The organism is Chitinophaga sp. sic0106 (assembly GCF_019219075.1).
GTDB lineage: Bacteria > Bacteroidota > Bacteroidia > Chitinophagales > Chitinophagaceae > Chitinophaga.
The window spans coordinates 288,076-345,746 of sequence record NZ_JAHUWJ010000002.1 but is presented as its reverse complement, the minus strand read 5'-3'; the positions used below and the strand labels follow the sequence as shown (position 1 = coordinate 345,746).

Below are 57,671 nucleotides of genomic sequence, written 5' to 3'. Positions count from 1 at the left end.
ATGGCTATCATAACAGTCAAGATAGCTGCTATCTGCCTTCCGAAGTTTTGCCTTTGTTTTCATCTTTAGACTGTTTTAAAGTGAGAAGATCATAAAACAAATTCTTCCTATAGTTGAAAGCCAGAGCTGGATGGACGGCTGAGGTAAGAAATAGTTTACCGTCAAACTCAAGTGCCTCCGGAAAAATCAATTTCATTAGTTTGAATTTCTCCGCCTCTCTGGATGTTGTAAACAACTCATTTAAATGCATCAACGTCTCTCCTGCCCTATTGAGCATATCCAGTACTGGCAATTGCTCTTTCCTCAGGATATTCGCCACTGCCTCCCAATGTGCCTTATGCAGGCTGCAATCGGCATATGCGCGATTGTACATACTGGTGGAAATCACGCCATTTAATAGCGCAATTTGTAGGTAGCAAATTTTTTGCTTTATTGCCTTTATGTGATCAACGCAGTTTTTTATCTGTGTACCTTGATTCTTTCGGTATTCCTGCAACCAAGTCACGGCCTTCTCCCTAACCAGGTCAAAGTCCGTTGGTGTGAAAGAAAGCTGCTTCAGAATTTTATCAAACATCAGATGTAATGTTTCCCCTGGGAAATTATAGGAGCGCTCCTTTCCACAGAAATAGTACAGATATTTCCGTCTGCTGCGGCCACCGGAATAACTCCCAGAGATCGCAGCACCACACGGACATCTTAACATACCACGTAAAGGAATAACCTGCTTAGGTTTACTCGCAATTGGCTTATGCCTTCTCTTCAATAAATCCTGAACTGTATTAAACAGAGATAACGATATAATTGGTTGATGTAGCCCTTTCACAAGTCTTTCCGGTTGACTGGCACTCTTCGCAATCTTAATAAATCCCGCATACAAAGAATTACTCAGAACATGCTGGATACTATTATTACCTGATCGATTGAATCCCTGACTCCTGGCCTCCTCGAAGATCAGGGAAAATGGAACGCCAGCTATATACTGCTGAAAAATAAACCTGATTATTTCGGCTTCCTTAGGTACAATTTCCAATACTGGTAACCCCGCCCTATCCTTTTTATTCCTATAGCCGAACGGAGCGTGATGTGTAAACCTTCCTGACTCCTTAGCTTGCAGCATAGCCTGAGCTGTCCGGCTTCGAATAAGGTTTAATTCATGATTCGCAATGAGCAGTTTTATTCCACGCATTAGAAAACTACTGGGCGAAGAGCTATCCTGTGATATTGGCTCGCTCACCGTGACCACACGGATTTTGTACTTCTGATATAGTTCGTCGATCTTCTGTAATGCCTTGGTCAGCTCCCTGCTGAAGCGGTCTAACTCTAAGACAACCAGATATTGGACCAGATCCTTATGTTTTTGGAGAAACTCTTCTAAAGCCTTCCAGTTGGGGCGGTCGAAGGTGTCACTGCTCTCACCATCGTCGCGAAAGAATGCAATAAGGGTAAGTTTGTTTTGTTCACAGTAGCGTTTTATGGCTTGTTCTTGAAATGTGAGGGAATAACTGGATTGGTCTTTGATACTGATGCGGGCGTAGCCAACGGCGAAAACGTTGATATTTGTTTTCATGGCTAATCTAGTTTTATCAATAATGAGAAAAGATTATCCTAAAACCCCATTTCCATTTACCGAGTTGTATTACAAAATCAATTAACGACTGCGCATCACTGTTACTTTGATAAAAGGAAGATGATTGGAATATCTATCAATATATAAAAAAGTAAAAAAATCCAAGCCTAGTGCAGTGAAGCGAAGTGGTGAGCGTAATGTTTCACCCTATTATCTTTTACCTTTGTTGGGTTGCCATACAACACTAAGAACCGAGTTAAACTTTGGAGTTATAATACAAAACTCTTTCATCCTTAGATCCTCATCCTCATCTCTTAATTCAAACCAAGTCGATTTAAAAATATCCTGATCCGCCCACTCCTTCGAATAAATCTTACCTTTCTCATAATATTCGCTTGCAACTGAGCCAGACGGAACTGCTAAATGCCTGTTATCAGGAATTCTGAACCAAAAATCTTTAGATTTTTTCCAATACTGAACTACGCCATCCTTACAATAAAATAGGCAAATAGGAAAATTTCCATGGTCAACATACCTAAAAGCTGTAGCAGACAGGGTTGTATCAAAGCTTTCGGCAAGCTTTGATAATATTGAAAATGAAAAATTCTGTCCAATACATGCAGATTTGAATTTTTGCGCTGGCATTAAAAGTTCAGCTGCAAAATCATTGGCTTCCTTCTCTTGGCTTCCTTTTCGATAATCTTCTAAAGTGTCGTGATTATCGGTAAAGCTGGCTTCCCTATCAGGATGGAGTATAATGTGCCCCAATTCATGAGCTAGTACAAATCTTCTTTTTTTGGTATATTCGATTTTTGAATTAACCGACACTATAGCTTTCCCATTTTTCATGACCATTCGTCCATCACATCCAGACAAGGGAACTTCCTTTACAATTCCATTTTTATAAATAATCAAATCTTCAATATCCACGTCTCTGGGGTCATTTACACTACATTCAAATAATAAATCTAGCGCAGCTTTAGATGCTATCATTGGCTATGTTCATTTTCTAGCTGAGACATCAGATCTAATACTTCCGTATCATTTAATATCTCTTGTAAATTTTCCACTGTAAGATTCTCCAGTTTGTTGAATTGCAGTCGTGGGCTTTTTGCTTGCAGTTGCAGAAGTATTGCCTCTTTGGTTTGAACTGTAGAAACGGCAATCTCTCTTAACATTTTAACAGCCTTTTCATATAAGCCCGAATTATTAATCTTATTCTTCGCTACGACTACTTTAAACATTTGACTTTTAATAAATGAAAGGCCTTCTTTCCCGATTTTTTCAGGATCAAATCCTTCGCACCTTAGCATTTCATCCAACCTCTGCTGGTTCTCGCAAGCCATCTCCATTTGAATGTCGATGAGTCGGTCAATATTTAGCTTTTTGGATTCCATGTTATAATATTTTGTTCTTTATAGAAATACAATATCTCTTGCCTTTTTTAATTATATTATATATATCCGATATATCTTTTGAATACTCAACTGAAAGGTCTCTTGGCTTTTTACCCTCTAAAAATTCAATAAAAATAAGATACTCCTCATCATTTCCAAACGCAGTCTCTAATTCAGCCCATACTTCGTTGGCGACTTCAATCTCCTCATCCGGTAAATCATCATCAGGCAGATTGGTTAAATAGTCCATATCGCGACCAGACACCACGACTTGGCTTCTTCTTTGTGAATTCACCTCAATTCTTCCTGTTTGCTTGAAGTGATTGCCAATTAAACTCTTAACAACGTGTTTTAAAAAAATGCGGATATCGGGTTTGTCATGAAAATCCCAGCGCCGTCTACCTTCAAAAACCCTCTTAATAGCCTCCTGCACAAAGTCTACAGCGCCTGCTTCAGAATCGGCCTCAAACCGAGTTGATAATCCGGCCTTTTTGAGTTTAAATTCAGCATATAAAACCAGCTCCTTGAAAATAGCCTCCCATTCGGAGTTACTAATATCCTGTAATCGGATAAGGGTTTCGGAGTCCATCATTACAACAATTTTGTCTATTTCATAAATATATATACTCTCTAAAAAAAACTTTTAGCCATTTGGCTAAAAAAAGAAAGTCAGGAGTATATCTAATATAAGAAGTTTTTTCAACTTTCTTACTATTCGAGAACAACTCCATCGAGAACCATAATAAAAAAACAATACAAAATCCAATGTTAACAACAGAACAACGGGATCAGTTTAGTGAGATATTCGATGAACTGGGAAAATCCTTAGACATTAGCAAAACAGATTATGACAAAGCAGTTACCAGTTATAGGTACGTCGGAGGGTGGCTGGCTGAAAAAGACTCCCCTTTGGCGCCGTACAGCCCTGTCATAAGTCCTCAGGGTTCATTCCTGCTGGGGACTATGATTCAGCCAGTAACAGAAGGAGATCATTTAGATATAGATCTGGTTTGTAAGCTGATAGGTAAGCGATCATACTGGACCCAATATGATCTGAAACATGCCATTGGCGACCGATTGAAGGCACATGGTACCTTCAATCGCATGCTTCGTAGAAAAGAAGGCCGCCGATGCTGGACTCTCGAATATGCCGAAGAGGCTAACTTTCATATGGATATCCTCCCGTCAATCGTTGGCCACGGTTTCCAAATCCTCTTGGAAAAAGCAGCCAATCGAAAAATGGAAGATCTGACACCTCTAGCCATTCGCATCACCGATAAGGAACTACAAAACTATAAGACTGCCACAGATCCTTTAGAATGGCTGGTTAGCAATATGTTTGGTTATGCTGTATGGTTTGAAGAACGGTGCAGTCTAGCCTTAATAAAAGCTGTAAATTTCTCCGAATCCATTAAACCTGTACCGACTTACCAAGTTCGTAAAACACCTTTGCAACGCATAGTTCAAATCTTAAAACGTCATCGTGACATTATGTTTAATGGCGACGAAGACAAACCAATTTCCATTATTATTACGACTCTCGCGGCACTTGCTTACAAAAAACAAACAAATATTTTGGTGGGTCTACAGGAGGTAATTGCAGAAATGGAGCAGTACATTGAAGATCGCTATGACCCAGTCACCGGCCAGTATTATCAATGGATTGGAAACCCAGTAAATAAGCAGGAGAATTTTGCGGATAAATGGCTCTCCTTCCCTCAGCGTAAAGCTAATTTTTATAAATGGCTACAGGCTGTTAAACGTGATATTGCATATGTAACTGAACAACGAAGTCTACCCACTATTCAGGAAACATTAAATCGCTCCTTTGGTAAAAAAATAATAACGCAAACATTTTCCAACCTGGCGTCTATGCAACGTGAACGCCGAGAAGCAGGGGTACTAAAAATGGCCGCTTCAACTGGCATATTAGGAGCAACTGGTCGGACGTCATTAGGCAATCACACATTTTTTGGCAGTGAAGAGTAGAATTTCATTAATACATCAGGTAGGTAGTTTACGATCATATTTTCCAGAAAGTACTGTTACCAGAAGTGGCGAAACCAGTATCACATGGATTGGTAGTCTGCGCCCGACAGCGCTCAGTAATATCTACCAGGTAAAACTAAAATATACTGTTGGGGAACCACCTAAAGTGTATGTACTGGCTCCAAAACTACAATTAGCGCCGAACTGCCTAACACTCCCCCATGTATACAGTACCGCCGAGCAGCAACTCTGTTTATATTATCCTGAATATAGGGAATGGCATCAGGGGATGTATTATGTAAAAACCTTAATTCCATGGGCATCTGACTGGCTATACTACTATGAATTGTGGCTACCCAATGGTGAATGGTTTGGCGGAGGTATTAACCATCAAGGTGACATCCCACCAATCCAGTATGAATAAATCACATTACAATTATTACTAACTTTTAAAGCTAATAAAAAATGAAAAATTATCATTTAACCAAAAATGCCCACGGCGACTGGCAATTAAAACGTGAAAACGCTGAACGAGCTTCTATTAATTTTGAAGGGTTAAATAAATCAGATGCTGTACGGCAAAGTGCAGCATACCTTTCAGATTCAGGAAGCTCCCTGAAGATCCACAAAGGAAACGGGCAATTTCAAGAAGAGCGAACCTATCCAAGATCAGCAGACCCTACTAAATCAAAAGGCTAAATGGATACAAAACCTTTCAGAATACTGAGCATTGACGGCGGGGGGATACGTGGTATCTTCCCTGCTAAACTGCTCGCAGAAACAGAAGCGGAGTTAGCTACACGTAACTGTCCGAAGACGCAAATATGGCAATACTTCGACCTAATATCAGGCACATCGACCGGAGGAATTCTCTCCCTCGCATTGTCTTTGGGCATCCCTGCTATAGATATTTATAATCTATACAGAGAACATGCAAAAGGCATATTTGGAAATAAACGGTGGCTATTCCCAACTCAGCTTTTTAAATCAGCCCATAATAGGGAATATTTAGAAAACCTTTTGAGAAGCGAGTTTTCAAAACAATTTGCTGGTAGAGATCCAATACTGAAAGACTGCAAAACAGCGACTTGTATACCTATTTACGATCTCTTCCAGGGAAAACCATCAGTACTTAAAAGCAAATACCATCCAGCATTTGTTCGAGATTTCCATATTCCCGCATATCAAGCTGCTCTCGCCACTTCTGCTGCGCCAACATTCTTTAATCCTTACTCCTCGGATTACATCGATACTAAGGACAACAAACAACTTTTTCATAATAAAGTAGATGGTGGTGTTTTTGCAAATAATCCTACTTTATTAGCGATCATTGAGGCACAAAAGGCATTTAATCAACCCCTCTCTAATATCGAAGTTCTTTCAATCGGTACTGGACATCAGCGGTTTGTGGATGGCTGTTCCAGATCACGATGGGGACTACTCTACTGGGCCATAAGCAAGAAAAGAATCATTGATCTATTCATGCAGGGTCAATCCCAGCAAGTACAAAATTTAATTAGCCTAATGAAAAATGGGATTGACAGGTCTGAACCAGACAACTTCAGGTACATGCGTATCGATACAGAATTAGACGATACTTGTAAGATCGAGTTAGACGATACGAATCCTGTCAAGTTAGATAAATTGGCAGAAAAAGCACAGATAGAGTTTCAGAATCATGGAAATCGTATCTTAAGTTTTTTAGAAATATCAAAACCTTAAAAATATAAAATGGGAAAATTTATTGCATATTTTGATTATTTAGGGTATAAAAGTTTTATTGAGAACTGTGAGGCTGATAGATTAGATACTAGAATTGGTCATATATTAAGAGATATAGAAATGTCAATGGGGAATGGCAAATACACTGAGTCATCAAAGGGACATTTGGTAGCTGATATCTCATCCTCTATCGTAAATTGCTTGAATATCTCCGATACTGTAATTTTTTCTACTAAAGATGATAGCAAGGAAAGCTTGATCGAACTTTTAGAAGTTGCTAAGAAATTTAACTTTCAAAGCAATTTCTATAATATGCCTGTCAGAGGCGCAATTTTGCATGACGAATATGAGATGCTTAGTAGTCAAAGTAAAAACGAGGCAGGATCCACATATAGCGTAAATATGATTTATGGTAAAGGACTTGTCAAGGTCCATAATAAAGCAGAAAGTTTAAACTGGGCGGGGGCGGTCATTGATGATAGTGTCATTTCCAAAATAGCCGAAACTGAGGACGTAGCTACTTTCCTCGCTCCATATGCGAAAAAATACCCGGTACCTTATAAACAGGAGCCTCATATTCGGGAAGAATATGCACTTAAATTACTAGTAGAGGGCCAAAATGAGAAATCCATCGAAAATATGTGCAGAAATATCCAGGATTCGTTTGCAAGAGACAATAAACCGACAGAATCTGAACGCGTTCAAACTATTATTGCCAATACGGTAGCCTTTGTCAAATCCCATAATTAGAGTGACCATTGGGGGAAAACACCAAGCCAATATATTTGGTATTATGTTGGGATGCAAATATTATACAATATCATTATACGACTTGAGGACAATTGGACTACCAGCTATAAAAACACCATGTATTTCAGATAAAAACGAGGTGATATTTTCCAAACAAATCCCATCTGGGGTACACATCGGACTGGCGTCCGAAAAATCTTAAAAGGCATCGCGGAAGCGGTGCCTTTTTTGTTTGAATGAAGTGTTAAGCCTACGGCATCGGACTAATGGGAATAGCAAAATACTTAAAGTAAAGGTGAGCTAGTTCCTTATCAAAGGACTGGATTATTGCGCTTCTTAAGGCTCTTTCAATATTTTCATTTCCCTTCAAGCGTTCCATGATAATCGGTAAATTGGTAGCTTTAAGCCAATATGGTTTAAAGTACCGATAGTTAAAACTAATAGGGTTCATTAACCAACTTTCAAATAATGACAAGTTTAATAATGACTTGAATTCTGGTAAATTAAAATCCAGATCTAAGACATAAGGGGACATACAAAAAATTAAACACACAAAATCGTTAAAATCAGGTTGCCTATTTTTCTCAGCTATTGGATAGTTTTATTCTCTCACTAGGTTAAAAATATTAATAAGCCCCTTCTTCACCCATCCTTTCTTTAAAGCATCTTTATACACCATTGCCACCTTCTTATCCTCCAACTTCACCAACAGTGTCGGCTTAGCCATTCCATCATACAAGCAAATTACATTAAAAGTCTCCCAGTAATCATTGATAAATTTCAGATTCTGTTCATAAACACCTTTAATTGTTCTCGCGTCGACCGCATGACCACCTTCCTTAACTCTCTGCCTTACACGTTGTTCACAATCCAGGATACTATCCAGGCATAGGTAGTTCAGTTGAATCTGGTAACCGGCATTCTCAAAACGATCGATATATCGCCAGTAATCGGGGTGTGATAACGGTGTTTCTAAAACGAAGTGTTGTCGATTACTGATGGCTTCATTAATCTTTGCAGAAAGATAATCTTCCATCATTAAAGATGATTGACTGCTAATTTCTTCCGGAGTTAATCCTTTCCCTTGAAGTTCTTTCTCAAACGTGGTACGGGTCAAGTCTCTATCAAAAGGGGGAACACCATCGAACAATTCGGGGAGCATGGAGTCTATATGAGTAGATTTTCCTGCTCCGTTGGGGCCGGAGATAACAAGCAATGTTGGCTTACTGTAATCCATTTTTAAGTTTAAAATCATTACGCACCACAATGGTCTCGGCTTCTGAAAGGGTACGAATAAACCTGGTTTCAATATCGGCACCAATGGTATAAACCTCCTGAATTTCTATATGTCCGTCTGCATATTCATAATAACCCTGCCCTTCCGGTAATTTGTTTGACAAAATCAGAAATGGCAGGTTACGGGAGAAATTACGATTCCTTAGCCGCTCAATTGTAGCGGCAAACTTCTTATCCTGAATAGCTAATTCTTTTTCTAAGGCTGTCATTTATCAATATTAAAATTCCTAATAAAATTAGCAAAAAATGAGTAGATAGAAAAATACTTTTCGACTACAGAACATTGAAATTAATAACTATTAAAGCTGCTGATAATTTCATAATTAACTGTATTTCATATAGTAATGAAACTACCCTTTGGAGTGTAGGTCGTACGGCGTCCGAAAAATCTTAAAAGGCATCGTAGAAGCGGTGCTTTCTTGTTTTAATGAAGTCCTACCTGTAGATTTATAAGCATTCATTGTACTATGAATACTATTTATCAGCACCAAATAGCCGACGATTATCAACTGCCACAATTCAAGCATAGCATTGATGCAACTATTCTTACTTCCAATTTCTTTGGATTAGAAGGAGCAGAGATCGCTACAGATTTTTTAAAAATTATTTTACCGAACGTTTGGTAATATAAAAAAACCTCCTACCTTTGTTCCATGAGACCGCAGAAAATAGACGATGCAAGTTTGATAGAAGGACTAATGTCTGTACTTCAGGCCAAAGGTTTTGAAGGCGCCAGCCTCAACGACCTCGCCAAAGCTACCGGCTTGCAGAAAGCCAGCTTGTATCACCGGTTTCCTGGTGGGAAGAATGAGATAGCAGTTATGGTGCTTGAATTCGTGTATAACTGGATAAAAGACAACATCTACCTGGTGCTGACCGCAAAAGACGCGGCACCGGCAACCAAATTGCAACGGGCTATACAGCATATCAAAGAGCTGTATCAGAACGGTGAAAAGAGCTGCATACTAAATGCCCTCTCCCTGGATTCCGGGCTGGTAGCCCTCGGCGGTGGGATCAGTAAAGCGATGTTGCTTTGGATCGAAGCATTTACCGCACTAGGCGTAGAGCAAGGCTTCACTGCTGCACAAGCTAAAGCCAAAGCCAAACAATCGCTCGTGCTGGTACAGGGAAGCCTGGTACTGTCCAAAGGATTAAATGATCCGACCTATTTTCATAAGGCGTTGACTGATTTGAAAACGCTTTTTACAAAAGAGTAAAAATTTTTTTCTTCATATTTTACCGAACGTTCGGTAATTAAATAAAACAAATAAACATGGAATACGTTAAACACCACACCACTCAAGTAAATGGCATCGATATCTTCTACAGGGAAGCTGGCAAGAAAGGTAAACCGACCCTGGTATTGTTACATGGATATCCTACTTCCTCACATATGTACCGAAACCTGATGCAGGAACTATCAGATGACTACTACCTGATCGCACCCGATTATCCCGGATTTGGCAAAAGTGCGCAACCACATATGGCCGATTTTCCGTACACCTTCGCCAGCCTGGCCGACATTGTACAAGGCTTGCTGGATCAGCTGGGACTGCACCGTTACAGCCTTTACCTCATGGACTATGGCGCTCCGGTTGGATACCGCCTGGCTACCGCCCACCCGGAACGCATTGAGTCGCTGATTGTCCAAAATGGATGTGCTTATGACGAAGGGTTAGAGCAGTTCTGGGACCCCATCAAAGCATATTGGACCAATAAAAACGATAAGGTGGCAGAACGCACCCTGGAAGGCTTTCACAGCCTGGATGGCCTGAAATGGCAATATACACACGGTGTACCTGATGTTAGCGTGATCAGCCCGGATAATTGGGAACAAGATCTTCGCCACCTCCAGCGCCCTGGTAATGACCGCATTCAACTGCAACTGTTCTATGACTATCAAAATAATACCACCTTGTACCCGCAATGGCAGGAATACTTCCGCACCCATAACCCGGAAATGCTGATAGTATATGGTAAAAACGATTACATATTTCCCGTGGGCGGAGCTGAAGCTTATAAGAAAGATGTGAAGAACCTGGAATATCACCTGTTCGACGCGGGTCATTTTGCACTCGAAAGCCATTGGAAAGAAATTGCTGCCACCATCCGGGAATATCTCAAAAGAAAAGTGACACGCCCGTCTTTAGCCAACGCCTGATTGTACCCTGGCACGCCAGGAGTGCGAGTACTCCACTCCTGGCATTCATTTAAACTACAAACGCTACAAATGAAATATCAAATTACATTTTTAATAATTATCCTTATGACAACTACCTTGTCCGGTAATGCACAAGAACAATACCCGGTATACCATAAAACCCTGAATGTGGACGGAATTAATATATTTTACCGTGAAGCAGGTAATCCCTCCAAGCCAACGCTCCTGCTGTTACATGGTTTCCCTTCTTCTTCCCACAACTTCAGAACACTGATTCCCTTGCTGAAAGACCAGTTTCACATCCTGGCGCCTGACTACCCCGGTTATGGGTTCAGTGATATGCCGCCAATGACTGACTTTGATTATACTTTCGAGCATTATTCGCTTATCGTGGAGAAATTTTTGCAGCTGAAAGGAGTGACCAAGTGCAGCATGTACATCTTCGATTATGGTGCACCAGTCGGAATGAGAATCATTCAGCGAAACCCCGCTATATTGGACCGGCTTATTGTACAGAACGGTAACATATATGCTGAAGGATTAAGCGATATCCTTAAAGCATACAAGAAAAACATCGACGAAAACACCGACGCTTCCCGCGCCAAAGTATACAACGCATTCGAACTGGACTATACTACATTTGAATATTTGCATGGTGTAAGCGATTCCACCAAAATAGCACCGGAAGCTTACCTGCTTGATCAGTTACTGATGGACCGACCCGGTAATAAAGAGATCCAGTACAAATTGAAATACGATTATCGGTTTAATATTGCGGAATATCCAAAGTGGCAGGAAACCCTGCGCAGACTTTCTCCCAAAATACTTATTGTATGGGGCGAAAATGATCCGGTATTTCTGAAACCAGGTGCGTTAGCCTACAAAAAAGATGTGCCTGATACTGAAATCCACTTCTATCCTACAGGACACTTTGCATTGGAAGAATATGCGGCTGAAATAGCAGCGCGCATCAGAACTTTCTTACAACGATAAAAGCTGAAACAACATCAGTTCCCCCACAAACTTTCCTCAAACGGCTTATCCAATGGAATGTTCATTTCCCGGCACTGGCACTTTATCCCTATCTTGCCCTCCGAATAACACAAAGCATATGACCCAAAAACCTCGCGTCATACAGATCGATACCAACGAATGGGCATTCGTACAGCCGGCAGTATTATCCAGTGAAGAAACCTTCTTGCAATACACCAGTGCCTTAAACATGCTGGACACCAATGACCCTTTTGCAGAAATGATGTTGAAGGCAATCATCAAAGAACACCCTTTTCACCTCGATGCTTACAACTATTTATCGGTAGCCTTCCGCAACCAGGAAAAGGTATTCGAGAGCTACCTTGTAGCTGAAAAGGGCTATAGAATAGGAAAAGAATGCTTTCCGGAGGATTTTCAGATAAACGAGGCCATACTTCCCTATGTTAATTCCGATAACCGCCCGTTCCTGCGGGCCTGCCATATCTGGGGTTTGGAACTGCAGTTTAATGAGGAGTTTGACAGAGCGATTGAGATCTATGACCAAATGCTGCAGCTGAACCCGCTCGACAATCAGGGCGCCAGGCATCTGAAGCTGGAATGTCTCTTTATGTTAAAAAGCTTTGCAGCAGCAAAAGAATTACTGGAAAGCTATCCAAGTGAATTTTCAATTGAGTTTACTTACGGGAAAGTATTCCTCGCTTTAATAGACGGAGATCAAAAAAGCGCGGAGCTTTTGCTGGGAGATGCCATGGCATCTAATGCTTATCTGCCAGCGGAAATTATTAAGAAGAGACATACACCACCGTCGGGCTTTTTGGAAGAGGAAATCCTTGCAGGCTCGCGCCATGAGGCGTATGAGTACTGGGTGGACTATGCGGAGATTTGCATCCAGCCTGCGGTGATCGAATTCTTTGAAAGGACAAAGCCCGTTTGGAGCAAGAAGAAAAAATAGAAGGTGTATCAAAAGTAATTTCCACTCGATTTTATTCGGGAGCCTTGATAGAGACAATTTTCAAATACGCAATTCTCAGAGCATTCAGATTACTTTTGATACATCCGCTTCCTAATACCCTCCTGTAGCGCCACCTCCCCCACCATCACCACCACCAAACTCAAATCCATCCTTGGGAGGAGCACCTACTTTATTAAACGTTTGCGCAATTATCAATGATTCCAGCTGTACTGCCGCCGCCTGGTCGTCGTCCACTTCCTCGGAGGTAAAGCCATTACGCGGTGTTTTCAGATAACGTATAAGTATATACGCTACCAGTATCATACCCACACCAGCAATGGTCATCGCGACTTCCAACGGTGCGATGCTATGGTAATACCTGATAGTAAACACCATGGCCGCAACGAGTATCAGGCCGGTCCGAAGGAGGGTCCGGTCCTTTCTGTAGATACCAAAAAAGAGGTAAGCAAGCGGTATCAGCACAGTACTGACCCAGAAAATTGGCTGATTTTGTTCCGATAATTCCCGGACGATGTAATAGTTGCCCGCGGCATACAGGGTAAGCAGTGCGAGACTTTGCAGCACAATCGCATTATTTTCGTAGTACTTATTCTTTAAGTTAAGCGCCAGCAGGTATATGCCCAATGAGGCAGCCATGATCAGCCAGGGGCTATAAGAGAAAACATACAACAGATACATTATACCTCCAAAAGCGGCCGCAGTGGCCAGCATATCGGCAAAGCGCAGGGTCAGGAATACACCCAGTACAATCACTATTACCGCCATTGTCCGTTCCGAGCTCCCACTATGATTCAACAGGATATAAGCTGAAAAGAGGCAAATACTGCTGAAGTAAATCAGTGCATCATCAGCGCCGGACTTATAGTGCTGCTTTTCCTTTATCAACAACTCAGCACCTGCATAAGAAACTACTGCAAAAAAAACCAACAATCCACCGAAAGCACTTTCTGAACTGCCGCTGAGCATCATCAACGCAAACAATCCCAACGAAAACCCTGCAATGATTACTGTAAGAATAAATATCCCGATGCGCATAAAAACATTAGGGCTATACAGCTTCACCGGATGCGCGGCGATGATAATATCCTTTTCATCCACAGTAATTAACTGTTGTTTAGATGCTGTTTCAGTAGCTGCAACAATCTCCAGATTGTCCAGCTGCGTTTTATTATATGCTAGCATGTTTGATTTTTTTGTTGGCTTTTACGAGGAACACGATCAGGCCGATGGCGGAAGCAATGAAATACAATATTCCTCCATATACAGCTGCTATATCATCTCCCAGAATAAGCAGGCGAATAATCACGTAACTCACTCCCACATACGCGTACAGTGAAACAATGAGCAGAAAGTAAAAGCTCTTATGTTTGAAGGCATCCCGGAGAAACCACCAGCTGCCTACTGCCAGAAAGACAAACCAAAGGAAGTAGTAATTCCCTTCCAGCGATAGGCCCATATCAACACTGAACATGCCCGCCAAACAAGCCACCAGGAATATATGCGTACCGAAATTGCGATAAGTAAATCCGAAGTGTGCCTTTTTATTGTAATGATGACTTAGAAAGTCGGCCACACAGAGCCCTATACCCAACACTGCACCAGTTTTGATCAGGTGAGTGTTAAACAAGGAAAAGCCGTCCATCAGGGCATATGGTGAAACGTTTACACCCAGCCAGGCCGCAAAATTGGTGATAGCCAGACTTAACACGCCGATGTGATCAAAGTAATAAGCACTGAATAAAAGCACCAGCAGCGGAATAAATGTGGCCGTACCATAATGATTGGCAAACACGGAATAAGCGCCCTGGAGATAGGTAATAAAGGTGATAAAAAGCAGGCAGCCCAGTAATAAAATGTAATCGAAAAATGGGGTGGGTGACGTCACCTTTTCCCAGGTAAATGGCTTTTTGTGCTTATAGCAGTAATAGAAACAACCCGCGCAGGAAGCCGCAATAGCTACCAGTATTACCTGGTGCCCAATGGTGTCAATATTCTTATACACCAGGATTCCCAAGCCACCGCTTAACAGCAATACACCCAGGTAGAGGATAGTTTTTAGTTCCCAATGGAGGCTAAACAACTTTGTGGCAGCGGCATTTTGGAGCTTTTCGGCGGAACCCGGGGAAAGGTGTCCATCACGCTGCAGTTTGTCGAACAAATGGATATTCATGGGTGGAAAAATAGAACTTTCTGATCAGGTTTCCATACTTTGTCCTTTAATAAAGATCCAGTATCTCCTCATCTGTCTTATTAAACAGGAAGTGATCCCCTGCTTTCTTATGAAGTAATAATCGCGCAAGTGGCGCTTGCGGTGACAGAAAGAATACCTGCTGTCCGTCTATTTGCTGCTTACCCAAACCGGCGGCTATAAAGAATGCGGCAGATGCACATCGTATAAAAGCACCCGGTTGAACCGTGGTGTAGATGGTGCTGGTGTCTACTTTTTGCAATTGATCCAGTTCCTTCTTATGCTCCAGGTGTTGCCTGGTAAACATATCTTTCTGCAGGTGCCCCATGGCCCGTCCTGTTTCATATTTATCCCCTACCGAGCTTTTCTCTTCGCTGTTGGCAGCTGCCTGGGCCTCGTCGATGGCCAATTTGGCGGCCGCTATCCGTTCCCGGATAATAGCCTCTCCCAGTGTTTTCAGCTGGGTTTTAAATGCAACTTTTTCCAGGGTGGTCATTCGCTAAAACTTGATTATTGCTGTTAAAACTAGTAAAAATAGCCCAAAGGGAAATTGCTGTCTCCCTAAACAAAAAATTATATACCGTGATATTTTTTTGTAATTTCGGCTCATACCTCAACAGCGAATGACCATGTCAAGATCAACCAAACAAAAGCTTCAGGAACTAGCACTGGAAGTAAAGTTGCTAAAGGAACAAAAAGCGCAGCTTGAAAATAAGAACGAAAAGAAAGCCGCCATATTTGATATGATGATAGCAATAGCAGAGCAGGAATATCAGGTAGAGGCACGAAAAACCGCTTCGGCTAACAAAAAAAGTACCACTCAGTTGCCTAAAGATTAGTATTCGTAAAGGCTTGCAAGCATGTATGAGTTTTGTATTTTTACCGCATGAAACATCCTTTTCAATGTATCGACTGGAGTACAATTGACCCTACTACCCATCCAGGTATTACCGGCACCGCACTTTGGCAAACACTCCAATTACCAGGCTTGCGCTTGAGAATTGTTACGTATTCTCCTGGCTACCTGGCGGACCATTGGTGCAAAAAAGGACATATTGTCCATTGCCTGGAAGGAAGTTTTATCAGCGAGCTGGATAACGGCGAAGCGTTTGAACTCCACCAGGGTATGACCTATGTGGTTTCAGATGACATGAGTAACCATAGATCCAGCACAGCGTCAGGGGTGAAGCTGCTGATTATCGACGGTGATTTTCTCCGGTAACGGAAGTACTGCAGGGCAATGCCCTGCAGTATACTGCTTATTAATCAACGATACTCGAAGATGAGGTCACCGGTTTATCCGCATATTTCCAGGCGAGGTTAAAATCTGCCAGTACCTGTTGTGCGGCAGCATCCTTGTGTTGCTGCACCAGTGCGTTATGCAGCCCTTTCAGCGCCCAGCCGTTCTTACGCCATATTTTCAAATCCTCCCGGTATACCGCTTCTGCATCCTTGTATTTACCGGCTTTCAGCAGCACAGCACCGAGGTGATGCCGCACGGAAAAGAACCAGTCGGGCGGTTCGTTATAATTCAGGTTATCTTCTATCACCACGGCAGCTTTCAGCTTTTCAATAGCCGCTTCCAGCTGGTTTTCCTGCACCGAAATACCGGCAGATAATACTTTGGTGGCAATCTGTACCAGGTCAGCAGAGGTGTTAATACCCCAGATGGTGAGGTGTTGCAATATAGTATCAGCGTTTAGCGTATTGAGACTATCCATTTCCTTGCGGGCACTGGCCAGATCATGCTTCCCGAGGTAAGCCATCCCCCGGGCATAGTGCCAGATAGCGCGGGGATACACCAGGTCGCTGCCAGGTGCAGGAATAGCAATAATGGTATCCCACATCGATAGCTTAGCAGCGATGTAATAAGGAATGGTATAATAATGTTGAAGGGTACTCCATCCCGGCATACGCATAATTTCTGCTGATATCATTTCCTGCAGTTTGGTAGCGGACTTCCAGGCCAGTGCGGTATTGCCTTCCAGCGTAGCAGTGGCCACCAGGAAATGGTAGTTATGCGGATATAATCCCAATGGATAAGAACCCTGCGCATGGCACGCGATCGTATACGCGCTGTCCACCTTCACTGCATTTATATTTGACAGGCTTCCTTCGTGGTAATCGCCTGTATTGATGTAGATATGCGATGGCATATGAAGTAAGTGCCCAGCGCCCGGCACCAGTGTATCCAGCAACTTTGCACTGGCCAGCGCCTTTTCAGGGGTAGCAGATGCTTCCAGGGCATGAATGTAAAAGTGATGTGCTCCCGGATGTTTCGGGTTTAGTTGCATCAGGTGCTCCAATACCTTCGTTAATGCGGGTGTCCAGGCTTTAGGTGCTTTTGATTTTTTTTCATAGAGATCCCATGGATGCAGGTCCATTATGGCTTCGGCATATAATGCGCCTACGTCCGGATCGGAGGGATACTGATCATATACTTTTTTCATGGCGGCAGCATAGGCGCTGTCCAGCGGAGCGCGGTTAGCCGGTGGGTCCTGCACATAGCGGGTGGCCAGCGCCTGGATCAGTGCATTCTCTATTGGGGTAGCGTTAGCGGCTAACACCTGCGCCTTTACGACTGCTTCATTAGCACGCTGGAAATTGTCTTCTTCCATACCCCCGTTATAATTAGGCCCCAGTACATATGCAAAGCCCCAGAAAGCCATGGCTGCTGTGGAATCCAGCCTGGTAGCCTCAAAAAATGACCTGGCTGCCTCGGCGTGGTTAAAACCGTAAGCCAGCATCATGCCCTGATTAAAGTAGGTTTGTGCCTCCGGCACGCGGGTGGTGATTTTGAAATCTATTCCTTCCAGCCCTTTCAGCAAGGGGGCTTTTTTCCCGGAAGTGTACCAGCTTTTGTCGGTGGTGGTAGGCACGGAACAGCCTATTGTAGGCGCCGCACTGTCGGTAGCCTGCTGCTGATTAGTTGCCCCGGGATTATTGCAGGCAAAAAGGAATAGTACAGAAATGATTGAAAAGCAAAGCTTTTGCATGATTCAAATTTTGGAGTTGACTAAAATCTATTTACGTGTACAGTTAAGGATCGCGGTATGGGGCGTGGGGTAATTCCTGGCTTGTGAGGCTAAATTAAGAAAATTTGGGATTTATCAGGTCATTCTCTCATGGGGATATATTATCGTCCAGAAGGGTGGCTTCAAACTGATTATCGGCATTACCAGGTAAACGGGGTCGGTATTATTGAAATTCACCAGGATGTTCTGCGTGAAGCGCGGAGCATCCTGGTGAAGAAATGGGTGACGCCAATTTCTATGGAATGATATGTTCGTATAGCCGTTTGCGTTTGAGACGCAAGCATTGCGTCTCTACTGGCGTGACAACTCCACCATACCTTTCACTTCAGCAACTGCGGCATCTTCCCCACCGGAGAAACCGGTGAAGCGGAACCTGATGTCACCATTTTTGTCGATCACGAATTTAGTCGGGATACCTTTCACACCGTAGCTGTCCACTACCTTGTTAACGCCGGTGGATGGGTCTTTCAGGTCCATCAGCACCGTAAACGGATATTTGTTGTCATGTACAAATTTACCGGCAGCGGCGGTAGGATTGGCTTCACCGCGTTCCCAGGTGTGCACAAACAGGAATACCACGTTAGGATCGTTTTTGTACAACCCCTGTGCTTTAGCCATAGCCGGGAAGGAGGCTTTGCAAGGTCCGCACCAGGTGGCCCAGAAGTCGAGTACAACTGTTTTCCCTTTGAGTTCGGAGAGCGTTACTTTTTTTCCTTCCAGGTCCGTAAGGGTGAAGTCTGCGGCTTTTTCACTGATCATCTGGGCAGCAAGTTCTTTACGTACTTCTGCATCCAGCCCACCTTTCAGGCTATCAATGTATTGATCAAAGCCTTGAGCGCCACGTACTTTCGTATAGGCTTCGGAAAGCATTTTTTTGCTGGTAGCGTTGAGCATGCCTTTGGCTGCTACTTCACTGAGGCCGGTAAACGCTTGCTGGTAGTCGCCTTTAGCCAATTGTATTTTTGCGAGGGTTTCCAGGGTTGCAGGACTCGGTTTACCATTTTCCACTTCTTCAACGCGTTTGAGGTATTCAAGGGCAGCATCATACTGCTTGTTTTCGTACAGTGTTTGCACGTACATCCTCAGGTAGCCAGGATAGCCCATAGCGGCAAATGCGGCACCGTATTCACCTTTACGGGTGGTTCTATATTCGTAGGAGAGATCAATTGCTTTTTTCAGGAGTACCTGCGCTTCTGCATAATGGCCTTTTTTCATAATGCGGGAAGCAGTGCCTGCCCAACCTTCACCTTTCCATACCGGTGTCATAACCTTGTCCGCGTATTCCAATGCCTTTGGCAAATTATCCGCATCTGCATAGGCTGAGCCAACAGCATTAGCCGCATAATCGTATACGATCATATCATTGCTGTCTTTTTTCATGGGGTAATCTTTCAGCCATTGGAAATACAGCTGTTCTTTTTTCACCGGATCCTTTTCATCATAGATTACCTGAACGGCTTTGTTACGCGCTGTAGCGCCTTTAGGCCAGCGCTTTACCATAGCGGCCTGGATGGAATCGGAGGTATTGCCTTTCTTCAGCTGGAAGAAATAATTGGAGGCAGTGGCCCAATCGTGTTCATTTTTGCTTTTCAGCAACGTGTACATTTTAGTGACCAGCAGGTTTTGCTGTTGCTCGTCGCCTTTGAGGAGCGCATCGTATTGTTTGCGCAGGGTGTCCTGCTTTTGCTGGGCGAAGGCGCTGCCTGATGCGAGCGCGAAGCAGCCGCCAAGGAGGACTAGTATCTTTTTCATGGTGATGATTTTTGAAGGTTTATATCAGCCGGAACCTTCGGTCCCGGCTGGATTAATGCCGCGTAATGCGCGGTGGGCAGTATATTAATTATAACCTGGATTTTGCGTAAGCGCAGTATTCAGCTGACGTTGCGCATCCGGAATCGGATACAATACATCTGTATTTTGCCAGGTGGCAGGGCGCATACCTCCTACTACTTCATCCGCTCGGGATTTGGAAGGATCAACCCTGCCAGGTGTACGTTTGAGATCAAACCAGCGGGCGCCCCATTCTCCAAACAATTCCGCTTTTCTTTCATTTTCAATCGCCAGCAGCAGGTTAGTTTGGGAGATGTTATTATCTAACATAGTCAGGCCTGCGCGGGAGCGGATGGTGTCCACATCGGCAATAGCGCCGCCCAGGTTGGCCTGTTGGGCGCGGGCCTCAGCGCGGATCAGGTATTGTTCAGCGAGGCGCAGCGCTACATTGTATTCACTGCCGGTGGTAGCACCGGTAGGAAGGGAACGTTGTTTGTACTTGCTGATAATTTTATAGTTGGTACCGGCAATCACGGTGGGTGTAAACCAGTTGGCTTTACGAAGGTCACCTTGTTCCAGACTATTATAGAGTGTATCCGTTGCCGTTATAGCCGGAATAACGCCGGGTGCTGCGGCGAAACTGCCACCTTTGGCATCGGTATTAGTCATATAAACGGATAAGCCATTCAGGGTAGCGATCTGCCAGATGATCTCATTGCTCGTATTGGTGAAGGTGCTATTCAGGTCTTTATTGAGACTATAAATACCTGATTTGATCACTGCGTCAGCCGTTGTTTCTGCCAGCTGCCATTGTTTCGTATAAAGGTATACTCTTGCCAGCAGGGCGTTTACTGCTTGTTTATTTACGCGGGAACGCTGGCTGGTAGGATAGGTATCCGTCAGGAGTGCCTGTGCCTCTGTGAGGTCCTTTTCTATCTGTTTCCAGACGTCAGCGGCTGGCGTACGCGCCAGCGTTGCGTTTCCGACAGGATCATCCGTAAGCGGCATTGGGATATCTCCCCACATATTTACCTGGTAAAAGAATGTAAATGCCCTCCAGAACTTTATTTCACCCATCAGCTGATTTTTCAGTGCCGCTGATAACGTGTTACTTTTGCTAATACCTTCCAGCATAGCATTAGCCTGTGCCAGGGTGGCGTAGCTATATGCCCAAAGGGTAGTATTATTGGTACCATTCCCAATGGTGATACTGTTGGTTTTAAACTCATCCAGCGCAACATTTGGTACATTGTTCTGGAGTTCGTTTGCCGACAAACCAGGTATGGAGCTGATCGGAAACAGGTAGTCACGCGTAGCCGATGCATTATAAATACCCAGCACGGCGCTGGTGGCAGTTGCATCAGAAGCAAATGCCTGGTCCAGTCCTACCTGCGTGGTTGGCGGACCAATTTCCACCAGTTTTTTGCAGGAAGAAAACAGGGTGCCCGCCAGCAATAATGCCGCCAGTACTTTTTTATTTATGATATGATTATACATGACATTTCAGGTTTTAGAATGAACAGTTTATACCAAACACGATAGTTCTCAGCGGAGGCATCGCCACTGCGCCGGTTCCAAGGCCAGGGGCTCCACCAGCCATGCTGGTTTCCGGATCAAAAATGTATTTGTTCTTAGCCCAGGTAAACAAGTTCTGACCTTCTACATACAAACGCATATTGCTGATTTTTGCTTTCGCCAGCCATTCCTTAGGGAAAGTGTAAGCAAGCGATGCATTTCTCAGCTTTGCGAAACTGGCATCTCCCCAAAGAGCGGTAGAACTGGAGTAAAAATTATACCCGGTATAAATAGGAGTTCCGGAAGTAGAAGTAGCTGCCGGGAAAGTAGCGATATCACCAGGAGCTTGCCATCTGTCGAGCAGGGAAGTGTTCTGATTGCTTCTGCTGCTGCCAATAGGCGTAGTCAGGTTATTGTTAGGTCCTTTGCGGTGATGGAACTGGAAGAAGAAACTAAGATCCCAGTTCTTATAGGTGAAATTATTACTTATACCACCAAAGAAAGGTGTTCCCGGTTTGATCACCTGTCGGTCGTTATTGAAATCAATAGCCCCATCCTTATTCAGGTCCTCGTATTGCGGTATACCCGTGTTCGGATCATATCCGGTGTATACATATCTTCTGATCACATCAATCGGCTGCCCTACCAGGTAGCTGCTGGCATAGAATGACTTTTCAATTCCCGGGAAGGAGATCAGCTTATTCTTGTAGAATGTAACATTGAAGGAAGTATTCCAGGTAAAGTTTCTTTTCTGGATATTTTTTGTATTCAGTTCCAGTTCAACCCCGTTATTCTGTACGAGTGCCGGCAGGTTTACGGTATAGCTGTTATAGCCGGATTGCGTAGCCAGTGAGGCCGACAACAACTGGTCATTGGAGCGGTTTTGATAGTAGTTACCTGTAAACATAATCCTGTCTTTCAGGAAGCCCAGTTCCAATGCAAACTCCATTTTGCGGGTAGTTTCCCATTTCACACCAGGGTTAGGCAATACCTGACGATACAGTGCATTTGCCCCCTGGTAAGTACCCGTAGCGCTGAGCAATGGCAGGTAAGTATAGTTGGTAATCTGATCGTTACCGGTGGTACCGTAGCTGGCACGTACTTTACCAAAGCTAAGCCATGGCATTGCTTCTGCTGCAAATTCCTCCTGGGTAAACAACCAGGCGGCACCCACGGCACCGAAATCCGCATAAATATTATCCGGGCCAAAGCGGGAAGACGCGTCGCGGCGGAAAGTCAGATTCAACAGATATTTCTGTTTGTAGTCGTAATTAATGCGGCCAAACACAGAAGCGAATTTATAATCTATGTAAGTGGCAGAACCTGTCAGCAAACCTGCACCGGTAATGGAACCCATTAATGCCTCGCTGCTGTAGTTATTGGCTGTTATGTAATTACCCTGACTCAGGCTACGCTGATAGGTACCTCCTGCCAGGAAGTTAAACTGATGATCTTCTTTTACCCGCAGACTATAATCCAGTGTAGGTTCTACGATGTAGTTCTGGATTTTTGTGTTGGAAAAATAAGCGTATGACTGCGGGTTATTGGCTGGGTTTTGTGTTGAAGCAGGCATCGGATTTACCTGATCCAGTGTGGTATTGGTATAGCCGAGGTTTACTTTAAAATTCAGATTTTTGATGATGCTATAACGCAGGTTGGCATTGGTCATCAGGTTTCCTGTATTATTCGTATACCTGCGTTGCAGCAGGGCTACCGGATTATTGAAACCATTGGACCAGATCAGCTTTCCTGTGGCATCGTACAGTGGCATATTTGGTGGCAGGTTATACAGCTGAATTAAGTCAGTGCCTGGCAATACCGTTTTATCGTTGGAATAGTTGGCGGTAAAAGACGCATAAAATTTGTTATCCGCAGAGGTATGGTCGGCTGAAAGACGGCCTGTGTAGCGGGTGCTGTTGAAATCACCCGGATATACCGTTGTTTCCTTATGATAGCCGCCACTAAATAGAAAATGTGTTTTAGCATCGCCTCCTGAGATTTGGAATTGTCCGTCGGTATTATGTGCAGTACCACCAACGAGGAAATCCTGCCAATCGGTATTCGCCTGCTGATCCCATACAGTCAGCTCCGGCGCATTGGCGGAGGTAGGTGTGATGCCGTCATTTTTAAATGCTTCCCTTCTGAGGTCCAGGTATTGCTGGGTGTTCATCATGGGCACAAAGTGATTGACCTTACCAAATCCCGTGTATACGTTCGCGTTAAATTTTGTTTTACCTGCTTTCCCCTTTTTGGTAGTAATCAGGATAACACCGTTTGCACCTCTGGCACCATAGATCGCGGTTGCATCTGCATCTTTCAGGATATCCATACGTTCAATATCATCCGGATTGATCATACTGAATGGGCTGATGCCACCATTAGCACCACTGGCGCCCCATGAGTTAAGATTATCAGAAGGCGGATAAGAGCCGCTATAGTTCGTAAAAGGTACACCATCGATGATATACAGCGGCACATAGCCGGAGTTCATGGACCCTTGTCCGCGAATTTGAATAATGGCAGAGCTACCGGGCAAACCGTTGGTTTGCGTGATCTGCAAGCCAGGCACGCGACCAGGCAAAGCGGCCAGCGGATTGGAGATGGGCTGACTTTCGATTTGTTTTGCAGTAAGGCTGCTTACAGAACCGGTGTTCATACGTTTGGTAGTGGTACCATAACCGATTACCACCGCTTCATCGAGTGATTTCACATCTTCTTCCAGCACTACGTTGATAATAGCCCGGCCTTTGATACCCACGCGCTGCGGAATAAAGGAGATATAAGACAACACCAGCTCTGCATTTGCAGGGGCATTGTTGATAAAATACTCTCCCTGCTCGTTGGTCATGGCGCCAAGGGGCGTACCGGGGATCACCACGGATACGGATGGCAGCGGATTACCTTTAGTATCTGTGACCTTCCCTTTTACGATGATCCCATCCTGCACCTGCTGTTGTGGAGTACCGGATGCATTTTTCATACGGATAGCGATAAACTTTCCGGAGATGGAAAATGTGAAAGGCTGGTTACTGAACAGGGTGGTCAACACTTCATTCAGCTCCTGGTTTTTTACGGTAATATTTACAGGAGCAGCCTGGCTCAGCTGGTTTTTCCCATAAATAAAACTAAAGCCTGTTTGCTTCTCGATTTCCTGGAACGCCTTTTCCAGGGAACCTGATTTCATCGTCATCGTCACCTTCTGCGCAAAAGACTGGGTTGCCAGCAACAGCAGTCCCATCATTAAACAAATGCGGGCATAGTTGGTAACGGCCCTTTTTTCAGCAGGTGGCTGGCATAGTAGACTTTTAAGCTTTCTTCCTAGCATAGCTTCTGGTTGATTTTTAATTAGTAATACCGCCATTGCGGTGGTTCAGGACATACCTTTCCTTACTGTCAGGTTTGGTGGGTACCTGCAGGGTAAATATTGTGCTGGTGTATAATCTATTTCATTACTGTTACTTTCCTTCCTTCAATTCTGAAATGCACGAGATTGGTCATCTCCAACAGATTTAGCAATTGAGAAATGGGAACATCCCTCGGAATTTTCGCAACAAATGAATCTCTGACATTGGCCTGGTACACTACATCAAGATTGTAGTAGCGTTGCAGCTCCGACATAATCGTGTTTATATCACTGCCATTGTAATAGAATAGTCCGTCTTTCCAGGCGGTGGCCGCTGTCAGGTCGGCGTTCGTTGTAAGCTGTATGGTACCGTTGTCTGATGCGGTGGCCTGTTCTCCAGGTTTCATCAGCTTGGAAACGGTGTTGGTATTAAATTTCACGGCCCCGTCTACCAGGGTGAGTTTGATGTTACTTTCGTCGGCATACACCCGGATGTTAAACGAGGTGCCGAGTACATCTACCGAATAGCTTTTGTTGGTGGTGCTAACGGTAAATGGCATATTACTGTTTTGTGCTACTTCAAAATAGGCTTGTCCGGTGATGTTGACCGCACGTGTTTTGCCGGTAAAGGTGGTGGGATAGGTAAAGCTGGAACCTGCGTCTATCCATACTTTGGTACCATCTGCCAGCACAATCTTCAGCGCACGGCTGCCTGGGGGCAGCGTAATGGTGTTGGTGCTAACGGTGGCGCCTGCACCGGAATAGGCGATCTGGCCATCAGCGGTTTTGGCAATGTTTACGCCACCCTGCACGGCGATGGTACCGTTGCCGGCGCTATCCAGCAGAATTTGCTGACCGTTTCCGAGCGTAAGCACAGCGTGGTTGCCCGAAGGAGCGGGTATATCATTACGGAAACGCTCCGCTTGTGGCGCCAGGCGGACTTCCCGCGGGCGTAGCAATATGGCGGATACACTTATAATAACCACCACAGCGGCAGCTGCCGCCCACTTATACCAGCCTATAACTGGTGTGGCAGCAGGTTTGCGGAGGGCATCTTCCAGTCGCAACCGGATAGCGGCTTCAATTTCGGCCTTATTCCCCAACGTATGCTCGTCCCAGGTTTCCTGCCGGCTAAAGGCATTGAAAACCCGGTTATACTGCATCAGCTCCGCGTCCGTAGCGGTGCCTGACACAATCTTCTCTGTTAATAATATCAGCTCTTCTTTGGTCATACGTAGGTGTTCCATTAGTATGGCAGTTATAAAAATAAATACCCCTAAAAGGTTCAAAAAAAATTTTCAGCTGGGTAGGATACTAACTATAGTGGGTAACAATAGGGAGTAGTAACAACGCCAGCAGATGAGGATCTACGGCGGTTCTGATGCGCTTTAGTGCTATGGTTTTCTGGGCTTCTACCGTTTTTATGGAGATATTCAGTAAATCTGCTATTTGTTGATTCGTCAGCTGTCCATCTCTGCTTAATAAAAATATTTCCCGGCATTTCTCAGGCAGATCCGTAATGGCCTGCTGGATAATAATTTTCAGGTCACTGAGTTCGAGGAAGTCCTGCGGGCCCGGCTCTGTGGGCAAGGCAATTCCTGCCAGCTCAGCATAAAAATCGGTCCTTATTTTTCCGGAACGGATGTAGTTGATCACCTTAAAGCGAACAGCGCTGCGGAGGTAGGCAGGTACAGTTTGTATATCAAGCTCCGCGCGCTTTTCCCATAGCCACGCGAAAATATCCTGTACTATATCCATACAGGCATTTTGATCTCTCAGCAGGTAAAAGGCTGACTGGTACATCCCAGCCCAATGACGGGAGTATAGCAGGTCAAACGCCTGTACATCGCCTCGTTTTAACATGCTTACCAGTTCCAGGTCACTATAAGCGTTATCCCTTGTCAAATTCGCGCATTTTCTGATGCTAAAATAAAGAAAAGGAGGTTAGTATGCAGGAGGATTTTTTTTGCTCGCAAAGCCTTATTAAGTTTTAGGCGCCTTTGGCGCCAGGAGAGCGGTCTTTTTTGCTCGCAAAGCAGCCAAGCAGGTAGGCAGCAAAGGTTTGTGTTATGTTGTTTGTGTTTTTATTGCTTGTGTAAACATAGGAGCAGCATAAGCAGCAAAGGTTTGTGTTTTGTTGTTTATTGCGAACATAGGAGCAGCGATAAAAGCATATTCTTTAGGGCAAATTACAGTCTACCTTTGGCAGACTGTAATTATTTTGGAGAGACCCTTGGTCTCTCCAAAATATATGTTGTTGATTAATATAACCTGTAAAACAGTGTTTTCCCATTTCCGGTGCCGGTGCTACCCGTAATAGTAATGTGGCCTGTATTGCCGTTACCATCATAACCGGATGCCTTATTGTAGCTGGAAGTACAGTTGGTGACCGTATGTGCTACATTCTGTCCGGCGCTGCCAAGCTTGAAACCATTACCATCACCATTACCCCCATAACCGTTGTTGGTGGCGGTACAGTTAGTAATTTTTACGGTAGACGGTTGTCCGTACAGGTCCCATCCATCGTCTGAATTGTGGTTGGCAGTACAGTGGTCAAACAGGTTTCCTGCGCCGGCAGATAATTTACAGGCGAAACCATCCGCATTTTCACCCGCATTCTGTGTGTCATAGTTGTCGTTGGACTTACAGTAGCTGATGTTGTTGTGATGCGACTGATTATAGATCTGCAGGCCGGAATCATGATTCCCGGAGGTAGTCACGTTATACACGTAATTGTAGCCACCATACTGGAATACCAGCCCGCAGTCAGGGGCATTTTTGATAGTCATGTTGGTGATGTTCCAATAACTGCCATTACATTTTACACCCCAGCCGGAAGCGATGCCGGAACAGTCCAGCACTCCACCGGTGAAATTGATTTTAGAGCTGGAAGTGCCGCTGTTGAGCAACTGTAAGGTACTGGTAAGTTTGATAGTACCGCTTACCGTAATGATATCGCCGGCTTTAGCCGCGCTGATAGCAGATTTCAGGGCTGCTTCGGTAGTAACGGTAATGGCTTCGGTTTTGGCAGCAGAGGTGGTTGTTTCAGCTGCGCCGGGAGGGGCCACATCATTTTTCTGACAGCTTGCTAATGCGATGCATAGCATCATGATAATAGGGGATTTTTTCATAACAGTGCAATTTTTAATTCGTGGAAAATTTGAATGAGGGTTCCATTGAAATTCGTAAAATAATTCATGGCATCATAGTCATGGCATCGATTTATTTACGCAATCGTTATCGGCAACGATTGCGTTACCAGGCGGGCGTTTCGACTGCATTTACACCGCAGTAATTTTATTTTCCGTGCATAAAAAAGGCCGCCTGGTGGATACCTGGCGGCTCTTCATTTATCAACCTATAATCTGTGTTATATAAAGTAGCATTGCTTACGTGTTAATGCATGGTTTCCGTTCACGAAAAGCTGATATTCAGACTACTTAACAAAGTGAAAGTTTAATCTGGTTATTTCCCAATTTTTACCGCCGGTACGGTTACATCATCGCGAACTTCTTCGGTAGCGTTGGTGATGAGGGTATCGCCCTCGTTCAGCTCACCAAAGATTTCTGTTTTACCATCTTCACTGCGGCCGGTAGAAATAGGCACCCACTTGGTTTTGTGGTTATCTATTTTAATCACATAGAGGCCTTTGGTAGAATTCAGTACCGCGGTGGACGGGATTACGAAATTGTTGGCAGCGCTGTTCAGCGGAATGTTCACTTCAGCTACCATTCCCGGCAACAGGCTTTTATCGTCGTTAATTACGTCCAGCTCTATATGCTGAGATCTGAGTTTTTTATCGAGCGCACCTGCCATACGAACAATTTTTCCGGAGAACTTGCGGTTGCTTAGTGAGCGAACGGTAAAGTTTACTTCGTCCTTACCATTCAGGTAGGCGCTGTAAGCTTCGGGCACGCTTACCACTAAACGAAGTTTCCGCTGTTGTTGCAGGGTAAACATTGGCAGCTCGGAACCTTTACCGGTAGGGCCTACGTAGGCGCCGGTGCTCACGTTACGGGCCGTAATTACACCAGAGAAAGGTGCACGGATGGTCAGGTAATCCCTGTTATTGCCTACTTCGCGCAGGGAAGCCTTTGCTGCTTCCAGCTGTGCCAGGTCCGACTTCTGACGGGCAAAGGCGATATCCAGGTCGTTCTGGGACACTGTACCCGGTGTTTTACTGGTTTCCAGCAAACGATCGTAGTTAGCCTTGCTGGAGAGGTAAATGGCCTCCTGTGATTTCAGCCTGGAATCGGCGCCGGACAACTGGGAGTTGATCTCTGGTGCTTCCATGATGGCCAGCACCTGCCCTTCCTCTACCTGGGAACCCACATCCACGTTCAGCTTTTTCACAAAGCTGCTCACTTTGGCATACAGGTCTACAGAAGAGAAGGCAATCAGTTCGCCGGGGATTTTGATGTTGGAAGACAGGTTGCTTTTTTCCAGCGCAAAAGCCTGGAGGGCAGGTGCCGCTTCCGCAGCAGCAGATTTTTCGTCTTTAGCATCGGAGGTACCGCAGCTCTGCAGGCCCGCTGTCAGGGCTATCGCCGATAATAAAGGAAAAAATAAACGCAGACCGCTATTCATATGATATTATTTATTGAATGATTTGTAATGATATTAGTTAACTTCTGGAATATAGTGAATGCTTTCTTCATCTCTCGGATGCAGGGATACGCTCTGTGTGGTAGTGCGTTTTTGTCCCCATGCAAACGCTAACGGCAGTACGAAAAGTGCCGCAAAGGTAGAAGCGATCAAACCGCCCACTACTGCCCTTCCCAATGGGGAGGACTGGTCCCCTGCTTCACCGAGGCCGCTGGCCATAGGAATCATACCTACCACCATGGCGAGTGCCGTCATCAGGATGGGCCTCAAACGTAGTGCTGCTGCCTCTCTGGCGGATAATACAGCATCCCCGTTTGCTTTACGCAGCTGTTCGGCATTGGTGATCAACAGTACCGCATTGGAGATGGACACCCCTACGGACATGATCATACCCATATAAGATTGCAGGTTGAGCGTAGAGCCGCACATCATCAGCAACAGCAGGGAACCCAGCAATACCGCAGGTACTGTAGCCAGTACGATGGCGGATACTTTGAACGACTGGAAGTTAGCCGCCAGCATGAGGAAGATTACGACAATCGCTACCAGCAGGCCGCTCTGTAAGCTATCCAGTGTTTCTGTGAGGGTGCTGCTCATACCGATCAGGTCTACACTTAAACCGCGCGGGAGTTCGCCCAGGTTGGCAATAGCTTTCTGCACATCTTTACCGGCATAGCCCAGGTCTTTTTTGTTTATACTGGCTGTAACGGTCAGCATAGGCATGGCGCCCAGGTTATCGATTTCACCGTAGGTGGTACCATCACTGAGGGTGGCCACATCTCCCAGCACAGGTCTGGAATTATTTTTCATCAGTGGTATCTCTGTGATATCCTGTTTGCTGGCCATCTTGCTTTCCGGTATCAGTACCTGTACGTTATAGCTGTTAGATATTTTTTCATCTACCCAGATATTCTTTTCCGTGAAGCGGGAAGAAGAAGTAGAGGCGGTAACAGAACGGGAAACATCCGTCATATCCAGGCCCAGCTGGGCTGCGCGTACACGGTCCACGGTCACGTTTAAAGCCGGATATTTGATGGACTGGCCTATCTGTACATCCCGGAGGTAAGGAATTTTTTTCAGCTCATCCACCATTTTTTGTGCATAGGCCTCGTTGAGTTTTTTATCACGGCCGGAGAACCTAACCTCTATTGGTGTAGGTGATCCCTGGCTCAGGATTTTATCTGTGAGCTCAATCGGTTCGAAGGACAATTTCATTTGCGGATTCAGCTTTTGCATTTTATCCCTGATCTTATCTTTCAGTTCATCGAGGTTTATATGATAGTCTTCTTTTAGTGCCACCTGCAATGCTGACTCGTGCGGGCCTGCCATCCAGAGGAAGATAGGACTGGTAGAGAACTGTTGCGGATGGGTACCTACGTAGGCGGAAGTGATCGATACGTTTTCCTTACCTACAATTTCACCTATGGCGTTAGTAAGCTGAATGGTAGCTGCTTCCGTATTTTCGATACGGGTACCATCCGGCAGGCGCATGCGGACCTGGAACTGACCTGAATTTACTTTAGGCAGTACATCGCGGCCGATATTGGCAAACAACAGGGCTACTATACCACCTGTAATCACCAGATAACCTATTACTACAATTTTGCGGTAAGGCATCATGCGTTCCAGGAAGCGCAGGTACCGGGCGCGTAACTTTTCGAAACGGGACACTTTACCATCGCGGTTACTATCTTCTCGCTGTAATAAAACTTCCTTTTGATCCCAGGTATTTTTTTCACTACCGGCTGGTAAACCTGAATGGGCATATTCTTGCGCATCTGTAAGGATATGGCCATCCTTGCCTTTGTGGTGTTTTCCTTTCATTACCCAGTTGGCCATCACCGGTACAAATGTTTGTGCCAGGAAGTAGGAGATGATCATGCTGAACCCGATCGCCAGTGCCAGCGGCAGGAACAGTGAGCCAGGGATACCACCCATGGTGAAGGCCGGCGCAAATACCGCGAGGATACAGAACAGGATCAGCAATTTAGGGAACGCTATTTCCTGACAGGCGTCCCAGATGGCCAGGGCCTTGGGTTTGCCCATATCAAGGTGCTGGTGTATATTTTCAATCGTTACCGTACTTTCATCCACGAGGATACCAATGGCGAGGGCCAGGCCGCTCAGCGTCATGATATTGATCGTTTGTCCGGTAAGCGTGAGGAACAACACTGCCGAGATGATGGAGGTAGGGATGGTGAGGATTACGATAAGGGCACCGCGTGCATCTCCGAGGAACAGCAATACCATTAAGCCTGTAAGGATGGCGCCGATGATACCTTCTGACAGGAGGCTCTTTACTGAATTAATTACGTAGGTGGATTGGTCAAATTCATAGCTCAGCTTCACGTCTTCCGGAAGCTGGGATTGAATACGGGGAATTGCTTTTTTCAGATTCTGCACCACTTCCCAGGTAGAGGCATCCGCACCTTTTGCGATACTGAGGTATACGGAGCGACGGCCGTTTACCAGCGCATAGCCGGAGGTTACGTCCGCACCGTCTTCCACGGTGGCTACATCTCTCAGATATAAATTTTGTACATCCCCTTTAAACAGTGGAATATCTTCAAAATCTTTTACGGTTTTAATAGTGGTGTTGATGGGAGTGATTACGTTTTTATCGCCAATGCGCACGTTACCGGATGGAGAGGTCTGGTTATTGAGACGCATGGCTTCTACCAGCTGATCAGGTGTGAGGTTGTGCTGGCGCAGCAGCTCAGGATCAGCTTTGATCACCACGGTACGCACGTTACCACCGAATGGCGGAGAGGCCACCAGGCCGGGGATAGACGTAAAGGACGAACGTACGTATACGTTTGCCAGGTCGAGCAGTTCATTATTACTACGCTTGTCGCTGCTCAATACCAGCTGGCCTACCGGCAGCGTGGATGCGTCGAAGCGGATGATAAACGGCGGGTTGGAGCCCGGCGGGAAGATGGCCTGAATCCTGTTGGAGAAGGCGCTTACTTCTGCTGCCGCCTGGGCCATGTTGGTGCCCGGGTAGAAGTTGATCTTCATCAGGGTGAGGCCCTGGATATTTTTAGTTTCAATACTTTTTACCCCGTTTACAAACAGGAAGATGTTAATGTATTGTTTAGCGAAATAGGTTTCCATCTGGGCGGGGTTATAACCGCCGAAGGGGTGGGAAACATAGATCACCGGCAGATCCAGTTTGGGAAAGATATCTACTTTGATACTTGTCACCGCTTTGATCCCGAAGAAGAACAAACCGGCTACCAGCACCAGGATGGTAATAGGTTTTTTAAGTGCAAAGCTTATCAGATTCATAATAGTTGTTTCTTAGAAATAATCAGCATGATTTCCGTTTATCCGTCAGCGTTAGTTAGTAGCTAAATATGTTGAAGTCGCCGGCTGCGGCTGCTTTCAGCAGCAGTGCCTGCCACACGTTTACATAAGCGATATCGCGGTCAGTTTGTGCACGGATGAGTACATAGGCCGCCTGGGTGAGGTCTACCAGATTGGTAAGCCCGTTTTTATACAGTACTGTTTTTTGCAGATAGGCATCGGAAGCGGCTTTCACCTGTACCGGCACTTCTCTGAAATTGGACAGCGCGTTTTGCAGTTTGGTATCGGAGAGGGCGTACTGCGCTTTGATCTGTTGATCGGCGAGTTCGTACTCATACTGTAATCCTTTGCTGGTGAGCTCTTGCGCCTTCACTTGTTTTGAGATGCGGAAGGGCTGCGAGAGGTTCCAGGTAACACCCAGACCTATGAGATAGTTGCTGCGGGTGGGTTTTATGCCATCCCAGTAGCTGTGACTAAAATCTGTTTGGTCGGCAGCATATCCGTTACCGAAGCCGGAGCCGCGGGTCTGCAATACACCTACCAGTGAAAACGCCGGGTAGTAGAAGGTTTTGGAGTACTTCGCCTGTTCATCAACGAGGGCGATGCGGCTTTTATAGTACTGTAGTACCGGATGTTTTGTTTCATCGAGGCTATCGCCGGGGAGATTAGGTATCCGTTTAACAAATTCGGTGTCAACTTCAAAATCGCGTGCGGTGATGCCCAGCAGCTGTGCGAGTTGGTTACCCTGCTCCTGCTCTGCATCTTTTGCCTTGGTGTAGGTGATGCGTGCGCTGGAGTATTCTGCGTTTGCCTGGGAGGAGTCCACGCCGGCGATCAGGTGGTTCAGTACGCGTATGCGCACTACTTTTCGGATGGTATCAGCACGGTCCATATTATCTCTGTAGGAGCGCGTGAGTTGTTTTGCTGCCACGAGATTTAAATAAGCAGCCGCCACTTTAATTTTGTGTCTGAAGATCTCTTGTTGCCAGTCTTTATCGTTCTGTGCAGCGGCTGCGACTGCGGTTTTAATTTTTTCTTTTGCTCGTCCGAAAGCGAAAAAATCCCAGTTTATGTTAGTGAGGTATAATGCACCGAATGCTGCGTTCCAGTTCTGGTGGTCGAGCGGCAGTCCTGATGAGGAAGCTGCGAGGCCGCCGAAGCCATAGAGCGGACCATTTTGTCCGTTGATGGTTCCGTAGTCCTGTTGGGCAGAGATGTTGAAGTTGGGCAGGTAATCGCGGCGTGCCTGTTTTACCTGTTCGTTTGAGGCGGCTGTATATGATTGCTTGGCCTTAATGGTTCCGTAGTTGGCGACAGCTGTGTCAATGGCTTGTTGCAGGGTGAATACCTGCTGGGCATAGATATAATTTCCCGTTATAAATGAACAGAGCGCCAACAACAATAATTTCTTACTCCACATGATGAGTTTGGTTTTACTAGCGGTGGAAGTTCATCTGAATTTCCAGGTGCAAAGTGACCATCACATTTTGAAGTAAATTTGAAGAATCTTCAGAATTGAGAAATTTGTCGGCCGGCGTTAGCTGACTGCCACCTTCGGCTCTGCCACGGCGCAAATCTTTTCCACTGTGGGCTTGACTTCTGGCTGTGCGAACATTACTTTAACCTGGTGCCAGCCATTCTCAAAATTGTAAGTCACCGAAAAGTCATTTACTGTACAAATCTGTTTAACGATGGCTAAGCCGAGGCCGGTGCTTTCACCGGACTGGTTACCTTTTTTGAAGCGGCGGAATAGTTCTGCGGTGGGCAGTTCTGGTGGGTTGCCGGTATTGCTGATGATGAAATTATATTTATTGAGTTCCACTTTTATCTTACCTCCTTCCAGGTTATAGCGGATAGCGTTGCTAAACAGGTTGCTGAGGAGGATTTCGGCCAGGGCCGGGTGGATATTGAGTACAATGTTTGCATCCAGGTTGGAGGAGACGTCAATGTCTTTCATTTTCACCCAGTCCTCGTAGGTGGCTATTACGCGCTTGGTGATAGCACAGAACTTGATATTTTCTGAAGTGGCATACTCATGGTTTTCCAGTTTGGTGAGGAGTACCAGGGAACGGTTGATATGGGAGAGGCGTTCGATGGAGGCCTGCATATCACCGATGAGTTGTGCCTGTTTATCATTGATGGGGGTTTGGCTGAGCAGGTCGAGTTTACTACGAACGACTGCCAGCGGTGTTTGCAGCTCATGGGAGGCATTTTCGCTGAACTCTTTAATGGCTGCGTAATCGGCGCGGGCTTTTTGGGCCATGGACTCGATAAAGTCGTTCAATTCCTTGAATTCGGTGGTGGTGGTATGGGCGAGTTGCAGTTTCTGGTCGCTTTTTTTCACATCGAAGTGCTTGATAATTTTGAGTCCGCGGTAGAAAGGCTCGAGGATAATCCTGGAGAGCAGTCTGGCGGTGAGTCCTACGCACAGGATGATGAGCAGCATTTTCCAGACCACGGTGCTGAGCATACCGGCGAAAATCTCTTCCGATTTCAGCACGTAGTTATAGGAGGATACTTTATAGATCTGTTTACCTATCTGGTAGTAGGAGGTAACGGTGATGCGGCATTCGTTTTTGGCCAGGTCTTCGTTGGGGGCTATTTCCTTGACGGTCTGCACTCTTTCGGCGGGCATAGGGCCCTGGAAGAGGCTCACGTCGATGGGGCGGCCATGGGTATAATGATCCAGTTTAACCCCGGTGAGCAGTTGTTGGTATACGTGGTCGTTGACGGCGCGCATACGTTGTTCTTCTGCTTTATCGAGATGTTTTTTGATATTGGTACGGGATATCACCATGGTGATGGGTGTCACCAGGAAGATCACGCCAATAAACCAGATTGTTATTTTGTTGAGTAACTTCATTGTTTGGACGTATTAAACTTATAACCCAGGCCATATACGGTTTCTATATAGTCTGTTCCTTCGGCCACACTGATCTTTTTCCGCAGGTTTTTTACGTGTTGGTATACAAAATCGAAGTTAGAGAGGTTATCGGTATAATCTCCCCAGAGGTGAGCGGCGATGGCTTGTTTTGACAGCACGCGGTTTTTATTGACGATAAAATACAGCAGCAGGTCAAATTCCTTTCTTGTCACATCGAGTGGCTGATTATTCACGGATGCCTCAATGGTATCGGTATTGAGTTCTATTTCGTTAAATACTACCTGGCTGCTGGGGCCTTCCAGCTGTTTACGGCGGTAGATGGCACGTAGGCGTGCGTGCAGCTCGGACATATGAAAGGGTTTGATGACGTAGTCGTCGGCGCCTTCGTCGAGGCCTTTGACTTTATCATCGAGGGCATCTTTAGCGGAGATGATGAGTATACCACTGCGGATGTTTTCCTGTCTGATTTGTTTGAGCAGTTCGAGGCCGTTGCCATCGGGCAGCATGATATCTACCAGGATACAGTCATACGAGAAGAGTGACAGCTTTTCGGTGGCAGTTTCGAAGTCGTAGGCCGGCTCACAGATATACTTTTCTCCGGTGAGATAGTCGGCTATACCACTGGAGAGTTCTTTATTATCTTCTACGATCAAGACTTTCATATGTACATACTTGCAGGCAAAGTGCAGTGCAAATTTATATCAATTTTGAAGTTTGAGCAATTATAGCCTATGTATATGTATTTTAATTCATTATATATACATACTATCCAAAAAGTCATATAGACTGCTATTATTTACGGACACAGCAGTACTGATACCACTGGTAGTGGTTTAATTTCCGCCTTTGCGGGAGATGATGTGGGAGATGGCTTTTGGGATAGTATGTAGTTAACGGTATCTCAAGTTGAAAAAGGGTCAACCGCCTTCCGATGTTGAATTTTCGATTTCTTCAAGCATATCCAGGCGAAAGTTAAGCTTGTCTAAAACATTATCAAGGAACGAAAAAGAATTACCAAAATTCAACAGACTTCCAATTACACCATCGGCCTCCTTTCTCATAAAACCAATGAAGCTAGTCAGCTTGTTATACTGTTCAGTAATGCCAGCATCATTAAATGGATGGTCATTGCCTTCCTCTTTAAACTGTGCATAGGAAAGCTCGTATCTACTCTTTAATTTATCAAACCTTCCTTCGAGTTCTTTCGCTAATTCGTCTACTGCCTTGGCAAGTGGCATTATTCTTACGCTTTCTAAAATTTGTGACATAAAATTTCCATTTTTAGATTATAAAATGATTTAATTGTGTTCCGGAATTATTGGTGTAACTATTTTTACATCAGTAAGGTCCACTTTACACGCCTTTTCAAGTGCAAGTATCAGGAGGTCGAATTGGCGACCGATCCTGCCTGTGTCATCCAGCAACTTATAGGTATGCGTACATGCTAAATCCGATCTGCTGCTGGCATATTTCACCGCCTGACTCATACTTTCCATTTCAACTTTCACCATTTCCATCTCACCCTCCATACTCTCCATTCTACCTTCCAGAATAACCATTCTACCTTTCAGATTATCCATCTTACCTTCCAGAATAACCATCTTACCTTCCAGTGTAGTAAGTCGACCTGATATGTTTCTTAAACTCTCATCCACTTTTTCAAATCGCTTTTCGAATTTTTTTTCCAGTTTGCCCATTCTCCGGTTAATGGAAACATCGAGCGACTTAAGCTCCTTCTTAATGGAATCATTAACAGCTGCGTTAACAACTTCGGTTAACATGCCTTTGAATTTTTCCTGGTCATCAAACATGGTTTTCAATTTTTGAGTTAAAAAAAATATTGTGAAACAATGGGTAACCCAAAAGTCAAGACACAACTCCTCCAGGCGCTACGGCGACTATGAGCACGGGATCGCTAATACCCTATTTAGTGGCATTGAGCTTCCGCCAATTCTGCGGTGTTTGTTGTTGGGAATTGACTTTGGGGAATAATCCTTGGTAGTTAACTGTATCTAAAGTTGAAGGAGGGTTATTCAGCAGGAGGCAGTGCATTTGCTTCAGCCAGCTCTAATCGGAGCTTAATCCTGTCACATTTTTCTTTAAAGATTCTCCAACCTGCATTGAACATAAAGTAATTACTATTAATAGTTTCTACTTCTGCTTTTGTAAGTTGTAAGGTTTCTTCTAATGATTTAATCCAAGACGTAATTTCATCCCAAGCAATTGGATGCTCTCCCTCAGAGATGGAGCTATTATCTCGAACTTCCTTATACCGTGCTTTCACAGCATTTAGATAATTATCCATTTCTTCCTTTTGAATTTCAACAAGGTCCATAACCTGTTTAATGTGAGGTTCTATCATCATAATAATAAAAATTTGATTGTTAAATAATACGAATAAAAAATAATCAGTTAGTTGTGCCTTTTAAAGGAATCACTTTTAATAACATTTAGTTTAACCTTAAATTTTTCTTCAATAGTAGCCTCCATTAGCTTAAAATGGCTGATCAAAGCATTCTGGTTAGCCACTAAAGTCAGGAGATGACCTGCACCTTTAGCAATATGCGCTCCATTCACCACTAATGTTTTCTGGATATCGTCAATCTTTGTGTTCATATCAGCAAATTGTTGATCGATTCCCTTAAAGTTTTCATTAAACCCCTTAAGTTGCTTATCAACGACTTTAAGTTGCTTGTCAAACCCTTTAAGTTGGGTGTCAATTCCCTTAAATCGTTCATCAAACCCTTTGAGCTGGGTGTCAATTCCTACAAATCGTTCGTCGATACCCTCAAGGCGGCTGTCAATGCCCTCAAGGCGCTTGTCAATGTCCATAAATCGTTCATCCATTCCCTCAAGGCGAGCATCCATTCCCTCAAGGCGAGCATCCATTCCCTCAAGGCGAGTGTCCATTCCCTCAAGACGAGTGTCCATTCCCTCAAGGCGAGTGTCCATTCCCTCAAGGCGAGTGTCCATTCCATTAAGGCGAGTGTCCATTCCATTAAACTTTTCATGGACTTCATTAAATTGTTGATTCATGGAACCTTCCAGCTTTTGGAGCTTGCCATCCATCCTCACTTCAAAAGCTTCAAACTTTTTATCCATCGAATCATTTACTGCGGCGTTAACAACTTCGGTTAACATGACCTTAAAAACTTCCTGGTTGTCAAACATGGTTTTATATTTTTTTAGTTGATTTTATACCGCGAAGCTAGGAGTTTTCCACAATAAAAAAATCAATCCGGGAGGAAAAATCTTCCTCACATCAGATTGATTTTCAGTTTATTATAATGATAATTAGCGTATCAAAAATCAGCGCTTCGGCTGCCTTTTAGGGATCAGCTTTGGCTGACCATTTGCATCATATGGGTCCGTTAAAAATACCTTGTTTTTTTTCAGGTCCGTCTTTTCCGTCAGCGCAGCATCATAGGAAATTTTGCCTTTTTTAATCTCGTAAAAACGGGAAGCTACATAGTAAGCAGAGTCTGTACCATTGTACACTGGCGTATTTTCCGCACCACCAAATTCCAGGTTGCCATCACCATCCCAGTCCTTTACATCAGAAGCAATAGCGTTGACAACCGTATCCGCCAGCGAGTGATCAATATTGAACACCAGGAACCGATTTTTATTCGGCGCATTGTCTATTTCCAGAAATAAAAAAACTGTCCTTCCATCTTCCACCAGTTTATTACGCTTACTGGCGTAGTTAATATTATCTTTCTGGAAGATAAAAGCTTTATTACCATTGACGAAAACTGTACCCTTATAAACGGTGATCAGCTGAGACTGCCCACTCTTGAAGTGCAGTTCGTTTTTTTCTTTCTGTGCCTGCGCAGCTAAGCAGCTGCCAAGGCCAAGGCATAGTGTAATCAGGATTTTTTTCATAGCATACTAAATAAGAGAAAATTATCAATTACCGCTGTTCTTTTTCAACCATTCTACACGGCGCTGATCCGGCAGGTGCTTTACCTTAAAGTATTCAAAAGTAGCCTGGAAGCCATTTCCATCCGGGCTCGCGGCCATCAGGCCCACCATCACCGGCTTATTGTCCTGCAACGGAGCATTGCGGGTCATAATGTAGTTTTTATCATCCAGAGAATAGAAAATCTCTACCGCATCGAGGCGGCGCACCACTTTGATCCAGATGTAAGGCGGCGCCTTATCCAGCGTAGTTACACTCCAGTCGCTTTTAGTGTGGGTAACAACGGTGCTCACATTGAACTTCCCGTCTACATACTCTACTCCTGTTTTGATATAGTTTTCATGATCAGTACGCAGCATCAGTCCCATCTGATCGAAACGGGCTTTATAGGCACCGGTTAGCTTCACCTTGGCTTCAAACTCGCCACCGTAGGTGGTGTACAGGAAAGGGGCGTCATCCACGGTAAAGCCATAATGGGAAATCCGCCAGTAGTCCGACTGCGGCGTCACCTGCATTACCAGGGCGTTGTCTTTTATCTCCCATTTCTCCGGTTCATTAAACCACTGCATCTTATCTAACGTTTGCGCAGCTACGAAGTTTGCAGTTGTCAGTAACAAGGCCATTGCCCCAAAGAGGCACTTTATTCTCTTCATATAAAAAATCCGGTTTATGCCAACAAATATAAAAAAACAAACCGCATAGCACGGATCTATGGTGCTATGCGGCAAAAAAATACCCCGGTGTCGCCTATACGACCACCGGGGTAACAGCAATAAGTGAAATGTTTTTATTGAAGGCGTGCAGAGGCATGGGCCGACAGCGCTGTACCAGTGCTGCTGGCTTCATCTTTTTTAACTCCATCCACCCATACTTCTACTTTCAGGCTGGAGTTAACGTTAGTGCCGATTGCTGATATTACCGCCTGTGCCATCAGGGCACCCGCTGGTACGGTAATCTCAGGGCTGGTCCAGGTGGTGCCAGATAATGCAGATGCAGTTGTCAACTCGGTATCATAACCGTAAACCGCCGTGCTTATATCTGTATCGCTGGAACCAATTGCTTTAAACACCACTTTGTGGCTGGTGCTGGAGGGGCCATCATTTTTGTCTTTAGAACACGCAGCAAACAAAAACATCACTGCCAACAATGGAAACAGGAGCTTCTTAAATAGTTTCATAATTAAAGATATTAGTCGATACAAAAGTATTTACATCTAAGAGGGGCAACAATCCCGGGTATGCAGTATTTCCATCTACCTGTTTTCAGGTAGATGGAAATGCCGGAAATTGGTATGCTCCGTAATTGTTATTAATTTTCCGGTATGAAAAAGTTAGTCATCCTTGTTTTCCTATATACGCTGCCGTTATTCGTGAATGCCCAAACGCCAGCCAATGAAAAAACCACGGAGAACCTGCTACTGCAGCTAAACACAGCCGGCAGTGATAGTGCCAGAGCCATGTTGTCGTTCGAACTCGCAGAACTATATCTCGGAAAAGACAGCCTGAAAGCCGACCGCTATCTCAAGAACGGATTACAGTTCAGTAAAAATACCGGCATACCTGCCGCGGCATATTATTACTATGCCGGCAGGATTATTGAAGCCACCGACCTGGACAAAGCCATGGCCCTCTACCTGAAGGCCGACACCCTCCTGCAGCCCTTCAAAACGCCGCAGGCATTGTCGTTCCGCGCAAAGGCATGGTACCTCTACGGCGCCGGCGAGCAAAAAAAGGATAACCCCAAAGGGTTTGCCGACATCCTCCTGAACAAAGCCATCCCACTGGCACAGCAGGCGGGCGACAATACCATGGCCGGGAAAAACCTCCTGGCAGTAGCCATGGTGTTTAAAAATGCCGGCGAGTTTGCCAAAGCAGACACATACATAAAATCTGCTTTCAACACCCTCAAACTGCCTGGGGTGCCTACCCATGAACTGATCACCGCTTATACCACCGTTGCAGAAAACTATTCCCTCAGCGGCAAAGCTGCTGAAGCCAGGCAGGCCCTCGACAGCGCCGCCAAACTGCTACCAGCCTATCCCGACTCGGAATTCTATCTCGACTACTACGCCGCCGAAGGCATGAACTTCACCGTTATGGGCAAATTTGATGAGGCCCTGGAAAGTCTGGATAAAGGCATAGCCATGGCCGGCAAAATGGGGAAAGCCTACGACATGCAGCGTATGCAGCTCCAACAGTTCTACGCCTACTACAATGCCCGCCAGTTTACCAAAGCCAGGAACATACTCCTCCTGCTGTCGGAAAAGCCCGAAATGATGATGCTGGCCACTAACCGCCTGCAGGTATACTACGGCCTTGCCCTTACCTACGAAGAACTGAAAGACTATCAGCCAGGCTATACCTGGATGAAAAAATATGCGGAACTGAACGACAGCCTCAGTAAAAGTCAGCTCACCAACGATGTGCATGCCCTCGAAATCCGCTACCGCAACGCCGAAAAGCAAAAAGAAATCGAAGCCTTAAAAGCAAAAAATATCCAGGAAAGCCTCTCTGCCAGCAACTCCAGACTGGTCAGCGGCCTGTTTGGCTCTATCAGCATGTTCCTCGTGCTGCTGCTCACCACCGGTTATATCATCTTCCGTAACCGACGCAAACTGCACGAGCAAAAGGAGCTCAGCTACCGCCAACATCTCCACGAAATAGAACAGGAACAACAGCTGCGCTTCAGCCAGGCCATCATGCAGGGGGAAGAGCAGGAAAGGCGCCGGCTCGCCCGCGACCTCCACGACGGCCTCGGCGGCATGATCGCCGGTGCACGGATAAATTTGTCGGCCCACATGAAAAGTAGTGATGTACAAGTAGCGGCTCCCCTGGAAAAAATCACCCAGCAGCTCGACAAGTCCGTTACCGAACTACGCCGCATTGCACACAACATGATGCCGGCCACCCTGCTGGAACAGAGCCTGGAAGCGGCTATCAACGATCTCTGCGAAAGCATGATGAACGACCATACCCGCATCACCTTCCAGGCCATACACCTCTCCGACCACCCACTCGCCGAAGACATACAACTACATATCTACCGCATCATCCAGGAGCTGCTCAACAACGCCGTGCGCCACGGCAACGCAAAAAATATTATGTTGCAGTGTAGCATCGATGAGGGCAAATGCTTCATCACCGCCGAAGACGACGGCAAAGGATTTGATATTACCAACGGCAGCAAAGGCATCGGATTGAATAACATCCGCAACAGAGTGGGCTTTATGAAAGGAAATATTGATATAGATTCGCGCATTAATCAGGGAACCACCGTAAACATTGAACTGAATGTCCAGTAAAGAAATTACCATATCCATCGTAGACGATCATCCTGTAGTACTGGAAGGCCTGCATAAATTATTATCTGAAGTATCCGGCATGGTGGTTACCGCCTGCCATACCACCGCCCAGGCATGCCTGGAAGCAATGGAATTCCAGCCAACAGATGTGCTGCTGCTAGACATCAACCTCCCCGATATGAAAGGAGCTGATCTCTGCAAAGCAATAAAAACCATTGCTCCCACCACACATATCCTGGCTTTCAGCAACCATTCAGAACGTAGCCTGATATTACAATTGCTGCAAAACGGGGCCTCCGGCTACCTCCTGAAAAACGCCAGTGCCGAGGAACTCATCAGCTGCATACAGGAAGCCAATAATGGCCTGATCACCTTCAGCAAGGCAGTAAGGGAAATTATGGCGCGCCCGTCGGCCCTGGACCTGCAAGGCACCCCGCAGCTGACCACCCGTGAAAAAGAAATACTGCACCTGATTTCGGATGGAAAAACTACACCGGAAATTGCAGCACAATTAAATTTAAGCCCCATGACGGTGGAAACGCATCGCAAAAACCTGATGCATAAGTTTCAGTCCAAAAATGTGGCAGCGTTAATAAAGGCAGCAATTACCCAGGGATTTATTTGATTAGTTCACCTACCATATTTTTTCAATACAGGGGAGAGACCGAAGGTCTCTCCCCTGTATTATTGATTAGATCGGCCAAAGGCGGCCCAATCAACAATACAGTCTACTAACGCCAACGCATTTACGTAATAGGGAATTTTTTCTCTTCCAATCTTTTCCGGATTTCGAAAATGACTTTGTAATCCCACCCCTACATTTGCACCCGGAAACAATACTTATATTCTTTACTGGCATGCGCTACCCGCACACTGCTGCGGGATTTTTTTGCCCATACACGAATGAACTGATCTACAAAAGAATAAATGATGTACCTGAAAAAACTATTGCTATTAAGCCTGCTATTATCCCTGACCTTTACCATGTTTGCACAGTCAGGCAATGACGCTACCATCAAAGGTATGCTCAAAAACGAACAAGGTGAGAGCCTCGCCGGCGCTTCCATCTCCCTGCCTGATCATACTAATAAAACAGTATCCGATCACCGCGGACAATTCCAGTTAAAAGGCATACGCCCCGGAAAAAGAGTACTGATTATTTCATTGATTGGTTATAAAAAATATCAGCTGGAGGTTAATGCTATTGCTGGCGAAACCGCCACCGTAAATGTGAGTATGCAAGCTGACATGAAACACATGGAAGCCGTGTCTGTTATTGGCCGCACGCCTTTGCAGAATGTACAGCGGCAAGCATACAACCTCACCGCCATCGATGCCAAGAAACTGCATAACACCACGCTCGATCTGGCACACGCGCTGGACCGCGTTTCGGGTATCCGTGTACGGGAGGACGGCGGCCTGGGCTCCCGCATGAACTTTTCACTAAACGGCTTCTCCGGCCGCCAGGTAAAAATGTTCCTCGATGGTATTCCTATGGAAAACTTTGGCTCCTCCTTTCAGCTTAATAACATCCCCATCAACCTCGCTGACAGAGTAGAAGTATATAAAGGTGTAGTGCCGGTATGGCTCGGTGCGGATGCACTGGGAGGTGCGGTAAACATCGTTACCAGCAATGTTAAACAAAGCTACCTGGACGCCTCCTACAGCTTTGGCTCCTTTAATACCCACCGCTCCGCTGTAAACGCAGCCTATGTGGCAAATTCCGGATTCACAGCACAACTGAACGTTTTCCAGAACTACTCCGACAACGACTATAAAGTACGCGTACAGGCTACCAACCTGGAAACAAAACAATATTATCCAGCCACCTGGGTAAGGAGATTTAATGACACCTATCACAACGAAACACTGATTGCTAACGTAGGTGTGGTAGGAAAAAAATATGCAGACAAACTCCTCGTAGGCATCACGCTCGGCCAAAATTACGCCGAACTGCAAACAGGCGCCCGCATGAAAACCGTATATGGTGAACTGCACCGCCGCGGAAATATTGTAATGCCTACTTTAAAATACCAGGTAAAAGACCTGTTTGTAAAAGGCCTGAACCTTAGCGTGAACGGCAACTACAACCTCGGTACCGAGCAGGTAATTGATACCGTTAGTCGCCTCTACAACTGGTTTGGCCAATGGGAAGCCAATACCAAAGGCGCAGAACGCGAGCGCTCTTTATATAAGTTCAAAAATAACAATGGTATAGGCACCGCCAACCTGAACTACCGCCTCAACGAACACCATCTCTTCTCCGTCAACAATGTATACACCACCTTCAACCGAAAGGGCAGTGATGAGCTGTTTCCGGAGAATGCCAAATATGAGCAGCCGCAAAAATCTTTCAAAAATGTATTAGGCCTGAGCTATCAGTACGACTACAACGAAAAATGGACCACCTCCCTGTTTGCCAAAAACTACAACCAGGTAAATAAATATGCGGAAAGCTACAATCCTACCGGCGGCTGGGGCGATGTGGCCTACCGGGAGCTGTCCAACAAAATGAACAACTGGGGCTATGGCGCTGCCACTGCTTACTTCCTCCTCCCTACCCTCCAGGTAAAAGCTTCTTACGAAAAAAGCTACCGCCTGCCGGAAGGTGAAGAACTGTTTGGCGATATGCAACTGCTGGAAGGAAACGTAACGCTCCGTCCGGAAAGCAGCAACAACTATAATGTTGGCGCCAGCTGGCAAACAAAGCTGAACGATGATCACCGATTCAGCGTGGATGCCAACTTCCTGTACCGCAATGCCACAGATTTCATCCGCCCTACCCTGAACCGCAACCAGATCAAGCAAAGCAACGAAAACCTGGGCGGCATCACCAACATGGGTGTGGACGGGGAAATCCGCTATAGCTTCAAAAGAATTTTCACCGCAGGAGTTAACATGACTTATCAGAACCTCCGTAACAATACCAAATTCGAGTCTGAGCAGAAAACAGTAAGTCCTACTTACCGCGACCGCATCCCTAACATCCCTTATATGTTTGGTAATGCCGACGCTTCCCTGTTTTTCAAAAACGTGCTGAAAAAAGGTAACCACCTCACCGTAGGATACAACTTCCAGTATGTACATGAATTTTTCCTCAGCTGGCCAGGACAGGGTACCGCCGGTGAAAAGCTCACTATCCCACGCCAGTTTTGTCAGGATGTAAATGTGGTGTATGCCCTCGCAGATGGCCGCTACAACGTAGCCGTGGAATGCAAAAACCTGGTCAACAACCGCAACTACGACAACTTCAGCTTACAGAAGCCTGGACGTGCCTTCAACGTAAAACTCAGGTACTTCATCAGCAAAAAATAACTACTAAAATATTTAATACGCCGTAATGAAAAATTTGAACAGGATATTAACGCTTGCATGTGGCATGGCCATGTTAGGTGTAGGATGTGATAAAGATGATATAGATGCTATTTATGATTTCGGAGACAGGGAAACATCCGGCAAGTATAAATATGTGATTACCGCCACTCCCGCAGGCACTACCGGTATTGCGGACTACCTGCTGAGCACTGATCAGCTGGATAATGGCGCCATTACCACTGCCGGCAACGGTATTGAGCAGGATGGTTCCTATCGTTATTATATGACTCACAAAGGCAGGTTCTTCAGCTTGTTGTATGGCCAGGGCAATCCCGGTGCGGTTACCACCTACCGGTTTGATTCCGCCGGGTCCAAGCTGCTGAAAACATCTGAGTTCCAGACAGAAACCGTACAGGCCTTCACTAAAGTGAATGATGAGTTACTGCTGATAAAAATCCCAAGGAGCGGTGTGGAAACCGCCTCTTTCTATCGTATAGATGCTTTGAAGTCGCAGCAGATCGGCAGTGCCGCCATCAACATCGTACAGCTGGCGGCCAACGGCGAGCGTGCGCACTTCACCTGGGCTACACAGGTAGGCGATAAAGTATTTGCGCCATACATGAGCATCAAAGGCTGCTGTAATGACGCCTTTGGTACAGTGTACCCCGACAGTACCTGGGTGGCAGTACTCTCCTACCCCGACCTGAAAGTGGAAAAAGTAATCCGCGACAACCGCACCAGCTACATTGGTAATTATTTCAACGATGGCTTAGGCGTTACAGAAAACGGTGACATCTATGGTTTCTCTTCTGCCATCGCTACCAATACCAGCAAGGTGATATCTACCAAACCATCCGCAGTGGTACGTATCCTTAAAGGCACTACGGAGTTTGATAAAAGCTATTTCTTTGATGTGGAAGAAGCCTCCGGCGGACATAAAATTTCAGCACAAACCTACCTCGGCAACAACAAATTTCTGCTGATGATGTATGGTGATAAACATGCCAACACCGGCAACCGTAAAATGGCACTGGTGGATGTGGCAGAAAAATCCTTCGGTTGGATCAAAGGCGGCCCTGAAGATATCCAAAGCTCCTCTGCGCCTTACAATAACAACACCGGCTCCGGTGATGGTGAGCTGGGCTACATTGGTATTAACACTGCTACCGGCAGCTGGATATATAAAATTGATATTAAAACGGCAACGGCTACACGCGGATTAGAAGTACAGGGTGGAAAAATTACTGCGATTACTAAAGTAGAATACTAATGCAAACAAACAAGAAAGCAACGACCGGGAAAAAACCAGGTTCCCGGTCGCTTTTCTATAGGATATCTGCCTGGTTACATCTTTGGCTGGGACTCGTTTCCGGCATTGTTGTTATTATCGTATGCCTTACAGGTTGCATCTGGGTATTCAATGAGGAGATTACCAGTTTACTGGAACCAGAAACTAAGATTGCACACCAGGACAAGCCGGTACTCAAACCATCGGCGCTGATGGCGATTGCCGCAAAGGAGCTGCCCGGGCAGTCGGTAGGATATATGTTTTATAAAGATGGTAAAACTGCAGAGCTCAATGTGGGCGCTCGTCGTGGCGGGTCTACCCTTAAAATAAATCCTTACACAGGTGAAGTGGTAAGTAAGGTAACGCGCAAGCCGGGAGAAGTAAACTTTTTCAGGTGGGTACTCAACGGGCACCGTTTTCTATGGATGCCGTTTAAGATTGGGCGCCCTATTGTGAACTATAGCACACTCATTTGTGTGATCACGTTGCTGACCGGCCTGGTGCTGTGGTGGCCTAAAAAGTGGAATAAGAGCACGCGGCAGCAGAACTTTACCATTAAGTGGGGGGCGAGCACTAAACGTATCAACTACGATCTTCACAACGTATTTGGATTTTATGCTTTGCTGATTTTGTTTGCTATTGGCTGCACCGGGATGGTGTACGGCCTGGAATGGTGGAGCAAGGGTACCTACTGGGTTACCACCGGTGGCCGCTCCATCCCTTCCTACAAGGAAGCGGTATCTGACTCACTGCAGGCGGGCAAACTGCAACTCACCATGGGCCAACGTATTGATGCGGTATGGGAAGCCACGGCTGCCAAACATCCGGCGTCTAAAGGGTTTTACATAGGCCTGCCGGATCAAGGAAAAGCTGGTTCCAGCATTATGGTAATTGCTTATCCTAGCAAAGGAACATTTTATGACCTGCAGCGTTATTCGTATGACCAGCATACACTGGCGCAGATCAAAGGTGATCCTGAAAGTGCGATGTCATACGCGGAGGCCGACTTTGGCGGCAAGCTGCGGCGCATGAACTATGATATCCATGTGGGCAGTATTCTTGGTTTGCCGGGAAAAGTGCTGGCATTCTTTGCCAGTTTAATTGGTGCTACCTTGCCGGTTACCGGGTTTATTATCTGGTGGGGTAAGGGTAAGAAGAAGAAAAAAGCGCCGGTCAAGAAAGCGGTCGTTGCCGTATGATTTGTGTAGAGACGGGCTGCGCCCGTCTCATCGCGGAGATCAATTCGAGGAGCCGGGCGCAGCCCGGCTCTACATAACTGACAAAGAATTATTTCAACAACCCTACTACCACAGGTTCCAACGCTTTGGCCCACATCCGGTATCCTTTTCCGGTGAGATGTATCCCATCTTTTGCATATGCGGTCGCATCCAGGTTACCTTTTTCGTCTGTAAATGTTCCCGTTAGCGGCAGGTACGTGTATCCGTTATGGTTAGTATCTGCCAGGATACGTTGTATACCGTCGTATTTAATCCTGCGGGGATCTTCCGTTGTAAAGCCCGTGGGCAGTAAGCCAGAGAGTACCAGTTTGGTGGCCGGTATATTTTTCCTCACCCACTTTACCAGGTCCAGGATGCCGGCAGCAATTTCTGCTGCGCTGTCGTTATCGCCAAAGTTATTAACCCCAATGGTCACCACCATTACTTTGGGTTCTGCTGCCGCATAGGTACCGTTCTGAAAGCGCCAGAGCAGGTTTTGTACGCGGTCGCCGGAGATGCCGGCACATTCCCAGTTCCATTTACCGAAGGTGGAATCGAAAGCATTGTATCCTGCTTTGCTGGTGGTTTTGGTACGATGTCCACCGGTGCCTTGTGTGATGGAGTTACCGGCAAACACGATATCGAGGCTACCTTTTTGCGCCAGGAGCAGGCTATCAATATCTGCATGTTGCTCCCACCAGCCGCAGTCTTTTTTCCAGCCGGCGGCAGAGCGGTATTCCGCAGCGGGTATAGGTTTACGGGCAAAGTTTATTTTATGGCCGGTGGCTGCGAGCATAAATTCAACGATTGGTCGCGGGTTGGCAAGGCTATGCGGGTGATGCCCTATTCCTGGTTTATGTATGACGGTGATATTGCCGCCGGCGGCTTTTACCTGTTGCTCAAACGGCGTGGTGTGTTCACTTACCAGCACCAGGCTGTCTGCATCGCCTACCACGTGCAGCATGGGAAAACCCAGTTTTGCTATGGCAGCGGCATTGTTGAGCGGGGAGTGATTATACTGCACCGCTTGTGCTTCGGTAAGGTGGTATTGTTGTTTAAAGATCTCCCAGTTTTCTTTACTGCCAGGGCCTGCGCCGTTATGTCCGGGCCAGCGGGTGATGTCCAGTACGGGCGCGTCCGCGTAAATGGCAGCTACTTTGCCGGGGTTGGCAAGGGCCCAGTTATAAATGTACATCCCACCGCGACTCATCCCCTCCAATATTACTTTTTTAGCCAGGCCGCTGCTGGTCAGCAGTTGATAGAATTTATTCCACAGGCTAATACAGGCAGGGCTGCCAAACATTTCAGCTACATCGCAGTATACGATGTGGTAGCCTCTTTCCAGCATCGCGATGTCTGTTTGTGGCTCGTGGCCCCAGAAACGTGCCCGCCATATCCATGGTTTGTCCTTAGCTGCCAGCCGGGGTTTCACCACTTTACAGTTACGACCGTTAAGGGTAAAATCAGCGCAGGCATAGCCATAGAAGGAGCTGGTTGCCACCGGCATTTTCAGGCGGGTAAAAATATCATAGTTTTTATCCGGGGAGATACTAACGGCCTCGTATAAACGCCGTGCGATTAGTGCAGCGCCTATGGAGGAAGGATGAATCTGATCCGGTAATAAATCTTTTTGCCCCGCGAAGGATGGGTACAGGTCAATGATTTCCACGCCCGTTTCATAGGCCACCTGGCGGATCATGGGTTGTATATCTCTCCTTATAATACTATCACTGATACTGGCAGTATCAGTCAGGTAGGCTGGCACCGGCATTAATAATATAATACGGGGAGATGTAGTAGCATGCTGGCTACGGAGCCGCGCAATCAATTGTTTGTAGTCGTTTACAAACTCATTAAAGTAAGGCCGGTTCACGGCTTTGCTATCGTTGGTACCAAATTCAAGAAAGATGATATCACTCTTTGTTTGCAGTGCTTTTTGATACACCTGCTGCTGATCGTAGGGCAGATTACCATGGTGCAATAGGGTGGCGCCACTGGCACCGTAGTTGTTAACCTGGTAGTCGTTGCCCAGGAGGTATTGCAATTGCCTTGGAAAGTTATTTTGTTCCCGGTTGTACATACCGGCCCCATACGTGATACTGGTGCCTAAGCACGACACTACTATCTTACCGGCAAAGGAAAAAATTGGCAACAACAGCATGCAGACCATCATGGCCGCATGTAAGCGCTTGTTTTTACAATACATGGAATTTACTTATACTATTGAGAATAGTCAAAAGTAGGTATCTCCGGATCATGTGAGTTAAACAATAATGATATTTAGTGACACTATCTTAGCAAAATAGTATCTTCAGCAAAAACCTGAACATGAAAAAAGGGATGCTGTTAGTTGCCCTGCTGCTGGGTGCTATCATTACCCAGGCGCAGTCAGTACTGGTAAAATTTACCACCAACCAAGGCAATTTCACCGTTATGCTGTACGACGATACACCGAAGTACCGGGATATGTTCCTTGCTGAAATCAGGAAGGGCACTTACACCAATGCCCTGTTTAACCGGGTGATCAAGGACTTTGTGATCCAGGGCGGCGTGCTGGACGATACTACCCTGCTGTATGAAAAGCAGCATCCTGAACTGGGGGCACCCCGCTTTCCTGCGGAGATCAAGTCCAACCGCTATCACAAACGCGGCACCCTGGGTGCTGGCCGCGACGATAACCCTGAAAAGGCGGCGTACTTCAACCAGATATATTTTGTAACCGGTAAAAAATATACCCCAGCCCAACTGGCAGAACTGGAAAAGAAAAAAGGGGTGGTGATCCCGGAGGAGCATAAAAAAGTATATGAGTCCATAGGTGGTATACCGCGACTGGATGGCGATTACACCGTATTCGGTGAAATTACCAAAGGCTATGAGGTGGTTGAAAAAATCAGTGGGCAGCCTACCGATAAAAATGATGTACCTGTCACCCCGGTAATCTTTTCTGTGACTGTTTTGAAGAAGAAATAGTCGTTTCAATCGTTTTCATTGCCACTCATCCAATAAAATTGTCCGTCGGGATGGATTTTCTTACTTTGATTCAAATATCCCGTTATGATCCGGAAGAGAGAAGGCTTCCAGGGGCAGCGAGCAATTGTGCTTCCACGCAGTCTTTTAGCCACGCAGTGTACAATGAATCCGGCGCTTGCGCCTTTATATATTACCGACATTGGTTTCTACGACAAAGCTAAGTTCCATTATAAGAAACGTCCGCAAGGGGCTGATCAGCATATCTTAATTTATTGCAAGGAGGGCGCCGGTCAGATCATCGTTGGCGGCCATGCCCATCCTATGCAGGCGGGCAATTGTTTTTTGCTGCCGCGGAACGTGCCGCATGAGTATAATGCCGACGCCAGAGATCCATGGACCATCTACTGGGCACATTTCACCGGCACCAGCAGCGACGGGCTGCTGGAGGCTGCCATGAAGGAGTGGCAGGGGTACAAAACTTTTCTGCGCTGGTCCGACCAGCGGATAGAGCTGTTTGACAAAAGCTACCGGCAGCTGGAGAAAGGCTACAGAACAGAGAACCTGTTGTATGCCAACATGCATTTCTGGACTTTCCTGGCCAACTGCATTTATTCAGAAGCTGAGCTGACCGTGGCTCCCAGCCATAATGCCACCGACCTGGCCATTTCATTTATGCGGAAAAATCTGCATAAAATGCTGACGCTGCAACAGATGGCAAATGCTGCAAACCTCTCGCAGTCGCACTTCAGCTCCTTATTTAAGGCCCATACCGGCTTTTCTCCTATTGAGTATTTTAACCAGCTGAAAGTCCAGGATGCTTGCCAGTACCTGCTTTTCACTACTTTAAGGATTAAGGAGATAGCAGCGCGGCTGGGCATGGAGGACCCGTACTATTTTTCCAGGCTTTTCACAAAAGTGATGAGCGTGTCGCCCAACCAGTACAGGGAAAGGAATACCTGAATCATAAAATAATCCATCATTTCCGACAGATCATCTAGTAATCATCAGGCAGGTCCTTCTTAATTTTAGGTTACGTCAATCATTAGTCTAATGCGTTATTCCACTACGCGTCGGATACTTACAGTGAACATATGCATTGCCCTGGTTGCGGGCGGTATAATGGCTGCATGTAACTCCACGCGAAAACCGGACTTCAGTACAGAAGTCAAACCTATTTTAAACAAGCATTGCATCAGCTGCCACGGCGGTGTAAAGCAAAGTGGCGGATTCAGTGTACTGTTCCGCGAAGAGGCCCTTGGTGTCACTAAATCGGGCAAGCCCGCTATTATTCCCGGTGATCCTGATCACAGCGAATTTATCCGCCGGCTCACCTGTAAGGACCCGAAAGAACGGATGCCACAGAAAGGAGATCCCCTCAGCAAAGAAGAAATCGATATCCTGACCGCCTGGGTAAAATCCGGCGCGGAATGGGGCGAGCACTGGGCTTACGTATCACCCAAAGCACCCACGGTACCTGATCAGGACCATGCCATCGATTATTTCGTCAACGAAAAACTCGAAGCCGAAGGCCTTAAAGCCGCCGGCGCTGCCGATAAAATGACGTTGCTGCGCCGCGTGAGCATGGACCTCACCGGACTACCACCCACACCGGAAATGGCTAAGCAATTTGCAGCAGATAACAGCGACAAAGCCTATGAAAAGTTGGTGGATAAACTGCTGCAATCACCGCAGTACGGCGAACGCTGGGCCAGCATGTGGCTGGACCTCGCCCGCTACTCCGATTCCAAAGGCTACGAACGTGATAACGGCAGGAATATCTGGCGCTACCGCGACTGGGTAATCGACGCATTTAACCGCGACCTGCCTTACGACAGCTTCGCCATCGAACAGCTCGCCGGCGACCTGCTGCCCAACCCTTCCAAAGACCAACTCATCGCTACGGCCTTCAACCGTAACACCATGAGCAACGATGAAGGCGGCACCCAGGACGAAGAGTTCCGCACCGCCGCCGTAATGGACCGCATCAGCACCACCATGGACGTGTTCCAAGGGGTTACCATCGCATGCGTACAATGCCATAGCCACCCTTATGATCCGTTCCGCTTTGAAGATTATTATAAACTGCTCGCCTTCGTCAATAATACCCGCGATGAAGATACCCACATGGAACATCCTAAACTTCGTTTGTACGACAGCGTTAGTAACGAACAGGTAAAGGCCATTACCAGCTGGGTGAGCAACAACGGCAACACCATACAACAACAGGATGTAAAGGAATTCATGACCGTGCTGGAACCTAAACGCCATGCACACGACTGCGACCAATACATCAACGGCGCCCTCGCAGATACCAAATACCTCGGCATCAGAAGCGGCGGTAGCTGCCGCCTCCCGAAGCAGGACCTCACCGGCAAATCGCGCTTCCTCATGAACTACTGGACCGGCACGCCCGGTGGTGTTATGGAAATACGCCTGGACAGCCTCAACGGTATAACATTGCTGACGCAGCCGCTGGCCGTCACCAAAGGCCGCCTCGCCATCAACATTCCAATGCCTGCCACCTCAGGCATCCATGACCTGTACTTTATATTCCGCAATCCGGCCTTACAAAAAGAGTCCTCCGTATGCGCAGTGGAATGGTTCGCCTTCCGCGAAGAGCTGCCAGGGAAAGGTGCGCCGGGATATGACCAGATAGCCGCTAAATTTATGGAAGTAGTGAACATGCAGCCGGAAGAAGTACCTGTGATGGTAGAGAACCCGGTATCTATGTACCGCCCCACGCATATATTTGAAAGAGGCAACTGGATGGTTACAGGCGCAGAAGTAAAACCCGATGTCCCTCATTCACTCAATCCATTCCCGGCCAACGCCCCGCGCAACCGCCTCGGATTTGCGCAGTGGCTTACCTCCGATCAAAACCCGCTCACCGCAAGGGTAATGGTTAACCGCCTGTGGGAGCAACTATTTGGCATCGGCATCGTGGAAACGCTGGAGGACTTCGGCACCCAGGGCTTCACGCCTTCGCATCCGAAGCTGCTGGACTACCTCGCCTATAATTTCATGCACCGCTACAAATGGCACCTGAAGCCATTACTGAGAGAAATGGTGCTCTCTGCTGCTTACCAACGTTCATCTGTCAATACACCTGAGCTACAGGAAAAAGACCCCGCTAACCGCTACCTGGCCAGAGGACCGCATTTCAGGCTCACTTCCGAAGCGGTACGCGACCAGGCGCTCAGCGTCAGCGGATTACTAAACCTGAACCAGCACGGGCCCAGCATCATGCCTTACCAGCCGGATAACATCTGGCAGTCGGTATGGAGCGGTGAATACTGGAAAAAGGCGGACGACGGCAATCAATACCGCCGTGCGGTATACGTTTACCAGAAACGCACCAGCCCTTACCCTTCCATGATCACCTTCGACGGCAGCAGCCGCGAAGTATGCCTGCAACGCCGGATACGCACCAACACACCACTACAGGCACTGGTAACACTCAATGACCCGGTGTATGTAGAAACAGCGGTAGCACTGGCTAAACAAATGCAAACACAGTCCAAAGATCCGGCTGCGAGTATCCGTTGGGGTTATGAACGCGCTATGTTCAAACCTATTACCGATACTAAGCTGAAAGTCCTGCTTACACTATACAACAAAGCATTAACCACTTACCAGAAAGATCCTGCGGCTGCCTGCAAGCTGCTGCAGTGCAGCAGCAACACGCCAGAGGCGCCGTCTGCCGCAGCGCTGACCGTAGTAGCCAACGCGCTGATGAACCTGGATGAATTCATGACCAAATCTTAAAATCATTCGTATGTCCAGATACAAAAAACTGATAGACGAAGCTAATAAAGAGCACCTGCGCTCCCTCACCCGCCGCCACTTTTTAATGGACTGTGTAACCGGCATCGGGGCGGCAGCCCTGGGCTCCTTCCTCGCCGGATGCGGTGGCAGCAGTGCCATCCCCAGCGCAGTAGCGGCTGATCCCATGGCGCCCAAGGTGCCGCATTTTCCCGGCAAGGCAAAGAGCGTGATATACCTGCACATGGCCGGCGCACCATCACAATTAGAGCTGTTCGATTATAAACCTGCCCTGCAGAAATTACATAACCAGCTATGCCCGCCATCATTGCTGGAAGGAAAGAAGTTCGCCTTTATCCGCGGCGTCCCTAAAATGCTGGGGCCACAGGCGGTGTTTAGTCAGCACGGTAATTCCGGCGCCTGGATCTCCGATCACCTGCCGCACTTCAGCACCATGGCTGATGACGTGAGCTTCCTCAAAGCAGTACAAACAGACCAGTTTAACCACGGCCCCGCACAGCTGCTGATGCAAACCGGCAGTGCGCGGCTCGGCAGACCCAGCACCGGCTCCTGGGTAACCTATGGCTTAGGTACAGAAAACAGTAATCTGCCGGGATTTGTAGTGCTCACCTCCGGCGGTAAAACACCGGATGCCGGAAAAAGCATCTGGGGCAGCGGCTTCCTGCCTTCCGTATACCAGGGCGTACAATGCCGCACCAAAGGCGACCCGGTGCTGTTCCTCTCCGATCCGGAAGGGATGGACCGCGATATGCGCAAAGCCTCTATTGATGCCATCAACCGCATTAACGAAGAAGAATACACGGCGTACGGCGACCCGGAAACACTGGCCCGTATTTCACAGTACGAGCTGGCGTATAAAATGCAGATAGCCGTTCCCGATGTGATGAACATACAGAACGAACCCGATTATATCCACGAAATGTACGGCACACAGCCAGGGAAAGAATCCTTTGCCAACAACTGCCTGCTGGCACGCAAGCTCGTGGAAAAAGGCGTACGCTTTGTACAGCTGTACGACTGGGGCTGGGATAGTCATGGCACAGATGAAAACCTGGCTATCGACTATGGCTTCCGTAATAAGTGCCGCGAAATCGACCGCCCAGTTACTGCACTGCTTCAGGATCTGAAGCAACGCGGCCTGCTGGACGAAACGCTGGTAATCTGGGGTGGTGAGTTTGGTCGCACCCCTATGCAGGAAAACCGCGATGGTAAAGACATGCCTTTCCTTGGCCGCGATCACCACGTAGAAGCCTTTACCATCTGGATGGCAGGGGCAGGCATTAAAAAAGGATTTACCTGGGGAGAAACAGATGAAATAGGCTATGCCGCCGTAAAAGGCAAAGTGGCCATCAATGATATACACGCAACCATCTTACAGCAGCTGGGTTTTGATCACGAAAAACTCACCTACCAGTTCCAGGGAAGGCCGTTCCGCCTCACCGACACCGGAGGGAAAGTAATCACACCGATACTGGCTTAAAATATTCCATAACCGCATGAACAACGACAGAAGAAATTTCCTGAAACAATCATCGATACTGGGCGGTGCGCTATTGCTGCCATCCCTCCCATCACTGGCTACTACCAACACCAGCATTAAACCAGGCTTTAAGCTCACCATTATGGCTACCGACTGGGGTTTCACCGGTGGCATCACCGCCTTTTGCGCTGCCGCCAAACAGGCAGGATACGATGGCATAGAGGTATGGTGGTCAGGTAACCCTGACGTACAAACGGAGTTATTCAAAGCACTGAAAGATAATGACCTCGCCGTAGGCTACCTCGCCGCCGGCAGCAACAGCAACTTCGACAAACACTTTTCAGAGTTTGAAACCAACCTGCAACGCGCTACTGCAAAGGCAGCTGTAAAGCCATTATATGTGAATTGCCACAGCGGCAGGGATTATTTCACCTTCGAACAAAACTGCCGCCTCATTGATATGACCACCCGCATTTCCAGAGCGAGTGGCATACCGGTATACCACGAAACACACCGCAGCAGGATGCTGTTTGCCGCACATATTGCGAAACAGTTCATTGACGCCAAACCTGATCTCCGCTTAACACTGGATATTTCCCATTGGTGCAATGTGCACGAATCGCTCTTGCAGGATCAGCCGGAAGCGGTAGCAGCGGCACTTTCCCGCGCCAGCCATTTTCATGCGCGCGTAGGCCACCAGGAAGGACCGCAGGTAAGCGATCCGCGTGCCCCTGAGTGGGAAGCGGCTGTAAAGCAGCACTTCAGCTGGTGGGATCAGATTGTACAACGCCACCAGGCCGAAGGCAAACCGCTCACCGTGCTTACAGAGTTCGGTCCGCCTAACTATATGCCTACCCTGCCTTACACCCGGCAGCCGCTGGCCAATCAGTGGGACATCAAC

General features: G+C 46.4%; 50 protein-coding genes (2 of these 50 only partly in view). 20 read left to right on the top strand and 30 right to left on the bottom strand.

What is annotated here, in order from left to right:
• From KW844_RS04160 to KW844_RS04140, 5 genes are all read right to left on the bottom strand, one after another.
• A protein-coding gene (locus tag KW844_RS04160; protein ID WP_218375454.1) for a hypothetical protein crosses the window boundary here: on the bottom strand, window positions 1-63 show its 5' portion. 594 nt of this gene lie to the left of the window's left edge; only the first 63 of its 657 coding nucleotides appear in the window; the start codon lies at window positions 61-63; its stop codon lies beyond the left edge, outside the window.
• Complete coding sequence (locus tag KW844_RS04155) at window positions 29-1,567, bottom strand: recombinase family protein (RefSeq protein ID WP_218375453.1); 1,539 nt, start codon at window positions 1,565-1,567, stop codon at window positions 29-31. The genes KW844_RS04160 and KW844_RS04155 overlap by 35 nt, the downstream gene beginning before the upstream one ends.
• 210 nt (window positions 1,568-1,777) lie before the next feature.
• Window positions 1,778-2,560 carry an ImmA/IrrE family metallo-endopeptidase gene (locus KW844_RS04150; RefSeq protein WP_218375452.1) on the bottom strand — a complete coding sequence of 261 codons (783 nt, stop codon included), beginning with the start codon at window positions 2,558-2,560 and terminating at the stop codon, window positions 1,778-1,780.
• The gene (locus KW844_RS04145; protein WP_218375451.1) at window positions 2,557-2,964 is read right to left on the bottom strand and encodes a hypothetical protein; all 408 of its coding nucleotides are present in this window, start codon (window positions 2,962-2,964) and stop codon (window positions 2,557-2,559) included. Before KW844_RS04145 ends, KW844_RS04150 begins: the two co-directional genes overlap by 4 nt.
• 1 nt (window position 2,965) lies before the next feature.
• On the bottom strand, window positions 2,966-3,556 hold the full coding sequence (locus KW844_RS04140) for a hypothetical protein (RefSeq protein ID WP_218375450.1): 591 nt from the start codon (window positions 3,554-3,556) through the stop codon (window positions 2,966-2,968).
• Window positions 3,557-3,729: 173 nt separating this feature from the next.
• On the opposite strand from KW844_RS04140, the gene KW844_RS04135 reads away from it, so the two are divergent.
• From KW844_RS04135 to KW844_RS04120, 4 genes are all read left to right on the top strand, one after another.
• Window positions 3,730-4,953: a nucleotidyltransferase gene (locus tag KW844_RS04135; protein WP_218375449.1), complete on the top strand. Its 1,224-nt coding sequence runs from the start codon at window positions 3,730-3,732 to the stop codon at window positions 4,951-4,953.
• 465 nt (window positions 4,954-5,418) lie between these two features.
• The gene (locus KW844_RS04130) at window positions 5,419-5,652 is read left to right on the top strand and encodes a DUF2188 domain-containing protein (RefSeq protein ID WP_218375448.1); all 234 of its coding nucleotides are present in this window, start codon (window positions 5,419-5,421) and stop codon (window positions 5,650-5,652) included.
• A complete protein-coding gene (locus tag KW844_RS04125) occupies window positions 5,653-6,675 on the top strand; it encodes a CBASS cGAMP-activated phospholipase (RefSeq protein ID WP_218375447.1) in 1,023 nt (340 codons plus the stop codon).
• Window positions 6,676-6,684: 9 nt separating this feature from the next.
• Window positions 6,685-7,425, top strand: coding sequence for a hypothetical protein (locus KW844_RS04120; RefSeq protein ID WP_218375446.1), 741 nt, complete (start codon window positions 6,685-6,687; stop codon window positions 7,423-7,425).
• Window positions 7,426-8,026: 601 nt separating this feature from the next.
• On the opposite strand, the gene KW844_RS04115 is transcribed toward KW844_RS04120, so the two are convergent.
• Together KW844_RS04115 and KW844_RS04110 are read right to left on the bottom strand one after the other, a co-directional pair.
• Entirely contained in the window at window positions 8,027-8,662 is a 636-nt protein-coding gene (locus tag KW844_RS04115) for a zeta toxin family protein (protein WP_218375445.1), read from the bottom strand.
• Window positions 8,649-8,930 (bottom strand): hypothetical protein, encoded by a 282-nt coding sequence (locus tag KW844_RS04110; RefSeq protein ID WP_218375444.1) that lies wholly within the window; start codon window positions 8,928-8,930, stop codon window positions 8,649-8,651. Before KW844_RS04110 ends, KW844_RS04115 begins: the two co-directional genes overlap by 14 nt.
• Before the next feature lie 444 nt (window positions 8,931-9,374).
• Here KW844_RS04110 and KW844_RS04105 point away from each other — a divergent pair, with 444 nt between their 5' ends.
• The 4 genes from KW844_RS04105 to KW844_RS04090 all read left to right on the top strand — a co-directional run bounded on the left by KW844_RS04105 (window position 9,375) and on the right by KW844_RS04090 (window position 12,827).
• Window positions 9,375-9,938: a TetR/AcrR family transcriptional regulator gene (locus tag KW844_RS04105; RefSeq protein WP_218375443.1), complete on the top strand. Its 564-nt coding sequence runs from the start codon at window positions 9,375-9,377 to the stop codon at window positions 9,936-9,938.
• A 56-nt stretch (window positions 9,939-9,994) separates the two neighbouring features.
• Window positions 9,995-10,882 carry an alpha/beta fold hydrolase gene (locus KW844_RS04100; RefSeq protein ID WP_218375442.1) on the top strand — a complete coding sequence of 296 codons (888 nt, stop codon included), beginning with the start codon at window positions 9,995-9,997 and terminating at the stop codon, window positions 10,880-10,882.
• Between the two features lie 105 nt (window positions 10,883-10,987).
• A complete protein-coding gene (locus tag KW844_RS04095) occupies window positions 10,988-11,875 on the top strand; it encodes an alpha/beta fold hydrolase (RefSeq protein ID WP_218375441.1) in 888 nt (295 codons plus the stop codon).
• Window positions 11,876-11,993: 118 nt separating this feature from the next.
• Window positions 11,994-12,827 (top strand): tetratricopeptide repeat protein, encoded by an 834-nt coding sequence (locus KW844_RS04090; RefSeq protein ID WP_218375440.1) that lies wholly within the window; start codon window positions 11,994-11,996, stop codon window positions 12,825-12,827.
• Window positions 12,828-12,938: 111 nt separating this feature from the next.
• Here KW844_RS04090 and KW844_RS04085 read toward each other — a convergent pair whose 3' ends face one another.
• From KW844_RS04085 to KW844_RS04075, 3 genes are read right to left on the bottom strand one after another with little or no spacing between them, the layout of a single operon-like run.
• Window positions 12,939-14,030 carry a hypothetical protein gene (locus KW844_RS04085; protein WP_218375439.1) on the bottom strand — a complete coding sequence of 364 codons (1,092 nt, stop codon included), beginning with the start codon at window positions 14,028-14,030 and terminating at the stop codon, window positions 12,939-12,941.
• Entirely contained in the window at window positions 14,017-15,018 is a 1,002-nt protein-coding gene (locus KW844_RS04080; protein WP_218375438.1) for a DUF2157 domain-containing protein, read from the bottom strand. Before KW844_RS04080 ends, KW844_RS04085 begins: the two co-directional genes overlap by 14 nt.
• A 46-nt stretch (window positions 15,019-15,064) precedes the next feature.
• Complete coding sequence (locus KW844_RS04075; protein WP_218375437.1) at window positions 15,065-15,532, bottom strand: hypothetical protein; 468 nt, start codon at window positions 15,530-15,532, stop codon at window positions 15,065-15,067.
• A gap of 133 nt (window positions 15,533-15,665) precedes the next feature.
• Here KW844_RS04075 and KW844_RS04070 point away from each other — a divergent pair, with 133 nt between their 5' ends.
• Together KW844_RS04070 and KW844_RS04065 are read left to right on the top strand one after the other, a co-directional pair.
• The gene (locus KW844_RS04070) at window positions 15,666-15,875 is read left to right on the top strand and encodes a hypothetical protein (RefSeq protein WP_218375436.1); all 210 of its coding nucleotides are present in this window, start codon (window positions 15,666-15,668) and stop codon (window positions 15,873-15,875) included.
• A 47-nt stretch (window positions 15,876-15,922) separates the two neighbouring features.
• Complete coding sequence (locus KW844_RS04065) at window positions 15,923-16,258, top strand: DHCW motif cupin fold protein (protein WP_218375435.1); 336 nt, start codon at window positions 15,923-15,925, stop codon at window positions 16,256-16,258.
• 40 nt (window positions 16,259-16,298) lie between these two features.
• Here the strand turns inward: KW844_RS04065 and KW844_RS04060 are convergent, their stop codons facing one another.
• The 19 genes from KW844_RS04060 to KW844_RS03970 form a co-directional block, all read right to left on the bottom strand.
• Window positions 16,299-18,032: a M48 family metallopeptidase gene (locus KW844_RS04060; protein ID WP_218375434.1), complete on the bottom strand. Its 1,734-nt coding sequence runs from the start codon at window positions 18,030-18,032 to the stop codon at window positions 16,299-16,301.
• A gap of 330 nt (window positions 18,033-18,362) precedes the next feature.
• Window positions 18,363-19,823, bottom strand: a complete 1,461-nt coding sequence (locus KW844_RS04055) for a TlpA disulfide reductase family protein (protein ID WP_218375433.1) — start codon at window positions 19,821-19,823, stop codon at window positions 18,363-18,365.
• 84 nt (window positions 19,824-19,907) lie between these two features.
• Entirely contained in the window at window positions 19,908-21,338 is a 1,431-nt protein-coding gene (locus KW844_RS04050; protein WP_218375432.1) for a RagB/SusD family nutrient uptake outer membrane protein, read from the bottom strand.
• Between the two features lie 13 nt (window positions 21,339-21,351).
• On the bottom strand, window positions 21,352-24,681 hold the full coding sequence (locus KW844_RS04045; RefSeq protein ID WP_218375431.1) for a TonB-dependent receptor: 3,330 nt from the start codon (window positions 24,679-24,681) through the stop codon (window positions 21,352-21,354).
• Between the two features lie 116 nt (window positions 24,682-24,797).
• Window positions 24,798-25,946, bottom strand: a complete 1,149-nt coding sequence (locus tag KW844_RS04040; protein ID WP_218375430.1) for a FecR family protein — start codon at window positions 25,944-25,946, stop codon at window positions 24,798-24,800.
• 67 nt (window positions 25,947-26,013) lie between these two features.
• On the bottom strand, window positions 26,014-26,604 hold the full coding sequence (locus KW844_RS04035) for an RNA polymerase sigma-70 factor (protein ID WP_218375429.1): 591 nt from the start codon (window positions 26,602-26,604) through the stop codon (window positions 26,014-26,016).
• Window positions 26,605-26,960: 356 nt separating this feature from the next.
• On the bottom strand, window positions 26,961-27,830 hold the full coding sequence (locus KW844_RS04030; protein ID WP_255578205.1) for a right-handed parallel beta-helix repeat-containing protein: 870 nt from the start codon (window positions 27,828-27,830) through the stop codon (window positions 26,961-26,963).
• Window positions 27,831-28,164: 334 nt separating this feature from the next.
• The gene (locus tag KW844_RS04025; RefSeq protein ID WP_218375428.1) at window positions 28,165-29,286 is read right to left on the bottom strand and encodes an efflux RND transporter periplasmic adaptor subunit; all 1,122 of its coding nucleotides are present in this window, start codon (window positions 29,284-29,286) and stop codon (window positions 28,165-28,167) included.
• 33 nt (window positions 29,287-29,319) lie between these two features.
• Window positions 29,320-32,592 carry an efflux RND transporter permease subunit gene (locus KW844_RS04020; RefSeq protein WP_218375427.1) on the bottom strand — a complete coding sequence of 1,091 codons (3,273 nt, stop codon included), beginning with the start codon at window positions 32,590-32,592 and terminating at the stop codon, window positions 29,320-29,322.
• Window positions 32,593-32,647: 55 nt separating this feature from the next.
• Window positions 32,648-34,030, bottom strand: coding sequence for a TolC family protein (locus tag KW844_RS04015; RefSeq protein ID WP_218375426.1), 1,383 nt, complete (start codon window positions 34,028-34,030; stop codon window positions 32,648-32,650).
• A gap of 117 nt (window positions 34,031-34,147) precedes the next feature.
• A complete protein-coding gene (locus KW844_RS04010) occupies window positions 34,148-35,473 on the bottom strand; it encodes a HAMP domain-containing sensor histidine kinase (protein WP_218375425.1) in 1,326 nt (441 codons plus the stop codon).
• Entirely contained in the window at window positions 35,470-36,156 is a 687-nt protein-coding gene (locus KW844_RS04005; protein ID WP_073079288.1) for a response regulator transcription factor, read from the bottom strand. The genes KW844_RS04010 and KW844_RS04005 overlap by 4 nt, the downstream gene beginning before the upstream one ends.
• 255 nt (window positions 36,157-36,411) lie before the next feature.
• The gene (locus KW844_RS04000) at window positions 36,412-36,762 is read right to left on the bottom strand and encodes a hypothetical protein (protein ID WP_218375424.1); all 351 of its coding nucleotides are present in this window, start codon (window positions 36,760-36,762) and stop codon (window positions 36,412-36,414) included.
• A gap of 30 nt (window positions 36,763-36,792) precedes the next feature.
• Entirely contained in the window at window positions 36,793-37,305 is a 513-nt protein-coding gene (locus tag KW844_RS03995; protein ID WP_218375423.1) for a hypothetical protein, read from the bottom strand.
• A gap of 218 nt (window positions 37,306-37,523) precedes the next feature.
• Window positions 37,524-37,859, bottom strand: coding sequence for a hypothetical protein (locus KW844_RS03990; RefSeq protein ID WP_218375422.1), 336 nt, complete (start codon window positions 37,857-37,859; stop codon window positions 37,524-37,526).
• A 47-nt stretch (window positions 37,860-37,906) separates the two neighbouring features.
• Entirely contained in the window at window positions 37,907-38,665 is a 759-nt protein-coding gene (locus tag KW844_RS03985; RefSeq protein ID WP_218375421.1) for a hypothetical protein, read from the bottom strand.
• A gap of 138 nt (window positions 38,666-38,803) precedes the next feature.
• Complete coding sequence (locus tag KW844_RS03980) at window positions 38,804-39,379, bottom strand: hypothetical protein (RefSeq protein WP_218375420.1); 576 nt, start codon at window positions 39,377-39,379, stop codon at window positions 38,804-38,806.
• A gap of 24 nt (window positions 39,380-39,403) precedes the next feature.
• Window positions 39,404-40,069 carry a DUF1349 domain-containing protein gene (locus KW844_RS03975; RefSeq protein WP_218375419.1) on the bottom strand — a complete coding sequence of 222 codons (666 nt, stop codon included), beginning with the start codon at window positions 40,067-40,069 and terminating at the stop codon, window positions 39,404-39,406.
• 134 nt (window positions 40,070-40,203) lie between these two features.
• Entirely contained in the window at window positions 40,204-40,593 is a 390-nt protein-coding gene (locus KW844_RS03970) for a hypothetical protein (RefSeq protein WP_218375418.1), read from the bottom strand.
• A 144-nt stretch (window positions 40,594-40,737) separates the two neighbouring features.
• Here KW844_RS03970 and KW844_RS03965 point away from each other — a divergent pair, with 144 nt between their 5' ends.
• The 5 genes from KW844_RS03965 to KW844_RS03945 all read left to right on the top strand — a co-directional run bounded on the left by KW844_RS03965 (window position 40,738) and on the right by KW844_RS03945 (window position 48,519).
• On the top strand, window positions 40,738-42,717 hold the full coding sequence (locus tag KW844_RS03965; RefSeq protein WP_218375417.1) for a sensor histidine kinase: 1,980 nt from the start codon (window positions 40,738-40,740) through the stop codon (window positions 42,715-42,717).
• Entirely contained in the window at window positions 42,707-43,342 is a 636-nt protein-coding gene (locus KW844_RS03960; protein ID WP_218375416.1) for a response regulator transcription factor, read from the top strand. The genes KW844_RS03965 and KW844_RS03960 overlap by 11 nt, the downstream gene beginning before the upstream one ends.
• A 302-nt stretch (window positions 43,343-43,644) precedes the next feature.
• Window positions 43,645-46,032 carry a TonB-dependent receptor gene (locus KW844_RS03955; protein ID WP_218375415.1) on the top strand — a complete coding sequence of 796 codons (2,388 nt, stop codon included), beginning with the start codon at window positions 43,645-43,647 and terminating at the stop codon, window positions 46,030-46,032.
• 25 nt (window positions 46,033-46,057) lie between these two features.
• Window positions 46,058-47,302 (top strand): DUF4374 domain-containing protein, encoded by a 1,245-nt coding sequence (locus KW844_RS03950; protein WP_218375414.1) that lies wholly within the window; start codon window positions 46,058-46,060, stop codon window positions 47,300-47,302.
• Window positions 47,302-48,519 carry a PepSY domain-containing protein gene (locus KW844_RS03945; protein ID WP_218375413.1) on the top strand — a complete coding sequence of 406 codons (1,218 nt, stop codon included), beginning with the start codon at window positions 47,302-47,304 and terminating at the stop codon, window positions 48,517-48,519. Before KW844_RS03950 ends, KW844_RS03945 begins: the two co-directional genes overlap by 1 nt.
• Before the next feature lie 88 nt (window positions 48,520-48,607).
• Here KW844_RS03945 and KW844_RS03940 read toward each other — a convergent pair whose 3' ends face one another.
• Window positions 48,608-50,743: a GDSL-type esterase/lipase family protein gene (locus KW844_RS03940; protein ID WP_218375412.1), complete on the bottom strand. Its 2,136-nt coding sequence runs from the start codon at window positions 50,741-50,743 to the stop codon at window positions 48,608-48,610.
• 122 nt (window positions 50,744-50,865) lie between these two features.
• Here KW844_RS03940 and KW844_RS03935 point away from each other — a divergent pair, with 122 nt between their 5' ends.
• The 5 genes from KW844_RS03935 to KW844_RS03915 all read left to right on the top strand — a co-directional run.
• Window positions 50,866-51,507 (top strand): peptidylprolyl isomerase, encoded by a 642-nt coding sequence (locus KW844_RS03935; protein ID WP_218375411.1) that lies wholly within the window; start codon window positions 50,866-50,868, stop codon window positions 51,505-51,507.
• Between the two features lie 84 nt (window positions 51,508-51,591).
• Window positions 51,592-52,467, top strand: a complete 876-nt coding sequence (locus KW844_RS03930; RefSeq protein WP_218375410.1) for an AraC family transcriptional regulator — start codon at window positions 51,592-51,594, stop codon at window positions 52,465-52,467.
• Window positions 52,468-52,557: 90 nt separating this feature from the next.
• Entirely contained in the window at window positions 52,558-55,272 is a 2,715-nt protein-coding gene (locus KW844_RS03925) for a DUF1553 domain-containing protein (protein ID WP_218375409.1), read from the top strand.
• 10 nt (window positions 55,273-55,282) lie between these two features.
• Window positions 55,283-56,770, top strand: a complete 1,488-nt coding sequence (locus KW844_RS03920; RefSeq protein WP_218375408.1) for a DUF1501 domain-containing protein — start codon at window positions 55,283-55,285, stop codon at window positions 56,768-56,770.
• Window positions 56,771-56,786: 16 nt separating this feature from the next.
• A protein-coding gene (locus KW844_RS03915) for a sugar phosphate isomerase/epimerase (RefSeq protein ID WP_218375407.1) crosses the window boundary here: on the top strand, window positions 56,787-57,671 show its 5' portion. The gene runs 48 nt beyond the window's last position; only the first 885 of its 933 coding nucleotides appear in the window; it begins with the start codon at window positions 56,787-56,789; the stop codon falls past the right edge of the window.

Coding starts and splice junctions, on each gene's coding strand:
- KW844_RS04155 (WP_218375453.1), bottom strand. CDS start 1,567: ATGAAAACAAATATCAACGTTTTCGCCGTTGGCTACGCCCGCATCAGT.
- KW844_RS04150 (WP_218375452.1), bottom strand. CDS start 2,560: ATGATAGCATCTAAAGCTGCGCTAGATTTATTATTTGAATGTAGTGTA.
- KW844_RS04145 (WP_218375451.1), bottom strand. CDS start 2,964: ATGGAATCCAAAAAGCTAAATATTGACCGACTCATCGACATTCAAATG.
- KW844_RS04140 (WP_218375450.1), bottom strand. CDS start 3,556: ATGATGGACTCCGAAACCCTTATCCGATTACAGGATATTAGTAACTCC.
- KW844_RS04135 (WP_218375449.1), top strand. CDS start 3,730: ATGTTAACAACAGAACAACGGGATCAGTTTAGTGAGATATTCGATGAA.
- KW844_RS04130 (WP_218375448.1), top strand. CDS start 5,419: ATGAAAAATTATCATTTAACCAAAAATGCCCACGGCGACTGGCAATTA.
- KW844_RS04125 (WP_218375447.1), top strand. CDS start 5,653: ATGGATACAAAACCTTTCAGAATACTGAGCATTGACGGCGGGGGGATA.
- KW844_RS04120 (WP_218375446.1), top strand. CDS start 6,685: ATGGGAAAATTTATTGCATATTTTGATTATTTAGGGTATAAAAGTTTT.
- KW844_RS04115 (WP_218375445.1), bottom strand. CDS start 8,662: ATGGATTACAGTAAGCCAACATTGCTTGTTATCTCCGGCCCCAACGGA.
- KW844_RS04110 (WP_218375444.1), bottom strand. CDS start 8,930: ATGACAGCCTTAGAAAAAGAATTAGCTATTCAGGATAAGAAGTTTGCC.
- KW844_RS04105 (WP_218375443.1), top strand. CDS start 9,375: ATGAGACCGCAGAAAATAGACGATGCAAGTTTGATAGAAGGACTAATG.
- KW844_RS04100 (WP_218375442.1), top strand. CDS start 9,995: ATGGAATACGTTAAACACCACACCACTCAAGTAAATGGCATCGATATC.
- KW844_RS04095 (WP_218375441.1), top strand. CDS start 10,988: ATGACAACTACCTTGTCCGGTAATGCACAAGAACAATACCCGGTATAC.
- KW844_RS04090 (WP_218375440.1), top strand. CDS start 11,994: ATGACCCAAAAACCTCGCGTCATACAGATCGATACCAACGAATGGGCA.
- KW844_RS04085 (WP_218375439.1), bottom strand. CDS start 14,030: ATGCTAGCATATAATAAAACGCAGCTGGACAATCTGGAGATTGTTGCA.
- KW844_RS04080 (WP_218375438.1), bottom strand. CDS start 15,018: ATGAATATCCATTTGTTCGACAAACTGCAGCGTGATGGACACCTTTCC.
- KW844_RS04075 (WP_218375437.1), bottom strand. CDS start 15,532: ATGACCACCCTGGAAAAAGTTGCATTTAAAACCCAGCTGAAAACACTG.
- KW844_RS04070 (WP_218375436.1), top strand. CDS start 15,666: ATGTCAAGATCAACCAAACAAAAGCTTCAGGAACTAGCACTGGAAGTA.
- KW844_RS04065 (WP_218375435.1), top strand. CDS start 15,923: ATGAAACATCCTTTTCAATGTATCGACTGGAGTACAATTGACCCTACT.
- KW844_RS04060 (WP_218375434.1), bottom strand. CDS start 18,032: ATGCAAAAGCTTTGCTTTTCAATCATTTCTGTACTATTCCTTTTTGCC.
- KW844_RS04055 (WP_218375433.1), bottom strand. CDS start 19,823: ATGAAAAAGATACTAGTCCTCCTTGGCGGCTGCTTCGCGCTCGCATCA.
- KW844_RS04050 (WP_218375432.1), bottom strand. CDS start 21,338: ATGTATAATCATATCATAAATAAAAAAGTACTGGCGGCATTATTGCTG.
- KW844_RS04045 (WP_218375431.1), bottom strand. CDS start 24,681: ATGCTAGGAAGAAAGCTTAAAAGTCTACTATGCCAGCCACCTGCTGAA.
- KW844_RS04040 (WP_218375430.1), bottom strand. CDS start 25,946: ATGGAACACCTACGTATGACCAAAGAAGAGCTGATATTATTAACAGAG.
- KW844_RS04030 (WP_255578205.1), bottom strand. CDS start 27,830: ATGAAAAAATCCCCTATTATCATGATGCTATGCATCGCATTAGCAAGC.
- KW844_RS04025 (WP_218375428.1), bottom strand. CDS start 29,286: ATGAATAGCGGTCTGCGTTTATTTTTTCCTTTATTATCGGCGATAGCC.
- KW844_RS04020 (WP_218375427.1), bottom strand. CDS start 32,592: ATGAATCTGATAAGCTTTGCACTTAAAAAACCTATTACCATCCTGGTG.
- KW844_RS04015 (WP_218375426.1), bottom strand. CDS start 34,030: ATGTGGAGTAAGAAATTATTGTTGTTGGCGCTCTGTTCATTTATAACG.
- KW844_RS04010 (WP_218375425.1), bottom strand. CDS start 35,473: ATGAAGTTACTCAACAAAATAACAATCTGGTTTATTGGCGTGATCTTC.
- KW844_RS04005 (WP_073079288.1), bottom strand. CDS start 36,156: ATGAAAGTCTTGATCGTAGAAGATAATAAAGAACTCTCCAGTGGTATA.
- KW844_RS04000 (WP_218375424.1), bottom strand. CDS start 36,762: ATGTCACAAATTTTAGAAAGCGTAAGAATAATGCCACTTGCCAAGGCA.
- KW844_RS03995 (WP_218375423.1), bottom strand. CDS start 37,305: ATGTTTGATGACCAGGAAAAATTCAAAGGCATGTTAACCGAAGTTGTT.
- KW844_RS03990 (WP_218375422.1), bottom strand. CDS start 37,859: ATGATGATAGAACCTCACATTAAACAGGTTATGGACCTTGTTGAAATT.
- KW844_RS03985 (WP_218375421.1), bottom strand. CDS start 38,665: ATGTTTGACAACCAGGAAGTTTTTAAGGTCATGTTAACCGAAGTTGTT.
- KW844_RS03980 (WP_218375420.1), bottom strand. CDS start 39,379: ATGAAAAAAATCCTGATTACACTATGCCTTGGCCTTGGCAGCTGCTTA.
- KW844_RS03975 (WP_218375419.1), bottom strand. CDS start 40,069: ATGAAGAGAATAAAGTGCCTCTTTGGGGCAATGGCCTTGTTACTGACA.
- KW844_RS03970 (WP_218375418.1), bottom strand. CDS start 40,593: ATGAAACTATTTAAGAAGCTCCTGTTTCCATTGTTGGCAGTGATGTTT.
- KW844_RS03965 (WP_218375417.1), top strand. CDS start 40,738: ATGAAAAAGTTAGTCATCCTTGTTTTCCTATATACGCTGCCGTTATTC.
- KW844_RS03960 (WP_218375416.1), top strand. CDS start 42,707: ATGTCCAGTAAAGAAATTACCATATCCATCGTAGACGATCATCCTGTA.
- KW844_RS03955 (WP_218375415.1), top strand. CDS start 43,645: ATGATGTACCTGAAAAAACTATTGCTATTAAGCCTGCTATTATCCCTG.
- KW844_RS03950 (WP_218375414.1), top strand. CDS start 46,058: ATGAAAAATTTGAACAGGATATTAACGCTTGCATGTGGCATGGCCATG.
- KW844_RS03945 (WP_218375413.1), top strand. CDS start 47,302: ATGCAAACAAACAAGAAAGCAACGACCGGGAAAAAACCAGGTTCCCGG.
- KW844_RS03940 (WP_218375412.1), bottom strand. CDS start 50,743: ATGTATTGTAAAAACAAGCGCTTACATGCGGCCATGATGGTCTGCATG.
- KW844_RS03935 (WP_218375411.1), top strand. CDS start 50,866: ATGAAAAAAGGGATGCTGTTAGTTGCCCTGCTGCTGGGTGCTATCATT.
- KW844_RS03930 (WP_218375410.1), top strand. CDS start 51,592: ATGATCCGGAAGAGAGAAGGCTTCCAGGGGCAGCGAGCAATTGTGCTT.
- KW844_RS03925 (WP_218375409.1), top strand. CDS start 52,558: ATGCGTTATTCCACTACGCGTCGGATACTTACAGTGAACATATGCATT.
- KW844_RS03920 (WP_218375408.1), top strand. CDS start 55,283: ATGTCCAGATACAAAAAACTGATAGACGAAGCTAATAAAGAGCACCTG.